General features: G+C 60.2%; 55 protein-coding genes, 1 tRNA gene and 2 pseudogenes (1 of these 58 only partly in view). 36 read left to right on the top strand and 22 right to left on the bottom strand.

Annotated features, from left to right (window positions below; all coding sequences use genetic code 11):
* A protein-coding gene (locus tag BM416_RS18285) for an ATP-binding protein (protein ID WP_092488957.1) crosses the window boundary here: on the bottom strand, positions 1–1168 show its 5' portion. 599 nt of this gene lie to the left of the window's left edge; 1168 of the gene's 1767 nt are visible here — the first part of the coding sequence; the start codon lies at positions 1166–1168; its stop codon lies off the left edge, out of view.
* A gap of 104 nt (positions 1169–1272) precedes the next feature.
* The gene (locus BM416_RS18280) at positions 1273–2796 is read right to left on the bottom strand and encodes a fumarate hydratase (RefSeq protein ID WP_027605509.1); all 1524 of its coding nucleotides are present in this window, start codon (positions 2794–2796) and stop codon (positions 1273–1275) included.
* A gap of 217 nt (positions 2797–3013) precedes the next feature.
* Between BM416_RS18280 and BM416_RS18275 the strand changes: the two genes are divergently transcribed.
* A complete protein-coding gene (locus BM416_RS18275; RefSeq protein ID WP_092488956.1) occupies positions 3014–3946 on the top strand; it encodes an iron-sulfur-binding ferredoxin reductase in 933 nt (310 codons plus the stop codon).
* Positions 3947–3976: 30 nt separating this feature from the next.
* A complete protein-coding gene (locus BM416_RS18270; RefSeq protein ID WP_092488955.1) occupies positions 3977–4726 on the top strand; it encodes an enoyl-CoA hydratase-related protein in 750 nt (249 codons plus the stop codon).
* Positions 4727–4824: 98 nt separating this feature from the next.
* On the opposite strand, the gene pyk is transcribed toward BM416_RS18270, so the two are convergent.
* Entirely contained in the window at positions 4825–6276 is a 1452-nt protein-coding gene (gene pyk, locus BM416_RS18265; protein ID WP_065939184.1) for a pyruvate kinase, read from the bottom strand.
* A gap of 175 nt (positions 6277–6451) precedes the next feature.
* Here pyk and BM416_RS18260 point away from each other — a divergent pair, with 175 nt between their 5' ends.
* A complete protein-coding gene (locus BM416_RS18260; RefSeq protein WP_025854787.1) occupies positions 6452–6826 on the top strand; it encodes a tol-pal system YbgF family protein in 375 nt (124 codons plus the stop codon).
* Positions 6827–7051: 225 nt separating this feature from the next.
* Positions 7052–7411 (top strand): PilZ domain-containing protein, encoded by a 360-nt coding sequence (locus BM416_RS18255; RefSeq protein WP_092488954.1) that lies wholly within the window; start codon positions 7052–7054, stop codon positions 7409–7411.
* 60 nt (positions 7412–7471) lie between these two features.
* Here BM416_RS18255 and BM416_RS18250 read toward each other — a convergent pair whose 3' ends face one another.
* The 6 genes from BM416_RS18250 to BM416_RS18225 are packed head-to-tail and all read right to left on the bottom strand — an operon-like array spanning position 7472 to position 14133.
* On the bottom strand, positions 7472–8803 hold the full coding sequence (locus BM416_RS18250; protein WP_092488953.1) for a DUF58 domain-containing protein: 1332 nt from the start codon (positions 8801–8803) through the stop codon (positions 7472–7474).
* A gap of 7 nt (positions 8804–8810) precedes the next feature.
* Positions 8811–9806, bottom strand: coding sequence for an AAA family ATPase (locus BM416_RS18245; RefSeq protein WP_092488952.1), 996 nt, complete (start codon positions 9804–9806; stop codon positions 8811–8813).
* Positions 9803–10960, bottom strand: a complete 1158-nt coding sequence (locus BM416_RS18240; RefSeq protein ID WP_092488951.1) for a DUF4350 domain-containing protein — start codon at positions 10958–10960, stop codon at positions 9803–9805. The genes BM416_RS18245 and BM416_RS18240 overlap by 4 nt, the downstream gene beginning before the upstream one ends.
* The gene (locus tag BM416_RS18235) at positions 10957–12477 is read right to left on the bottom strand and encodes a DUF4129 domain-containing protein (RefSeq protein ID WP_092488950.1); all 1521 of its coding nucleotides are present in this window, start codon (positions 12475–12477) and stop codon (positions 10957–10959) included. The genes BM416_RS18240 and BM416_RS18235 overlap by 4 nt, the downstream gene beginning before the upstream one ends.
* Positions 12464–13444: a stage II sporulation protein M gene (locus BM416_RS18230; protein WP_092488978.1), complete on the bottom strand. Its 981-nt coding sequence runs from the start codon at positions 13442–13444 to the stop codon at positions 12464–12466. The genes BM416_RS18235 and BM416_RS18230 overlap by 14 nt, the downstream gene beginning before the upstream one ends.
* Positions 13441–14133: an RDD family protein gene (locus BM416_RS18225; RefSeq protein WP_092488949.1), complete on the bottom strand. Its 693-nt coding sequence runs from the start codon at positions 14131–14133 to the stop codon at positions 13441–13443. Before BM416_RS18225 ends, BM416_RS18230 begins: the two co-directional genes overlap by 4 nt.
* A gap of 166 nt (positions 14134–14299) precedes the next feature.
* On the opposite strand from BM416_RS18225, the gene sbcB reads away from it, so the two are divergent.
* Positions 14300–15727, top strand: a complete 1428-nt coding sequence (gene sbcB, locus BM416_RS18220) for an exodeoxyribonuclease I (protein ID WP_092488948.1) — start codon at positions 14300–14302, stop codon at positions 15725–15727.
* 89 nt (positions 15728–15816) lie between these two features.
* Here sbcB and mvaT read toward each other — a convergent pair whose 3' ends face one another.
* Positions 15817–16191, bottom strand: a complete 375-nt coding sequence (gene mvaT, locus BM416_RS18215; RefSeq protein WP_003175830.1) for a histone-like nucleoid-structuring protein MvaT — start codon at positions 16189–16191, stop codon at positions 15817–15819.
* A gap of 348 nt (positions 16192–16539) precedes the next feature.
* Between mvaT and purU the strand changes: the two genes are divergently transcribed.
* Positions 16540–17388 (top strand): formyltetrahydrofolate deformylase, encoded by an 849-nt coding sequence (gene purU, locus BM416_RS18210; RefSeq protein WP_015885632.1) that lies wholly within the window; start codon positions 16540–16542, stop codon positions 17386–17388.
* A gap of 88 nt (positions 17389–17476) precedes the next feature.
* Entirely contained in the window at positions 17477–17662 is a 186-nt protein-coding gene (locus BM416_RS30875) for a hypothetical protein (RefSeq protein WP_083236364.1), read from the top strand.
* 8 nt (positions 17663–17670) lie between these two features.
* Here the strand turns inward: BM416_RS30875 and BM416_RS18200 are convergent.
* The 4 genes and pseudogenes from BM416_RS18200 to BM416_RS31215 all read right to left on the bottom strand — a co-directional run.
* A pseudogene (locus BM416_RS18200) lies at positions 17671–18408 on the bottom strand (DUF2334 domain-containing protein); the annotation flags it as partial.
* Complete coding sequence (locus tag BM416_RS18195; RefSeq protein WP_092488947.1) at positions 18401–19522, bottom strand: N-acetylglucosaminyl phosphatidylglycerol synthase; 1122 nt, start codon at positions 19520–19522, stop codon at positions 18401–18403. The gene BM416_RS18195 and the pseudogene BM416_RS18200, both read right to left, overlap by 8 nt.
* Positions 19523–19628: 106 nt before the next feature.
* A complete protein-coding gene (locus BM416_RS31220) occupies positions 19629–20393 on the bottom strand; it encodes a methyl-accepting chemotaxis protein (RefSeq protein ID WP_370671262.1) in 765 nt (254 codons plus the stop codon).
* Positions 20394–20483: 90 nt separating this feature from the next.
* Positions 20484–21518 (bottom strand): annotated as a pseudogene (locus BM416_RS31215) (cache domain-containing protein); the annotation flags it as partial.
* A gap of 190 nt (positions 21519–21708) precedes the next feature.
* On the opposite strand from BM416_RS31215, the gene BM416_RS18185 reads away from it, so the two are divergent.
* Positions 21709–23187: a helicase HerA-like domain-containing protein gene (locus tag BM416_RS18185; RefSeq protein ID WP_092488977.1), complete on the top strand. Its 1479-nt coding sequence runs from the start codon at positions 21709–21711 to the stop codon at positions 23185–23187.
* A gap of 4 nt (positions 23188–23191) precedes the next feature.
* On the opposite strand, the gene BM416_RS18180 is transcribed toward BM416_RS18185, so the two are convergent.
* A complete protein-coding gene (locus tag BM416_RS18180; RefSeq protein ID WP_027605525.1) occupies positions 23192–23647 on the bottom strand; it encodes a DUF721 domain-containing protein in 456 nt (151 codons plus the stop codon).
* A gap of 294 nt (positions 23648–23941) precedes the next feature.
* Between BM416_RS18180 and secA the strand changes: the two genes are divergently transcribed.
* The 3 genes from secA to BM416_RS18165 all read left to right on the top strand — a co-directional run bounded on the left by secA (position 23942) and on the right by BM416_RS18165 (position 28981).
* Positions 23942–26677, top strand: coding sequence for a preprotein translocase subunit SecA (gene secA / locus BM416_RS18175; RefSeq protein WP_065939173.1), 2736 nt, complete (start codon positions 23942–23944; stop codon positions 26675–26677).
* A 123-nt stretch (positions 26678–26800) separates the two neighbouring features.
* Positions 26801–28018 (top strand): bifunctional glutamate N-acetyltransferase/amino-acid acetyltransferase ArgJ, encoded by a 1218-nt coding sequence (argJ, locus tag BM416_RS18170; protein ID WP_092488945.1) that lies wholly within the window; start codon positions 26801–26803, stop codon positions 28016–28018.
* 18 nt (positions 28019–28036) lie between these two features.
* Entirely contained in the window at positions 28037–28981 is a 945-nt protein-coding gene (locus BM416_RS18165; protein WP_092488944.1) for a Nudix family hydrolase, read from the top strand.
* Positions 28982–29110: 129 nt separating this feature from the next.
* Here BM416_RS18165 and BM416_RS18160 read toward each other — a convergent pair whose 3' ends face one another.
* Genes BM416_RS18160 through BM416_RS18150 form a run of 3 tightly spaced genes read right to left on the bottom strand, consistent with a single transcriptional unit; the run spans position 29111 to position 32689 of the window.
* Positions 29111–29689, bottom strand: a complete 579-nt coding sequence (locus tag BM416_RS18160; RefSeq protein ID WP_092488943.1) for a cob(I)yrinic acid a,c-diamide adenosyltransferase — start codon at positions 29687–29689, stop codon at positions 29111–29113.
* Positions 29690–29691: 2 nt separating this feature from the next.
* Positions 29692–31725 (bottom strand): sensor histidine kinase, encoded by a 2034-nt coding sequence (locus BM416_RS18155; protein WP_065925888.1) that lies wholly within the window; start codon positions 31723–31725, stop codon positions 29692–29694.
* 46 nt (positions 31726–31771) lie between these two features.
* A complete protein-coding gene (locus tag BM416_RS18150; RefSeq protein ID WP_092488942.1) occupies positions 31772–32689 on the bottom strand; it encodes a putative 2-dehydropantoate 2-reductase in 918 nt (305 codons plus the stop codon).
* 123 nt (positions 32690–32812) lie between these two features.
* Between BM416_RS18150 and BM416_RS18145 the strand changes: the two genes are divergently transcribed.
* A complete protein-coding gene (locus tag BM416_RS18145; RefSeq protein WP_053135814.1) occupies positions 32813–33298 on the top strand; it encodes a YajQ family cyclic di-GMP-binding protein in 486 nt (161 codons plus the stop codon).
* Between the two features lie 135 nt (positions 33299–33433).
* Positions 33434–34276: a mechanosensitive ion channel family protein gene (locus BM416_RS18140; RefSeq protein WP_027605532.1), complete on the top strand. Its 843-nt coding sequence runs from the start codon at positions 33434–33436 to the stop codon at positions 34274–34276.
* A 189-nt stretch (positions 34277–34465) separates the two neighbouring features.
* On the opposite strand, the gene BM416_RS18135 is transcribed toward BM416_RS18140, so the two are convergent.
* A complete protein-coding gene (locus BM416_RS18135; protein ID WP_092488941.1) occupies positions 34466–35764 on the bottom strand; it encodes an OprD family porin in 1299 nt (432 codons plus the stop codon).
* Between the two features lie 745 nt (positions 35765–36509).
* On the opposite strand from BM416_RS18135, the gene BM416_RS18130 reads away from it, so the two are divergent.
* Positions 36510–36935 carry an HIT domain-containing protein gene (locus tag BM416_RS18130; protein WP_092488976.1) on the top strand — a complete coding sequence of 142 codons (426 nt, stop codon included), beginning with the start codon at positions 36510–36512 and terminating at the stop codon, positions 36933–36935.
* A gap of 3 nt (positions 36936–36938) precedes the next feature.
* On the top strand, positions 36939–37145 hold the full coding sequence (locus BM416_RS18125; RefSeq protein WP_027605535.1) for a SlyX family protein: 207 nt from the start codon (positions 36939–36941) through the stop codon (positions 37143–37145).
* A gap of 69 nt (positions 37146–37214) precedes the next feature.
* Here the strand turns inward: BM416_RS18125 and BM416_RS30995 are convergent, their stop codons facing one another.
* Entirely contained in the window at positions 37215–37817 is a 603-nt protein-coding gene (locus tag BM416_RS30995) for a cold-shock protein (RefSeq protein WP_092488940.1), read from the bottom strand.
* A 428-nt stretch (positions 37818–38245) separates the two neighbouring features.
* Between BM416_RS30995 and BM416_RS18115 the strand changes: the two genes are divergently transcribed.
* The 21 genes from BM416_RS18115 to nadA all read left to right on the top strand — a co-directional run bounded on the left by BM416_RS18115 (position 38246) and on the right by nadA (position 54648).
* Positions 38246–38719: a Dps family protein gene (locus tag BM416_RS18115; RefSeq protein WP_027605536.1), complete on the top strand. Its 474-nt coding sequence runs from the start codon at positions 38246–38248 to the stop codon at positions 38717–38719.
* 179 nt (positions 38720–38898) lie between these two features.
* Positions 38899–39240, top strand: a complete 342-nt coding sequence (locus BM416_RS18110; RefSeq protein ID WP_092488939.1) for a ribbon-helix-helix domain-containing protein — start codon at positions 38899–38901, stop codon at positions 39238–39240.
* Between the two features lie 178 nt (positions 39241–39418).
* Complete coding sequence (locus BM416_RS18105; protein ID WP_010208103.1) at positions 39419–39640, top strand: FmdB family zinc ribbon protein; 222 nt, start codon at positions 39419–39421, stop codon at positions 39638–39640.
* 107 nt (positions 39641–39747) lie between these two features.
* Positions 39748–41523 carry an aspartate--tRNA ligase gene (gene aspS / locus BM416_RS18100; protein WP_027605538.1) on the top strand — a complete coding sequence of 592 codons (1776 nt, stop codon included), beginning with the start codon at positions 39748–39750 and terminating at the stop codon, positions 41521–41523.
* Positions 41524–41658: 135 nt separating this feature from the next.
* Positions 41659–42405, top strand: coding sequence for a YebC/PmpR family DNA-binding transcriptional regulator (locus tag BM416_RS18095; RefSeq protein ID WP_027605539.1), 747 nt, complete (start codon positions 41659–41661; stop codon positions 42403–42405).
* A 157-nt stretch (positions 42406–42562) separates the two neighbouring features.
* Complete coding sequence (gene ruvC, locus BM416_RS18090; RefSeq protein WP_024077147.1) at positions 42563–43087, top strand: crossover junction endodeoxyribonuclease RuvC; 525 nt, start codon at positions 42563–42565, stop codon at positions 43085–43087.
* A 67-nt stretch (positions 43088–43154) separates the two neighbouring features.
* Complete coding sequence (gene ruvA / locus BM416_RS18085) at positions 43155–43766, top strand: Holliday junction branch migration protein RuvA (protein WP_003175802.1); 612 nt, start codon at positions 43155–43157, stop codon at positions 43764–43766.
* Complete coding sequence (gene ruvB / locus BM416_RS18080; RefSeq protein WP_003175801.1) at positions 43767–44825, top strand: Holliday junction branch migration DNA helicase RuvB; 1059 nt, start codon at positions 43767–43769, stop codon at positions 44823–44825.
* Between the two features lie 140 nt (positions 44826–44965).
* On the top strand, positions 44966–45421 hold the full coding sequence (gene ybgC / locus BM416_RS18075) for a tol-pal system-associated acyl-CoA thioesterase (RefSeq protein ID WP_032890914.1): 456 nt from the start codon (positions 44966–44968) through the stop codon (positions 45419–45421).
* A 1-nt stretch (position 45422) separates the two neighbouring features.
* Positions 45423–46118 carry a protein TolQ gene (gene tolQ / locus BM416_RS18070; protein WP_015885609.1) on the top strand — a complete coding sequence of 232 codons (696 nt, stop codon included), beginning with the start codon at positions 45423–45425 and terminating at the stop codon, positions 46116–46118.
* A 23-nt stretch (positions 46119–46141) separates the two neighbouring features.
* Positions 46142–46594 carry a protein TolR gene (gene tolR / locus BM416_RS18065; RefSeq protein WP_161793227.1) on the top strand — a complete coding sequence of 151 codons (453 nt, stop codon included), beginning with the start codon at positions 46142–46144 and terminating at the stop codon, positions 46592–46594.
* The gene (gene tolA / locus BM416_RS18060; protein ID WP_053135848.1) at positions 46594–47667 is read left to right on the top strand and encodes a cell envelope integrity protein TolA; all 1074 of its coding nucleotides are present in this window, start codon (positions 46594–46596) and stop codon (positions 47665–47667) included. The genes tolR and tolA overlap by 1 nt, the downstream gene beginning before the upstream one ends.
* 17 nt (positions 47668–47684) lie before the next feature.
* A complete protein-coding gene (tolB, locus tag BM416_RS18055) occupies positions 47685–48965 on the top strand; it encodes a Tol-Pal system beta propeller repeat protein TolB (RefSeq protein WP_043293513.1) in 1281 nt (426 codons plus the stop codon).
* Positions 48966–49020: 55 nt separating this feature from the next.
* Positions 49021–49521, top strand: a complete 501-nt coding sequence (gene pal / locus BM416_RS18050; protein ID WP_003209827.1) for a peptidoglycan-associated lipoprotein Pal — start codon at positions 49021–49023, stop codon at positions 49519–49521.
* Between the two features lie 6 nt (positions 49522–49527).
* The gene (gene ybgF, locus BM416_RS18045) at positions 49528–50364 is read left to right on the top strand and encodes a tol-pal system protein YbgF (RefSeq protein ID WP_027605544.1); all 837 of its coding nucleotides are present in this window, start codon (positions 49528–49530) and stop codon (positions 50362–50364) included.
* A gap of 163 nt (positions 50365–50527) precedes the next feature.
* Entirely contained in the window at positions 50528–51175 is a 648-nt protein-coding gene (gene queE / locus BM416_RS18040; protein WP_027605545.1) for a 7-carboxy-7-deazaguanine synthase QueE, read from the top strand.
* A 1-nt stretch (position 51176) separates the two neighbouring features.
* A complete protein-coding gene (gene queC, locus BM416_RS18035) occupies positions 51177–51854 on the top strand; it encodes a 7-cyano-7-deazaguanine synthase QueC (RefSeq protein WP_092488938.1) in 678 nt (225 codons plus the stop codon).
* A 63-nt stretch (positions 51855–51917) separates the two neighbouring features.
* Positions 51918–51993, top strand: a tRNA-Lys gene (locus BM416_RS18030).
* 193 nt (positions 51994–52186) lie between these two features.
* A complete protein-coding gene (locus BM416_RS18025; protein ID WP_092488937.1) occupies positions 52187–52765 on the top strand; it encodes an NAD(P)H-dependent oxidoreductase in 579 nt (192 codons plus the stop codon).
* 160 nt (positions 52766–52925) lie between these two features.
* Entirely contained in the window at positions 52926–53309 is a 384-nt protein-coding gene (locus BM416_RS18020) for a MerR family transcriptional regulator (RefSeq protein WP_092488936.1), read from the top strand.
* A 280-nt stretch (positions 53310–53589) separates the two neighbouring features.
* Positions 53590–54648: a quinolinate synthase NadA gene (nadA, locus tag BM416_RS18015; protein WP_027605549.1), complete on the top strand. Its 1059-nt coding sequence runs from the start codon at positions 53590–53592 to the stop codon at positions 54646–54648.
* Between the two features lie 75 nt (positions 54649–54723).
* On the opposite strand, the gene BM416_RS18010 is transcribed toward nadA, so the two are convergent.
* Positions 54724–55212 (bottom strand): RDD family protein, encoded by a 489-nt coding sequence (locus BM416_RS18010; RefSeq protein WP_065925902.1) that lies wholly within the window; start codon positions 55210–55212, stop codon positions 54724–54726.
* 94 nt (positions 55213–55306) lie between these two features.
* The gene (locus BM416_RS18005) at positions 55307–55519 is read right to left on the bottom strand and encodes a cold-shock protein (RefSeq protein ID WP_014339904.1); all 213 of its coding nucleotides are present in this window, start codon (positions 55517–55519) and stop codon (positions 55307–55309) included.
* Positions 55520–55521 lie beyond the last annotated feature (2 nt).

Here is a 55521-nt window from a genome sequence, read left to right as displayed (position 1 = left end):
GCAGGGTCGCCAACTGCATGCGCTGGGCGGTCAGGGGCTGGTTGATCTCATGGGCGAGGGCGGCGGACATCTGCCCCAGCGCCGCTAATTTCGCCGATTGCACCAGGCCATCCTGGGCCGTGCGCAGGGCCTGGGTGCGCTCTTCCACAAGCTGTTCGAGTTCTTCGCGGCTGCGCTGGCGCAAACGGGCCAGGCGCCAGCGTTGGCTGAGGAACAGCACCAGGAACACCAGCGCCAGCCAGGAGCCGGCGGCGGCAAGGCCAGCGTTGCGCTGGTCTTCAAAGGCGAACTGGGGTTTGCGCAACAGGTGCAGGGTCCAGCCCTCGGCTTTCAGCGGCAGTGACTCCCAGATGTAATTGGCGTTGCCTTCGGGGCCGTTGACGCGCATCAGGTGGCTGTTTTCGTCGAAGCGTTGCAACGTCTGGGTGTCCAGCGGCTGCAGTTGTTTCTTGTCGTATTGGCGGGTGGCCTTGAGTTCGACCAGATCGCTGGCCGATAACGGGTGCAGGTTGCGATAACGCCAGCCCGGTTGGTTGGCGATAAACACGATGCCGCGTGCGTCGCTGACCAGCAACAGGTCATCGCCTTGGGCCCATTCGCGCTCCAGTTCAGGGAATTCCAGTTTCACCACCATGGCGCCAAGGAACTGCTCGTGTTCATCCAGCACGGCGCTGGAGAGGAAATACCCCGGGATCCCGGTGGTTACGCCGACCGCGTAAAAGCGCCCGGTGCCCTGGCTCTTGGTCTGGCTGAAATACGGCCGAAACGCGTAGTTGTGCCCGACGTAACTGCTCGGCAAGTTCCAGTTGCTGGCGGCCACGGCCAGGCCGGTGCGGTCCATCAACTCCAGGGTGGAGGACTGCGCCGCTCCATTGATGCGTTCGAGCTTGCGGTTGAGCAGGTCCTGGGTGCCGGCGTCCAACGGGCCTTTGAGCGCGTTGATCATCTCCGAGTCCAGCGCCAGTACGGCGGGCAGGGCGCGGTAGCGTTCGATCAGGGTGTGCAGGGAATTGGCGTACAGCGCCAGCTGCTGGTTGGCGCGGGCCGCATCGTCCACCAACGCCTGGCGTTCGGCATGGCGCGTGGCCAAGGCCGCGGCCAGCAGCGCACCGGCGATGATCAGCAGGGAGTAGAAGGTCAGGCGCAGCGGGCGAGGGATCACGATCATACGGTGATGGGCAGGCACGGTAAGGGGAGTGCACCATAGCATGAGCCATAAAAAAGGCGACTGGGCCATGGGCCGCAGTCGCCTTTATCCTTGCGGGAAAGTGCTTACTGCACTTCTACCGCCAGGCTTTCACTGATCTTTTTCTGCCAGATGGCAGGACCGGTGATGTGGACGGATTCGCCCTTGCTGTCCACCGCAACGGTGACCGGCATGTCTTTCACGTCGAACTCGTAGATCGCTTCCATGCCCAGTTCGGCGAAGGCCACCACACGCGACTTCTTGATGGCTTGGGCCACCAGGTAAGCGGCGCCGCCCACGGCCATCAGGTACACGGCCTTGTGGTCCTTGATCGCTTCGATCGCGGTAGGGCCGCGCTCGGATTTGCCGATCATGCCCAGCAGGCCGGTTTGCTCGAGGATCTGACGGGTAAACTTATCCATCCGCGTCGCCGTGGTCGGACCGGCAGGGCCAACCACTTCTTCGCGCACCGGATCAACCGGGCCGACGTAGTAGATAAAGCGACCCTTGAGGTCCACCGGCAGGCTTTCGCCCTTGTTCAGCATCTCGACCATGCGCTTGTGCGCGGCGTCGCGACCGGTGAGCATCTTGCCGTTGAGCAGCACGGTTTCGCCCGGCTTCCAGCTCTGTACTTCTTCCGGGGTCAGGGTGTCGAGGTTGACACGGCGGGCCGATGGGCCGGCTTCCCAGACGATTTCCGGGTAGGCGTCCAGCGGTGGCGCTTCCAGCGACGCCGGGCCCGAACCGTCGAGCACGAAGTGCGCGTGACGGGTGGCGGCGCAGTTGGGGATCATGCACACCGGCAGCGAAGCGGCGTGGGTCGGGTAGTCCATGATCTTTACGTCGAGCACGGTGGTCAGGCCACCCAGGCCCTGGGCGCCGATGCCCAGTTGGTTGACCTTCTCGAACAACTCCAGGCGCATCTCTTCGATACGGTTCTGCGGGCCGCGCTTTTTCAGCTCGTGGATGTCGATGGATTCCATCAACACTTCCTTGGCCATCACCGCGGCTTTCTCAGCGGTGCCGCCGATGCCGATGCCGAGCATGCCCGGTGGGCACCAGCCGGCGCCCATGGTCGGAACGGTCTTGAGCACCCAGTCGACGATCGAGTCGGACGGGTTGAGCATGGCCATCTTCGACTTGTTCTCGGAACCGCCGCCCTTGGCCGCCACATCCACTTCCACGGTGTTACCCGGGACGATGGAGTAGTGGATCACGGCAGGGGTATTGTCCTTGGTGTTTTTACGCGCACCGGCCGGGTCGGCCAGGATGGAGGCGCGCAGGACGTTTTCCGGCAGGTTGTAGGCGCGACGCACGCCTTCGTTGATCATGTCGTCCAGGCCCATGGTGGCGCCATCCCAACGTACGTCCATGCCCACGCGCACGAACACGGTGACGATACCGGTGTCCTGGCAGATCGGGCGATGGCCGGTGGCGCACATGCGCGAGTTGATCAGGATCTGCGCGATGGAGTCACGGGCTGCCGGCGATTCTTCGCGCAGGTAGGCCTCGTGCATCGCCTGGATGAAATCAACGGGGTGGTAGTAGGAAATGAATTGCAGGGCGTCGGCAACGCTCTGAATCAGGTCGTCTTGCTTGATCACGGTCATGAGTCGCGCTCCTCTATAAGGGAACATTCAATAAAGGTGGGCCCAGTGGGGTGCATCGGTCGGCTGAGTCCACCTTTCCAAGGCACGCCAAGTGGTGCAGGCGCGACGCTAAAAAGGCGCGGCAGTATAACCCGGCACGGTGGCCGATACACCCGACTATGGTCAAACTGTCGCAGGCATGATTCCCTGTGCGCGCCCCTTGTGATCGAGTCCTGCTATGCCTGAACTGTACGTCGGCGAACGCCATTGGTCGGTAGCCACCGGCAGCAACCTGCTGGATGCCTTGAACCAGGCGGGTGTGTCCGTGCCTTACAGTTGCCGTGCCGGCAGCTGCCATGCGTGCCTGGTGCGGTGCCAGGGCGAGGTCGAGGACCGGCAGCCCGCTGCTTTGAGCCCGGCACAACGCCAGGAGGGCTGGCGCCTGGCGTGCCAGTGCCAGGTGATCGGCGATCTGCAGGTCGAGGCATTCGACCCGCTGCGGGACGGCCTGCCGGCCCTGGTGGTGGGGGCCGATTGGTTGAATGCCTCGGTGCTGCGCCTGCGGCTGCAAGCGGAGCGTGGACTGCGGTATCGCGCCGGGCAGCACCTGGTGTTGTGGGCCGGGCAGGTGGCACGGCCTTATTCCCTGGCCAGCCTGCCTCAGGAGGATGCCTTCCTGGAGTTTCATATCGATTGCCGCCAGCCCGGCGCATTCAGCGATGCCGCGCGCGCGTTGTCGGTGGGTGATCGCCTGCGCCTGGGAGAACTGCGTGGCGGCGCGCTGCAATACGATCCCGACTGGCAATCCCGGCCGCTGTGGCTGCTGGCTTCCGGTACCGGCCTGGGGCCACTGTGGGGTGTGCTGCGCGAGGCGTTGCGCCAGGATCACCAGGGCGCCATCCGTATGATTCACCTGGCCCATGATGCCGACGGTCATTACCTGGCCGAGCCCCTGGCCGAACTGGCTGCGCGTCATCCGAACCTGACGGTGGAGCTGTGGACTGCGGCGCAGTTGGCCCAGGCATTGGCGCAACTGCGGCTTGTTTCCCGGCAAACCCTGGCCTTACTCTGCGGGCATCCTGTCAGCGTCGAGGCCTTCTCCAAGCGCCTGTTCCTGGCGGGGCTGCCGCGCAATCAACTGCTGGCCGATGTGTTCCTGCCCCGTGGTTGAGTGCTGAATTCCACTGCCGTGAGATTCGCCATGACCGACGCCATCCTGCAGCAACGCGAGCGCGGGCTGCTGACCCTGCAGCTCAATCGCCCGGACAAGAAAAACGCCCTGACCCGAGCCATGTACAGCCAATTGGCCGAGGCGTTGGAGCAGGCCGATGCGGACCCGCAGATCAATGCCGTGCTGATCCAGGGCAGCAGTGAGTGTTTTACTGCCGGCAACGACATCGGCGATTTTCTTGAACAGCCGCCCGGCGACCTCGACAGCCCGCCGTTTCACTTTATGAAAAGCCTGCTCAACTGCCGCAAGCCGGTGATCGCAGCTGTAGCGGGTGCGGCGGTGGGTATCGGCACGACCCTGCTGCTGCATTGCGACTTGGTGTACATCAGCCGCGATGCACGGTTGCGCATGCCGTTCGTCAATTTGGGGCTGTGTCCGGAGTTTGGGTCGAGCCTGATCCTCCCGCGTTTACTGGGACACGCGAAGGCGGCTGAACTGCTGTTGCTGGGTGAGGGCTTCAGCGGCGAACAAGCGGCCGCGTGGGGGATTGCGACCGAAGCGTTGGGCAGTGGCGAGGCGGCGTTGGCCAAGGCACGGGAGATGGCCGAGCGCTTTGAAACCCTGGCGCCGGGAGCGGTGCAGGTCTGCAAGCAGTTGATGAAGAGCGTGGACCGTGAGCAGTTGCGGCAAGTGATCGAGGAAGAGGGGGCGTTGTTTGTGCAGCGTTTGAAGTCGCCGGAAGCGATTGCGGCGCTGTCGGGGTTTATGGACAAGCGTTAACCCCATGTGGGTGCGACGATTCGACATGCTCCCTGCCACACGGAAAGCAAAAAGCCCCGCCATTCACATGGCAGGGCTTTTGTTTTTCAGCCTGTCACTCAGACCATTGGGTCGCCAACGTGCAGGATCTTCATGCCGTTGGTGCCGCCGATGGTGTGGTAGCTGTCGCCTTTGGTCAGGATAACCCAGTCGCCTTTCTCCACTACGCCGCGCTTGATCAGCTCGTCGATGGCCGCCTGGCTGACTTCATGGGGCGGCAACGACGCCGGGTCGAATGGCACGGTGTACACGCCACGGAACAGGGCCGCACGGGCCTGGGTTTCGCGGTGCGGGGAGAACGCGTAGATCGGCACCGAAGAACGGATACGCGACATGATCAACGGCGTATAGCCACTTTCGGTCAGGGCAATGATCGCTTTCACGCCCGGGAAGTGGTTGGCGGTGTACATGGCGGCCAGGGCAATGCTCTGGTCGCAGCTTTCGAACACTTTGCCGATGCGGTGGCTGGAGGTCTTGCTGGTCGGGTGCTTTTCGGCACCGACGCAGATACGCGCCATGGCCTGCACGGCTTCCAGTGGGTACGGGCCGGCGGCACTTTCAGCCGAGAGCATCACGGCGTCGGTGTAGTCGAGCACGGCGTTGGCCACGTCGGACACTTCGGCGCGGGTCGGCATCGGGTTCTGGATCATCGACTCCATCATCTGGGTCGCGACGATCACCGCTTTGTTGTGGCGGCGCGCGTGCAGGATGATCTTTTTCTGGATGCCGATCAGCTCGGCGTCACCGATTTCCACACCCAGGTCGCCACGGGCAACCATCACCGCGTCGGACGCCTTGATCAGGCCGTCGAGGGTTTCGTCATCGGCCACGGCTTCGGCGCGTTCGATCTTCGCCACCAGCCAGGCGGTACCGCCGGCTTCGTCGCGCAGTTTACGGGCGTATTCCATGTCGGCAGCATCGCGTGGGAAGGACACGGCGAGGTAGTCCACTTCCATTTCAGCGGCGAGCTTGATGTCGGCCTTGTCTTTTTCAGTCAGGGCTGGGGCAGTCAAGCCACCGCCACGACGGTTGATGCCTTTGTGATCGGACAGCGGGCCGCCGATGATCACAGTGCAATTCAATTCAGTCGGGGTCGCGGTGTCGACGCGCATCACCACGCGACCGTCGTCCAGCAGCAGCTCGTCACCGACGCCGCAATCCTTGACCAGGTCCGGGTAGTCGATACCCACGACGTCCTGGGTGCCTTCGGTCAGCGGGTGGCTGGTGGAGAAGGTGAACTTGTCACCGATCTTCAGCTCGATACGCTTGTTGGCGAATTTGGCGATACGGATTTTCGGGCCTTGAAGGTCACCCAGCAGTGCGACGAAGCGGCCATGCTTGGCGGCCAGGTCACGCACCAGCTTGGCGCGAGCCTTGTGCTCGTCCGGGGTGCCGTGGGAGAAGTTCAGACGGGCAACGTCCAAACCAGCCAGAATCAGCTGTTCGAGGACTTCCGGCGAGTTGCTGGCCGGGCCAAGGGTGGCGACGATTTTGGTACGACGGACGGACATGCACAGACTCCTGAGTTCAAGCGCTGAGGAAGGCTACTATGCTCTTTGGTTGTAGTCATTGTTCGTTTGCACTACTTATCGACGATTCGCTTGTTTTCGCGCCGGTTGAATAGATGAACATCCTTGAAGATTTTTGACGAGGGGTCGATACACTGCACAAGACAGGAGAACCTTCATGCGAATTTTGCTCATTGCTGCCCTGGCCGTCAGTGTTGTCGGCTGCACCCGTTGGTCGATGGACCACCATTTGAACAATGCCTACCGTGCATACAAGGTCGGTGATTGCGAGCGCGTCACCTTGGAACTATCCCAGGTCGACCGCGAGAGCCGTACACGGCGTTATGTACAGCCGGAAGTTTCGATGTTGCGCGGGCAATGCCTGGAACGCCAGAAACTGTTCGTCGACGCCGTGCAAACCTATCAATTCATCATTAACCAGTACCCGTCGAGCGAGTACGCCTACCGTGCCCGTGCGAGGCTGGACACTTTGCAACAACTGGGTCATTACCCCGGTGCGAGCGTGGCACAGCCGCGTCCCGCTTCTTTGTAATGGCGTTTGCCATTTAATAACTGGCCCGTTGCCAGTCTTGGGCTATTCTTTCAATGTTCGTTTGTACAAGTTTCTAGTCGAACGGATGCAGGGCCCGGATTCGGCAGCTGTCGAGTGACAAAATGTTGTGCGTTGTCACACCGAGATCCAGGGAGAGCGAGCAATTGCGCTCGTTCCGAATCACTGGCACGGCCAGAGTCATGGCCACTGGATGGCGATCTCACCATGTTTACCGACCGACGGATCGAGCGGCATCAACTACCGTATTTCCTGCAAGTGTTTAACCGTGTCACCGACAAACCCATAGGTTTTCTGGGTAACGTCTCTGAAGACGGGCTGATGTTGATCAGCCAGTTACCCATGATGGTCGATGTGGACTTCGAGTTGCGCTTGAAGATACCCGGGGCTGACGACACGTTCCATGCCATTGACATCACGGCGACCTGCCTGTGGAGCCATGAAGATATCAACCCGCAGCACTATGATTCCGGGTTCAGCGTGCTTGAGGCTCCCGAGGAATATGGGCAACTGATCAACGTGCTGTTGCAGTACTTCAGTTTTGATCCCTTGCAGGCTTCGGCCTAGAAGCAGCGCGTTGTCGACGCGGCCGGGGTGCTGCCATCCCTGCCGCAGTCGTGCGCTTTTTTAGAATACTCCGGCTTTCTTCCAACCCAGGTAGCGTGTCACCAGGGCCGCGCCCATTTCTGATGGCAACGTATCCAACGCCGACAGGCCGTGGGCGTTCATGCGGTCATGCAATTCATCCCGAGTATTGAGGTAGTCGACAGTGCCGCTGTAGGCCAGGGCTTCGGGCAAGGTTTGTACGGGGGATTGGCGCAGTCGATCGAGTACTTCCTCACGCATGCTCGCCACCAGTACCCGATGTTGACGACTGATGCGCTTGACGGCGGAGAGTAGGGCTTCGTCGTCCTCATCCCGCAGATTGCTGACAATAATGACCAATGCCCGCCGTTTTTGCCGGGCCAGCAGTTGGCTGGCCGCTGCCTGGTAGTCGGCGGTTCGGCGGCTGGTGTCCAGGTCATAGACCGTATTGAGCAACAGGTTCAATTGGCTGCTGCCCTTGACCGGTGCCAGGTAGCGTGGCTGGTCAGTGGCAAAGGTGCACAACCCCACCGCATCGCCCTGGCGCAGGGCCACATAACTGAGCAGCAGGCAGGCATTGAGGGCGTGGTCGAAATGGGACAGCTCGTCATCCTGGCTGCGCATACGTCGGCCGCAATCGAGCATGAACACGATCTGCTGGTCGCGCTCGTCCTGATACTCGCGGGCGATGGGGGTACGTTGCCGCGCGGTCGCTTTCCAATCGATTTGCCGCAGGCTGTCGCCCTCACGAAACTCGCGCAGCTGATGAAACTCCAGTCCCAATCCTCGTCGTTGCCGTTGACGGACCCCCAGTTGGCTCAACCAGTTATCCACACCTTGCAGTTGTGCCCCGTACAGGCGGGCGAAGTCCGGATAGACGCGGGTGGCGTCTTCGGTTTCGATAAAGCGCCGTGCAGACCAGAGCCCCAAGGGACTGGGCAGGTGGATTTCGCAGCGACTGAACGCGAAATGCCCACGCCGCAAGGGGCGCAGGCGATAACCCAGCTCACTGCGTTTACCTGGGCGCAATTCGATGGACTGGGGCAGGTTTTCCACGCTCAGCCCATCGGGAACGTGATCGAACACCTGCACCGTCAGCGCCTGTGGGTAGTCATGTTCCAGGGACAGGCGGACTTCGCCCCAGCGCCCCAGCGCCAGGCTGCCGGGCATCTGCCGTTGCACGCGTGGTGAGGGTCGGCGGCGCAGTCGCAGTGCGTCGAGCATGGCCAGCAGCAACAGCGCCAGGAGCAAACCCCACGTTATTGAGTGCAAGGTCTCGGGTACCTTGAACTGCAAGGCGGCCGCAGCGCCCAGCAGAATGCTCAAGCCCAGCAGTACGCTGAGCCAGGCTAATAACAGACGGGTCGGTTTCATGGACGGGTCATTGCCGGGGGGCCGGAATCTGGTCCAGCAGCTGCTTGAGCACCTGGTCGACCTCCAGCCCGTCTATATCCAGTTCTGGCGCAAGGCGTACCCGATGACGCAGTACCGCCAGGGCACAGCCCTTGATGTCATCCGGTGTGACGAACTCGCCTGCACGTAACAAGGCCCGTGCGCGGGCGCCGCGTACCAGAGCGATGGAGGCTCGCGGGCCGGCGCCTATGGCCAGTCCCGGCCAGCTGCGGGTTGCTCGCGCCAGGCGCACGGCATAGTCGAGTACGTGTTCATCCAGGGGTAGTTCACTGGCGACCAGCTGCAGTTGCAGCACGTCCTCGGCCTTCAGCACGGTGCGCAACGGTTGCACGTCCAGCATGTCGGCCCGTGATGAGCGTGTCACTTCGCGCACCATATCCAGTTCCTGCTGCGCATCGGGGTAGTCCATGCGTACCTTGAGCATGAAACGGTCCAGTTCGGCTTCCGGCAGGGGGTAGGTGCCTTCCTGTTCGATGGGGTTTTGCGTGGCAAGTACCATGAATGGCTGACCGATGGGCAGCGCCTCCCCTTCGAGGGTGACTTGCCGTTCCTGCATGGCTTCGAGCAGGGCTGCCTGGGTCTTGGCCGGAGCGCGGTTGATTTCGTCGGCCAGCAACAAGTGGGTGAATACGGGCCCCTTGCGCAGCTTGAACTGTTCGGTGTGCAGGTCGTACACCGCGTGGCCGGTGACATCGCTGGGCATCAGGTCCGGGGTGAACTGTATCCGCGCGAATTCGCCGTCAAAGCAACGGGCCAGGGCCCGCACCAGCAAGGTCTTGCCCAGCCCGGGGACACCCTCGAGCAATACGTGGCCGCCGGCGATCAGCGCGGTGAGTACATCATCGATTACCTGATCCTGCCCGATCACCGCCTTGCGCAGTTCAATGCGCAGGGCCTGGGCCTGCTGGCTGGCGCGTTGCAGAGAGTCGCCGGGCAGGGCGTTAGCGCTGGGAAATTCGCTCATAGGGCATTCCTGAGGGTTTGCAGGCACGCCACCTGCCGGCTGAAATCGGCACTGGAAAGCCGTTTCGTCGGGAGTGGGCCGAGGGCCTGGCTGATGACGTGAGAGGGTTGGCGCGTCAGGTGGGCAAGTACTCGCCCCTGTTCCGTGTTGTCGAGATGTTCAAAGCCGGGATGACGCCGCCGTGCGGCGCGCAGGATGTCACGCTGCAACGCCTGCAACAGTGTGCCTTGGCCGCTGCGACGCAGCAGGAAGTCGGCGCTGGCTTTCAGGTGTTCCTGCAATTGCCGGCGTGCCTTGGGGGCGGGCGCCTGGATTGGGCCCTGGCGCATACCTGCCTGCCAGAGTGCCAGGGCAATCAGGGCAATAAGCGCCACCAACGCCTGGGGGAAATAACGCAGCAGCAGGGTGAGCAGGTCATCTACGTTGCCGTTGAACAACAAGGTTACGGCAGTGCCCTGGGTCAGATGCCACAGCAGCCAGGCATTGTCGTGTTTGCCAATGTCCGGCGTTTTCCACAGCTCGCTGTCGGTGATCACCGTTACGCGGCCTTGCCCGAGGTCGAGTTGCATCAAGTGGCTCGACCGCGCGCTATTGGCTGAAAATTGTGCCAGGTGCTTGGGGTCGATAAGGTTGAAGTCAGTGTCGAAACTGAAATAGACCGGGGCTGTGTCGTTGTCGACATACAGTTTGGTCAGGTCCGGTGCTTTATTTTTGCGGGCCGGGGCGGGGGCATCGGGTTCATCGCTGAGGACTTGGTGGATAGGCAGGCGATCAAGCAGCAGGTCGCCGCTCTTGCCGGTTTCTTCGTCCCACAGGGCCTCGGCGACTACCAGTAGATGGCCGCCGGACCTGGCCCAGTCCAGGAGTTGCCGTGCCTGGCGTGGTGACATGTTGCCGCGTTCGCCCAGCAACAGCAGGCTGTTGCCCTTGGCGGGCAGGCTTACCAGGCGTTCCAGGCCATTGGCGTGCTCCACGGTCAGGCCTTGCAGGCGCAGAAAGTGTTCGGCTGCCAGGTAAGGATTGGCCAGGGCTTCCGGGGAGGGGCCGCGGTCCACCACTTCTTCATAGGGGATCGCTTTGCTCCATGCGTAAAAACCGCCCGCTCCAAGCAGGCACGCCAACAGCAGCCCCACCCACAGTAATGGCCGGTTCATCGGGCGCCTCCCGCACTGAACAGGGCACGCCAATCGTTGCACAATGTCTGCTGGACTGAGACCGGGGGCAGGTGATGGCCATAGGCGAGGTTTTGCCAGTGCCGCGTCAATTCATCACTGAAGGCCAGCAACTGCGGTTGCTGCAATTGGTGAACCCGTTGCAGGACCTGACCTTCGGTGTCAGCGCTTTTAAGGGGCAGGTTGAAGTCATGCAGCAACCTGCTCAGCAGGCCACGATACAAAAGGCCGAGGGCCTCCCGTGGCTGGGTAGACCAGAGTTGCTCGGCGGCGCTGGCGATATCCTCGGGCAGGGTCTCGGCGCCCAGTTCCAGGCCGAACAATTGCGCGGGTGGTGGTTTCGCTGCTTTGGGTGTACGTGCCCCGCGCAGGCTGACAAAGGTGCGCAACCAGTCCCGATAACGCCAGGCCATCAGGGCCACGCCACCGATCAGCAGGCTCCATAACAGCACTTCCAGGCCTTGGGCGACAGGCTTGAACGTGTTGCTGTTGAGGTTGTCCAGCAGCGCCTGCAGCCACGCCGGAAGTTTGCCGTCACTGTGTGCCTTGTTTTTAACGACGGGCTTTTCTTCGCCAAAGCGATAGCGGGTGACGGTTTCCGGATTTTTGAAGGGCGGCTTGTCCAGCAGCGACTTGATGGACTGGCTTGCGCTTTGGGGAGGCAGTGGCTTGGCGTCATCCGCCATGGCGGGCAGGTTGAATGGCAGCAAGGTCAGCCCGATCACCAGCACTAACAGTGGCGCCACACTGCTCAGACGCTGGCGCAGGCGGCGAAATACCAACTCCAGGTCCCACGCCTCCAGCAGGGTGCGGCGATTGAGATAAAGGCTGAAACCACAGGCGACATAGATGGGCTCCCAAAACACCAGGATCAAGGCGTAGAAGGCGTTGCTCAAGTGTTCCAGCCAGACCCCCTCGGAGCCCGTCGCCAGCGCCAGCCGTTGCCAATCCCAATCCAGTTCAAGTTGTTGCGGAATGAATAGATAGAACAGCGCCATGCAGCCGAACCACAGGCCGATTTCCAGGTGCACCCCAACGGTGGTCAACCAGCGCGCGGCTCCTGCATTGCGCTGCTGCAGCACGCCCAGGCGTTTCTGGCGCGCCTGGCCGTCCAGGCCTTCGAGCTGGCTGACCGGCATTACAAAACTGCGGCTGAGGCTAAGTCGGCGCCAGGTCAGGCTGGCCAGCAGTTGGTGGTTAAGCAGTCTTGGCCATTGGCGCACGGCCTGCTTAAGGCTGGGTGTTTCGCCGAACAGGGCTTTGGAGAGGATATATAAAGGCAAGCGGTCGAACGCCGGTTTGAGCCACCAGAACAGGAACATGGCTGTGGACGGGTATTTCCATAGCAACGCGGTAAGCAGGGCAAAAACCGGCAGTGTCACCAGCGCCCAACTGCTCATCAATAGCAGGCGATGTTCCCGGGCCATTAATACCCCAAGGTCCATGGCCTCCCATGCGGTACGCGGGCGAATAGCCACACTGGCATTACTCAGGCGCATGGCGAGTCCGTCCGGCAATGGTCAGGTAGGCCGACACCAGCAGCCAAAGTGCAGTGCCCACCAGGTATTTGATCCAAGGGGCGATCTGGGTGGTGGAAGACCAGTAGGCCTCGATAAATGCTGCGATCAGCAGGAACACCATGACACCGCACAGCAGTTGCACACTCTTGCGAGCGGCGAGCCGCAGGGATTCGCCACGGGTCAGTTGCCCCGGGGCGATCAACGCCCAGCCCAGTTGCAGGCCCGCGGCACCGGCGAGTGCTATGGCCGTCAACTCAAAGGCCCCATGGCCGATGACAAATGACCAGAAGGTCTGCCCATAGCCGATTTCGGTCAGATGCCCGGAAACCGCGCCGATGATCAGCCCGTTGAATATCAGGAAAAACACACTGCCCAGGCCGAACAGCAGGCCGGCGGCAAATGTCTGAAAGGCGATACCGATGTTGTGCATGACGTAGTAGCCAAACATCATCCAGTCTTCGCTCGATGCACGTTCGGCAGCGCGCCCCAGCCGGCTGGCCTCGGGGTCATACATGCCCTGCATCTCGGCCACCTGCTGGGGGCTGACAATGCTGTAGATCAGGTCGGGAAACAGGTAGACCAGCAGGGCAATGCCCAGCAGGCTGCCAAAGAACAGCAGGCTGGCAATCAACACGAAACGCCACTGTTCTCGCACCAGGCGCGGAAAGTCGGCCAGGACGAAACTCAGCACATTCGCCGCCAATTGGCTGCGGTGGCGATACAGTTGTTGATGGCCGCGCAATGCCAGTTGTTGCAGGGGGTCCACCAGGTAACTGCTGTAGCCGCGCTCCTGGGCGAGGGCCAGGTGCTGGCATAGACGCCGGTATTGATGAGGGAAATCGGCCACGTCACTGGCCTTGGCCTTGCCGTGTTCCAACTGCTTCAGTTGTTCGGCAAAAGATTGCCATTGGTGTTGGTGACGGCTTTCGAAAAGACTCTGCTTCATGTTGGCCCCAGCAGGCCGCGGGCCACGCCGTTGAGTTGCTCCACGGCACGCGCCGGAGACACTTGCAGCGGTGTTGCAAGGATCGAGGCGAGCTCGTGTACCCGTTCGGCGGACAGTTCACCCTGGCGTTCCGCGAAGCCAAGAATCGCTCGCTGCTCACTCAGGTCCAGGGCAAACGGTAAGCGCAGGGCCGCGGCTTGAGGTACCTGGGGACGTGCCAGAGGCTGTTCGCGGTAAACCACCAAGGTGCCAGCGGCCAGGTCGCCAAGGCGTTTGAAGTGAGGATGTTGCAGGCAACTGATGGCGCCGAGAAAGTAGCCGAAAGGCAGCATGTCGACAAACCGCAGGAGGTTGCGGATCAGCGACGCCGACCAGCCTATGGGGGTGCCGTCGTCCTGCACGACCCGTAAGCCCATGACCTGTTTGCCCGGTGAGCAGCCCTGGTTGAGCACCTCGAACAGCACCATGTACCACCAACTGACCAGGAACAGCAGAAGCGACCCCAGGCCAACACCTATATTGCCGAGCAACGCCAATGGCACCAGCAGCACGCCCATGATCACGGCACGCGCGCCGAGGTCGAAGGCAAATGCCAGCGCCCGTGGCACCAGGCCGGCTGGGCGCAGCGGCAGGTCGATGCCCTCCGGGGTCTCGATCTGGTAGAGGGTGTCCAATGGGGCTGATGGCATCGCGATCCTTGGCAGTGCAGAGCGGCTGGAGACACGGATGCTAACAGCGTCGGTGATGGAAGCAACTACTCAAGGTTTTGCTGGATGTTTGTACAGTGGAATTGGGGCTGGCCCCGAACACGGCTGAACGCCTAGACTTTGTCGATCTTCAGCACAGGAATAGCCCGTGACCTCCATTTTCTGGTACGACTATGAAACCACCGGCATCAACCCGCGCAGCGATCGCCCACTCCAGGTTGCCGGCATTCGTACGGACCTCGATCTCAACGAGGTCGGCCCGCCGGTCAATCTTTACTGCCAGCCCAGCGACGACATCCTGCCCCATCCCGCCGCCTGTGCCATTACCGGCATCACCCCTGTAACACTGGCGGAAAAAGGCCTGGCCGAGGCCGACTTCATGACCCGTGTACATGCCGAACTGGCGGCCCCGGGGACGTGCGGCGCAGGCTACAACACCTTGCGGTTTGACGACGAAATGACGCGCTACAGCCTGTATCGCAATTTTTTCGACCCCTACGCGCGGGAGTGGCAGGGCGGTAACAGCCGCTGGGACCTGATCGACGTGGTTCGCACTGCCTACGCCCTGCGCCCGGAAGGCATCGAGTGGCCGCAGCAGGACGGGCGCGTGACCCTCAAGCTCGAGCGCCTGACTGCCGCCAACGGCATTGACCACGGCCAGGCCCACGATGCGTTATCCGACGTGCGTGCCACCATTGCCCTGGCGCGCCTGGTGCGCGAGAAGCAGCCCAAGCTTTACGACTGGCTGTTTCAATTGCGCAGCAAGCAACGGGTGATGGACCAGGTGCGCCTGCTGCAACCCATGGTGCATATCTCCGGACGTTTTTCCGCCGAGCGTCATTACCTGGGTGTCGTGCTGCCCCTGGCCTGGCACCCGCGCAACCGTAATGCGCTGATTGTCTGCGACCTGGGGCTCGACCCCCAAGGGCTGCTGGACATGGATGCCGCGACCTTGCGCCAACGCCTGTACACCCGTCGTGAGGACCTTGGCGAAGGCGAGCTGCCGGTGCCGCTCAAGTTGGTGCATATCAACCGTTGCCCCGTGGTCGCGCCGTTGAACGTACTGCGGGCCGAGGACCGTGGGCGCCTGCAACTGGATATGGATATTTGCCAGGCCCGAGCCCTGCGGCTAACTGACGCACAGGAACTTTGGCGCGATAAGTTGGCGGTTATTTACGCCGAGGAAGATTTTGCCCCGAGCGCAGACCCGGAACAGCAGCTTTACGAGGGTTTTATCGGGGATCGTGATCGACGGTTATGTGAGCAAGTCCGGGCGGCGGAACCTGCGCAGTTAGCCAGCCAGCAGTGGCCTTTTGATGATCACCGTTTGCCTGAATTATTGTTTCGCTACAGGGCGCGTAACTTCCCCGATACGCTGAACGGCGAGGAGCTACAACGCTGGAAACTTTTCTGTCAGCAACGTTTGGAAAATCCTGAATTCGGTGCGCCGAATACCTTGGAGGCATTTAATCAAGCCCGGCAGGAGTTGACCGTTAGTGCGACGCCGTTTCAGCAGCAGGTGCTGGAGCAATGGCAGAGATATGCTGACTCTTTAGCCGCTCGTGTGAATCGGTAATAGCGGTTTGTAGAAAAGACGGTCAATAAAAAACGCCAGCAAGCTGGCGTTTTTAATGGGTCGCGTATCAAGCGCAGACCGGGTGAGGCTTAGCCCAGCAGGGTAGCCCAGCCTTCAACCACGTCACCGCCCCACTTGGCTTTCCACTCTTTCAGGGTCTTGTGGTTGCCGCCTTTGGTTTCAATCACTTCACCGTTGTGCGGGTTCTTGTATTGCTTGACCTTGCGAGCACGCTTGGTACCGGTAGTTTTCACGGCGCCACGGGGTGCTTTAACTTTCGACTCTGGATCCAGCAGCGCGATGATGTCACGCAGGGATTTGGAGTATTCACCCATGAGGGTGCGCAGTTTGCCTTCGAATTCCAGCTCGGTTTTCAGTTTGTCATCTTGGGACAGGTTCTTCAAACGAGCTTGCAGCTCTTTGATAGCTTCTTCGGTGGCACGGTATTCGTTGATCAGAGACATGTGGACTACCTTATGTAGAACGCTGATTGACAGGGATAGTGGCCCAATAATAGTCAGGCGGTTTCCCCAAGTAAACATTTAAGCGCGTATTCAGGTGAATTACTTTGAATGTTTGTGAAGGCGCTATGCAATCGAGTTAATTAGTAGGGGCTACCCCGAAAATAATCTCCTTGAAATTCGCATAATTGCTGCAGCGTGCGCTGTTCATTCATATAGCAATGGTAAAACCATGCGCTATTAAGGGATGTGGCCAGGGCAACGGATCAGAATAAGGCTCATCGAATACTGCAGTTTTTCTGCACAATCGCTAGAATGGCGGCCTTTGCGAAGTTCTGGAGTTCCCCCCTAATGCGCACTTTTCGGCTGGTGATTGCTTGCCCGGACCGGGTCGGCATCGTTGCCAAAGTCAGTAACTTTCTGGCCTCCCACAACGGCTGGATCACCGAGGCGAGCCATCACTCGGACAACCTCAGCGGTTGGTTCTTCATGCGTCACGAAATCCGTGCCGACACGCTGCCCTTTGGCCTTGAAGCGTTCCGCGAGGCATTTGCGCCCATCGCGGAAGAGTTTTCGATGACCTGGCACATCACCGACACCGAGCAGAAAAAGCGCGTGGTGTTGATGGCCAGCCGCGAATCCCACTGCCTCGCCGACTTGCTGCACCGCTGGCACAGCGACGAGCTGGACTGCGAGATCGCGTGCGTGATCTCCAACCATGATGACCTGCGCAGCATGGTCGAGTGGCATGGCATCCCCTACTACCACGTGCCGGTCAACCCGCAGGACAAGGAGCCGGCGTTCGCCGAGGTCTCTCGTCTGGTCAAGCAGCATGAAGCCGACGTGGTCGTGCTGGCGCGCTACATGCAAATCCTGCCGCCGGAGCTGTGCCGCGAATACGCAGGCAAGGTGATCAACATTCACCACAGCTTCCTGCCGTCGTTCGTGGGGGCCAAGCCTTACCACCAGGCTTCCCTGCGTGGCGTGAAGTTGATTGGCGCAACCTGCCATTACGTCACCGAAGAGCTGGATGCCGGGCCGATCATCGAGCAGGACGTGGTGCGTGTCAGCCACAGTGACAGCATTGAGGACATGGTGCGGTTTGGCCGTGATGTCGAGAAGATGGTGCTGGCCCGTGGCCTGCGCTATCACCTGGAAGACCGCGTGCTGGTGCACGGCAACAAGACGGTCGTATTCTGATTCAAGCGTCTTGGTTGAACAAAGAAGGGCCTGGGCGTTAAATCGCTGCAGGCCCTTTTTCATTCCCCGCACTTTTCAGGACCAGGCCATGACCGACCCACTTGATAAAGCCACGTCCAAGGCGCCTGCTACGTTGGGTGAGGGCTGCCTGAGTCGTTACGACCCGGATGCGCTGGAGCCGGAAGACGGTACGGACTTTCCGGGAGCCGCCGAGCTGTGGGAGCAATTGCAGGAGGCCGATGAATTGCCCGGATCCCCTGGCCGAGGTGCTTGAGCGACCACCTGTTCAGCCAGCCAGGCAGCCTTGGTCAGCGGTGCTCGCCCTGCGTCGAGTAGGCGTTGTACGGTTTCAAGCCAATAGCGGCGAGAGAATGCGTGGCGCATGTCCACCGGGTGCACGCCCAGGCGAATCACCGGGGCGGCGTGCCAGCGCTGTTCGCGACGATCGCTGATGACTCTGGACACCCCTCGGCGCCATGCACTGCGCGCACTCCAGGTCAGGCCCGGGGCGTCGATCGGCGTGAAATCGGGCAGTCGATACAGATGCTGCGGGCTGCTGGTGTAGCTCAGCGGTAGTTGGCGCAGGGCCTCGCGAGTGCCCTGGCTCATTAACCAGGCGGGTGCGACGAAGCCGTGCAATGGCCAGTCATTACGCCGGAATATTTCAATGCCATCCTGAAGACGATCAAGAGCCTGGGCTTGAGACAGTTGATAGAACTCAGCCTCATGGGTGTAGAGGCGGCGCATGAACCAGTCTTTGGGTGTGCGCGGTGCCGGTTGGTCATCGCAATGGTAGTAACCGTGCAAGGCAAGTTCATCGCCCTTGGTCACGCGGCGATCCAGCAGGCGTTGAAAATCGCCGTGGGCAGTCAAGGCGTCGCGATGATGGAAGTCCGGCACCACCAACCATGTGATTGGCACGGTGCCCAGGGCATCGACGGCTTCGACAAAGGGCCGATAATCGGCCCAGTTGTGCGGCGCCACATCGTGCAGCACCAGTAATACCGAGCGCTCATGCATGGGAAGGCATCGGCTTGTGACTGCCCAGTACCGCGTGGTAGTGGCCGAGCAGGCTGTCGACCACCGTATACCAGGCATAATGTTGTTCTACATGACGCCGAGCCTGCGCGCCCAGGCGCCTGCTGCCGAGGTTGAACAGCTCGCGCACCGTATCGGCCATCGCCTTTGGATTGTTTGGCGCGCACAGCAGGCCGCAGCGTTCGTCGACTATCTCGGTGAACGCGCCAGCCGCCACCGCGATTACCGGTATGCCGCAAGCCATGGCTTCGAGGATGACCAGGCCAAAGGTTTCCTGGTCGCCGCCATGCAGCAAGGCATCGGCACTGGCCATCAGCCGGGCGACATGCTGTGCCGGGCGAAACCCCTCGATGACGGTGACATTGGCCGGCACGCTGGTCGGCATGCCGGAGCCCACCAGCACCAAGTGATAGCCGTTCCCCAGGCGTTTCATGCAGCGAAGCAGGATCGGCAGGTTTTTTTCCTTGGAGCCGCGCCCGGCAAAGATCAGCAGGCGGGTGTCTGCGCCGATCCCCAGCTCGGCGCGCAGGCCTGGGTCGCGGGCGTCAGGGGTAAAGGTTTGCAGGTCGACGCCCAGTGGTTGGACGAACACATTCTTCACGCCGAGCCCCATGAGCTTGTCGGCCATTACCTGGCTGGGCGCCAGTACCCGGTCGAAACTTCCATAGAGTTTGCTGACATAGGCTTCAACGTTCGGGGCAAACCAAGACCCCATGCGGTTGCTCACCAGTAACGGTAAGTCGGAGTGGTAAAAGCCGATCACCGGCACATCCAGCTGGCGCCGGGCATCCAGCGCGGCCCAGGCGGTGAGATAGGGATCACCTACCTCGATCAGATCGGGCTGTAAATCGTGCAGGACATTTCGCCAGGGGGAGAGGCGAAGGGGGAAGCGGTAGCCTTTGCCGAAGGGCAGCGCGGGAGCCGGTACCTTGAAGATGCCATCCTGATTGCTCCATTGCGCGCCGGGAATCAGCAGGCTATGGCGAATGCCGGGCTTGAGCCTCAGACGTCGGTGCTTGGCGTCCAGGTAAGTGCGTACGCCGCCGCTTGTCGGGGCGTAGAACATGGTTATGTCAGCGATATGCACGATGAACATCCCTCCGATCCATTGCTCTCCTAACGTGGACCTGAGCTAAGGATAGATGTTCGGTTGGCGTTCATCGTGAAAACAGTGCAGGAGCCTGACCGGCTCCTGCGGTAGTTCAGATCCGGAAGCTGCCCACCAGCTGTTTCAACCGTGCCGCCTGCTGTTCCAGGTCGGCGCAGGCGCGCAGCGTCGATTGCAGGTTTTCCACGCCTTCCTGATTGAGGGTGTTGATCTCGGTGATGTCCATGTTGATCGACTCCACGACCGAGGTCTGCTCTTCGGTCGCGGTGGCCACCGACTGGTTCATGCCGTCGATCTCGCCAATGCGCTGGGTCACGCTGTTCAAGCGTTCGCCGGCCAGGTTGGCGATTTCCACGCTGTCATGACTGTGGCGCTGGCTGTCGCTCATGGTGCTGACCGAGTCACGGGCACCGATTTGCAGTTCCTCGATCATCTTTTGTACCTGCTGTGCCGACTCCTGGGTGCGATGGGCCAGGTTGCGCACTTCATCGGCGACCACCGCAAACCCGCGCCCGGCTTCCCCGGCGCGTGCGGCTTCGATGGCGGCATTCAGTGCCAGCAGGTTGGTTTGCTGGGAAATACTGGTGATTACCTCAAGAATCTGGCCGATATTCACCGTCTTGCTGTTAAGTGCTTCGATATTGCTGCTTGAGGCACTGATCATTGCAGACAGCTGAGTCATCGCCTTGATATTGCGTTCGACCACCTGTTGACCGTCTTCGGCCAATTGCCGTGCATCACTGGCCTGGTTGGAGGCTTGGGCGGCGTTACGTGCGATTTCCTGTGCGGCGGCGCCCAGTTCGTTGATCGCGGCAGCAACGCTGTTGGTGCGGTTGGCCTGTTCGTCGGAGTTGACCATCGACGAGTTGGACGCACTGACAACCCGCAGTGCGACTTCATTCACCTGTTGGGTGGCTGAGGACACTTCGCGGATCGATGCATGAATTCGCTCTACGAAGCTGTTAAACGCGTTACCCAGGGTGCCGAACTCATCGTGATTCTGGATGGCCAGGCGGCGAGTCAGGTCACCTTCGCCGTCGGCGATGTCCTGCATCGCGCGAGTCATCACATGCAGCGGCTGCAGCAGCACGCGTATCAGCATGCCGAGCAGGGCTATGATGATCACCACGGCAATCACGGTGGCGATTACGGCGGAGGTGCGGAATTTGCTGAGCATTGCGTAGGCTTCGTCCTTGTCCACCGATACCCCGAGGTACCAGTTCACCGAGGGCAGCCCCTTAATCCGTGTGAAAGTAACGATGTTGTCCTTGCCGTTGGCTTCGACTTCGCTGAAGTCGCCGCTGATGGTGGGCGTGTGCTTTGGGTAGACATCGGAGAGGGACTTCATCACCAGGCTTTTGTCCGGGTGTACCAGCACCTTGCCGTCGGCACTGACCAGGAACGCATAGCCCATGCCACCGAAGTTCAGTGCACCGATGTTGTCCACCAGGGTCTGCAGGCTCAGGTCGCCGCCGACCACACCGATGCTCTGGCTGCCCTTGGCACTGGGGGTGGCGATGGAGATGATCAATTGCCCGGTGGCTGCGTCGATGTAGGGCTCGGTCAGGGTCGAACCGTTGCTGCTCTGGGCGCCTTTGTACCAGGGGCGAACGCGTGGATCGAAGCCGTCCGGCATCTTGGTGTCGGGACGGATGGTGAAGGCGCCCTGACTGTCACCCACGTAGGTGGCCATGAACGATGACGTCAGGGTTTTCTGCTCCAGCAGGCTGGCAACCGCAGCGGGTTCAGGGTTGATGGCGATGTTCTGTGCGGCGTTTTCCACCAGTGCGATACGTCCGGTCAGCCAGGTCTGGATACTGCTGGCGGTGACGTCGCCCATCTCGTGCAGGTAGCTATTGAGGTCGTCGCGTATCGCATTGCGTTGCAGGTAGTCGTTGTAGAGGGTGAACAGTGCGAAGGCCGCGATGACGATAAGGGAGGCTGCAAGCAGGATTTTATGGCTGAAACGCAGATTTTTATTCATAGCTTGAAGGGTCCGCTAAGGTCTTAATATCCGAGGCGCGTCCTTGTGGAACACGCGGGAGGGTAGCGTCAAAAAAGGTTGATATTTCCGTTGGTCCCTGTAGGAACTATCTGAGCGTTTTTTAGACTTTGTAGGTCTCACATCTGTCTTATCGACCTGGCGACATTAAAGATTAACCATGGGTGACGAAATGCCTGACTCCACGCAACTCCTTATCGGTGCCGGTCTTGACGGCCAGCCCATTGCCCAGGCCATGCGCCTGGCCAACCGTCACGGTTTGATCGCCGGCGCCACGGGCACAGGCAAGACGGTCACGTTGCAACGTCTGGCCGAAGCATTCAGTGATGCGGGCGTCGCGGTATTTGCCGCGGATATCAAAGGTGACCTCTGTGGCCTGGGTGCCGCCGCCAACCCCCAGGGCAAAGTCGCAGAGCGCATCGCCGGCATGCCGTTCCTTAATTACACGGCCAAGGCGTATCCGGTCACGCTGTGGGACATCCACGGGCAGTCCGGTCATCCATTGCGCACCACCATCAGCGAAATGGGGCCGTTGTTGCTCGGCAGTTTGCTGGAGCTCACGGACAGCCAGCAGTCGGCCCTTTATGCGGCGTTCAAGGTGGCAGACCGCGAAGGCCTGTTGCTGCTGGACCTCAAGGACCTCAAGGCACTGCTCAACCACCTGCGTTATCACCCGGAGTTGCTTGGCGAGGATGCGGCGCTGATGACTACCGGCTCCAGCCAGGCGTTGTTGCGGCGTCTGGCAGTATTGGAGCAGCAGGGCGCCGAGGCGTTGTTTGGCGAGCCGGCCCTGCAGCTTGAAGACATCTTGCAGCCCACCCGCGAAGGACGCGGGCGTATCCATCTGCTGGACGCCAGCCGCCTGGTGCATGAAGCCCCGAAAGTGTACGCGACCTTCCTGTTGTGGCTGTTGGCGGAATTGTTCGAGCAACTGCCAGAGCGCGGCGATGCCGACAAACCGTTGCTGGCGCTGTTTTTCGACGAGGCGCATTTGTTGTTTGCCGACACGCCCAAGGCTTTGCAGGAGCGGTTGGAGCAAGTGGTGCGGCTGATCCGTTCCAAAGGGGTGGGGGTGTATTTCGTCACCCAATCGCCGGGCGACCTGCCGGATTCCGTGCTGGCGCAACTGGGTTTGCGCATCCAGCATGGCCTGCGGGCGTTCACCACGAAAGAACAGAAATCCTTGCGGGCGGTAGCTGACGGGTTCCGGCCGAACCCGGCGTTTGATGCGTTATCGGTGTTGACCGAGTTGGGCACGGGTGAGGCATTGGTGGGCACCTTGCAGGAAAAAGGTACGCCGGAAGTCGTCCAACGCGTACTGGTCGCGCCGCCGCAATCGCGAATCGGGCCGCTCAGCGTCGCTGAACGCGCCGCGTTGGTGGCCAGTTCGCCCTTGCAGGGGCGCTATGACAAGCCGATTGATCGCGAGTCGGCCTATGAAGTATTGATGGCGCGCAAGGCGCTTGGACCGACCGAAGAGGCCGGGCAGGCCGACGAGGAGCCCAGCTTTACTGATAAGGCCGGGGCGTTTCTGGGAACCACCGCAGGCAAGGCGTTGAAATCCGCGATGCAGCAGGCCGCCAATCAGATGGGGCGCCAACTGGTGCGTGGTTTGCTGGGGTCTTTGCTGGGAGGCAGTAAGCGCAAGTAGCGGTTCAGGGCTTGGGCTTGCCATGGGCGGCCAGCCGCTCAAGCGCCGCGCGCAGGCCTGGATCGCTGATCCCGTCGGCCGTGGCCTGAATCGTCTCGGCCGCCGTCTCCGACAAGTCCATCGTGTGGCCCGCCGCGCCTTGCTGCACGGTCGGCGGCTGCACCTTGAACTGGATGCGCGTCAAGCTGGCGAACTCATCGAATGCCATCAATTGACGCTGCAGGCGTTTTTGCTGATAGCGCAGGCGGGTCGCCCAGTGGCCATCTGTGACAATCAGCAGCAGGTTGCCTTCACGCCAGGACGCCACGTGGCAATGCTCACGGGCGGCCGGTTGAAGTTGGCTTTCGAGCAGGCGTTGCAAATGGCCCAAGCGTTGCGCATGGCCAAAGATGGCTTTCAACGGCTTGGCTTCGCGAAGCAACACGCTGGGCGCGCGGGCTGTAAGAGGGCGAAATGCCATGATCGGACACCTTAAGTAACAGAGCGGCCATCTTAGCAGAAAGCGTCTACGCGGCCCCGGGCAATGCATTGCCGGGGCTTTATCCACAAAATCAATGAGCTCCACGGGTTGAAGTTCGCGCAAAAGCCCTTATTTTAAACAAGCCCTCTCACAGCCCCTTGCCCGCCTCGGGGAACAACGCCACTTTCCTCACCCACGATTCCGGGTAGAATGCGCGTTCGCATGCGGCCGTGAGGGCTGCTCGGGCCACTCACGGTGCGCCCTCCATCCCTATGTGTGGAAGAACCTGCCGATATGTTTGCGCCTTTGTTAAAGAAACTTTTTGGAAGCAAGAATGAGCGCGAAGTCAAACGCATGCTCAAGACGGTGCAGCTGGTCAATGCCTTCGAAGAGCAGATGGTTGCCCTTTCGGACGAGCAATTGCGCGCCAAGACCGAAGAGTTCAAGGCCCGCATAGCCAAAGGTGAAACCCTCGACAAGCTGCTTCCCGAAGCCTTTGCGGTTGCCCGTGAAGCCGGTAAGCGTGTCATGGGCATGCGCCACTTCGACGTCCAGTTGATCGGCGGCATGACCTTGCATGAAGGCATGATTGCCGAAATGCGTACCGGTGAAGGCAAGACCCTGGTAGCAACCCTGGGTGTTTACCTCAACGCACTGTCCGGCAAGGGCGTGCACGTTGTGACGGTGAACGACTACCTGGCTCGCCGGGACGCCAACTGGATGCGCCCGCTGTATGAATTCCTCGGCCTGACCGTCGGCGTGGTAACGCCGTTCCAGCCGCCGGAAGAGAAGCGCGCCGCCTACGCCGCCGACATCACCTACGGTACCAACAACGAATTCGGTTTCGACTACCTGCGCGACAACATGGCGTTCAGCATGGAAGAAAAATTCCAGCGCGAACTCAATTTTGCCGTGATCGACGAAGTCGACTCCATCCTCATCGACGAAGCCCGTACCCCGCTGATCATCTCCGGCCAGGCCGAAGACAGCTCGCGCCTGTACACCGAGATCAACAAGTTGATCCCGCGCCTCGAGCAGCACATCGAGGAAGTGGAAGGCGTGGTGACCAAAGAAGGTCACTTCACCATCGACGAGAAGACCCGCCAGGTCGAACTCAACGAAGCCGGTCACCAGTTCGTCGAAGACATGCTCACCCAGATCGGCCTGCTGGCCGAAGGCGAGAGCCTGTACTCGGCCCACAACCTGGGCCTGCTGACCCACGTGTATGCCGGCCTGCGTGCCCACAAGCTGTTCCATCGCAATGTCGAATACATCGTGCAGGATGGCCAGGTCGTACTGGTCGACGAACACACCGGGCGTACCATGCCGGGCCGTCGTCTGTCCGAAGGCCTGCACCAGGCCATCGAAGCCAAGGAAATGCTCAACATCCAGGCCGAAAGCCAGACGTTGGCGTCCACCACCTTCCAGAACTACTTCCGTCTGTACAACAAGCTGTCCGGCATGACCGGTACCGCCGACACCGAAGCGTTCGAATTCCACCAGATCTACGGCCTGTCGGTGGTGGTCATCCCGCCGAACAAGCCGCTGGCCCGTAAAGACTTCAACGACCTGGTGTTCCTGACCGCCGAAGAGAAATACGCGGCGATCATCAACGACATCAAGGACGGCATGGCCCAGGGTCGTCCGATCCTGGTAGGTACCGCCACCATCGAGACTTCCGAGCACGTGTCCAACCTGCTCAACAAGGAAGGCATCGAGCACAAGGTCCTCAACGCCAAGTTCCACGAAAAAGAAGCCGAGATCATCGCCCAGGCCGGTCGCCCAGGCGCGCTGACCATCGCCACCAACATGGCCGGTCGTGGTACCGACATCCTGCTGGGCGGCAACTGGGAAGTGGAAGTGGCTTCGCTGGACGATCCGACCCCTGAGCAGATCGCCCAGATCAAGGCAGACTGGCAGAAACGCCACCAGGCCGTGCTGGAATCCGGTGGCTTGCAGGTGATCGCATCCGAGCGCCACGAATCCCGTCGTATCGACAACCAGCTGCGTGGTCGTGCCGGCCGCCAGGGTGACGCCGGTTCCAGCCGTTTCTACCTGTCCCTGGAAGACAGCCTGATGCGTATCTTCGCCTCGGATCGGGTGAAGAACTTCATGAAGGCCCTGGGCATGCAGTCCGGTGAAGCGATCGAGCACCGCATGGTGACCAATGCCATCGAGAAGGCCCAGCGCAAGGTAGAAGGCCGTAACTTCGACATTCGTAAGCAACTGCTCGAGTTCGATGACGTCAACAACGAACAGCGTAAAGTGATCTATCACATGCGTAACACGTTGCTGGCCGCCGACAACATTGGCGAAACCATCGCTGATTTCCGTCAGGACGTGCTCAACGCCACCGTCAGCGCACATATCCCGCCACAATCGCTGCCTGAGCAGTGGGATGTCGCCGGCCTGGAAGCGGCGTTGAAGAGCGACTTCGGGGTCGACTTGCCGGTCCAGCAATGGCTCGACGAAGACGACCACCTGTACGAAGAAACCCTGCGCGAGAAGCTCATGACCGAGCTGCTGGCCGCGTACAACGAGAAAGAAGAGCAGGCGAGCGCCGAAGCTCTGCGCACCTTCGAGAAGCAAATCGTACTACGCGTGCTGGACGACCTGTGGAAAGACCACCTGTCGACCATGGACCACCTGCGTCACGGCATCCACCTGCGCGGTTACGCCCAGAAGAACCCGAAGCAGGAGTACAAGCGCGAGTCGTTCACGCTGTTCTCCGAGTTGCTGGATTCGATCAAGCGCGATTCGATTCGCGTGCTGTCCCACGTTCAGGTGCGTCGCGAAGACCCGATCGAGGAAGAAGCGCGCCTGCGCCAGGAGGCCGAGGCACTGGCTGCGCGCATGCAGTTCCAGCACGACGAGGCACCGGGTCTGGAAGCGCCTGAAGTATTGGGTGAAGAGGTCGATGTAGTCCTGGCCCAGACCCCGGTTCGCAACGAGCAGAAGCTGGGCCGCAACGAACTGTGCTGGTGCGGTTCGGGCAAGAAGTACAAACACTGCCACGGCGAAATCAACTAAGATTTTTGCCTGACGCTGCTACACCCCGCGCCGCGACCGGCCCCTGCCGTCGCGGCGTTTTGCCATTAATTTCACCGTCGATCACGACGGCACAGACATCACCTATTTTTAAGGAGCGCATTCATGGCTGTTGGTCTTGGTCCTTTGCCCACATTGCACCCGGTTGCCGGTTTTGAGCTCGGTATAGCTTCGGCCGGCATCAAGCGTCCAGGGCGCAAGGATGTGGTGGTGATGCGCTGTGCCGAAGGCTCGACCGTTGCGGGCGTGTTCACCCTCAACGCCTTCTGCGCCGCGCCGGTGATCCTGGCCAAGCAGCGTGTTGCCGGCTCGATTCGTTACCTGCTGACCAACACCGGCAATGCCAACGCCGGTACCGGTGAGCCTGGGCTGGTCGCCGCCGCACGTACCTGCGCCAAGCTGGCCCAACTGGCCGGCGTGGACGCCAGCCAAGTGCTGCCATACTCCACCGGCGTCATCGGTGAGCCGCTGCCGGTCGAAAAAATCGAAGGCGCCCTGCAAGCCGCGCTGGACGACCTGTCCGTGGATAACTGGGCGGCAGCCGCCACCGGCATCATGACCACCGACACCCTGCCAAAAGGCGCGAGCCGCCAGTTCGTGCACGACGGTGTGACGGTTACCGTGACTGGCATCAGCAAGGGCGCGGGCATGATTCGCCCGAACATGGCCACCATGCTTGGCTATATCGCCACCGACGCCAAGGTTTCCCGCGATGTGCTGCACAGCCTGATCCTGGACGGCGCCAACAAGTCGTTCAACCGCATCACCATTGATGGCGATACGTCCACCAATGACTGCTGCATGCTGATCGCCACCGGCCAGGCCAACCTGCCGGAAATCACCGAGGCCAGCGGCCCGCTGTTCGCGGCGCTGAAGCAGGCGGTGTTCGAGGTGTGCATGGAAGTGGCCCAGGCCATCGTGCGTGACGGTGAAGGCGCGACCAAGTTCGTGACCGTTGAAGTCAACGGCGGCGGCAACCACCAGGAATGCCTGGATGTCGGCTACACCGTGGCCCACTCGCCGCTGATCAAGACCGCGCTGTTCGCCTCCGACCCGAACTGGGGCCGTATTCTGGCTGCCGTCGGCCGTGCCGGCGTGCCGGACCTGGACGTGAGCAAGATCGACGTGTTCCTTGGCGACGTATGCATCGCCAGCCGTGGCGCCCGTGCCGAGACCTACACCGAAGCCCAGGGTTCGGCGGTGATGCAGCAGGAAGAAATCACCATCCGCATCGAACTCGGTCGCGGTGAGTGCAGCGAAACCATCTGGACCACCGACCTGTCCCACGAGTACGTGAAGATCAATGCGGAATACCGCACCTGATAGAAGAGGATAAGCGCGGTGAAACGAGTGCATGTAGCAGCAGCGGTGATCCGCGGTGTCGACGGCAGGATCCTGCTGGCGCGCCGTGCCGATACCCAGCATCAGGGCGGCCTGTGGGAGTTTCCCGGTGGCAAGGTGGAGGCCGATGAGTCGGTCGCCACGGCCCTGTCCCGTGAGTTGCAGGAAGAACTGGGTATCCAGGTCTCCACGGCGCGACCGCTGATCAAGGTGCAACATGACTACCCGGACAAGCAGGTGTTGCTGGATGTCTGGGAAGTCTCGGCTTTTACCGGCGAGCCCCACGGTGCCGAGGGACAACCGCTGGAATGGGTGGCCCCGCGCGATCTGCCCAACTATGAGTTCCCGGCGGCCAATGCGCCGATCGTGGCGGCTGCGCGCTTGCCGGCCGACTACCTGATCACGCCGGGCGAGCTGGAAACGCCCACGCTCTTGCGCGGGATCCAGAAGGCTATCGCCGGTGGCATCAAGCTGATCCAGCTGCGGGCGCCCAACGGTTACGACCCCAAATACCGCGACCTCGCGGTAGATGCGGTGGGCCTGTGCGCCGGGAAGGCGCAGTTGATGCTCAAGGGTCCGTTTGAATGGCTCGGGGACTTCCCGGCGGCCGGCTGGCATATGACTTCGGCCCAACTGCGCAAATATGCGAGCAAGGGCCGGCCGTTGCCGAAGGACCGCTGGTTGGCGGCGTCATGCCATAACGCGGAAGAACTGGCGTTGGCGGAGTTGATGGACGTGGATTTTGTCACGCTGTCGCCGGTGCAGCCGACCCAGACCCATCCCGATGCGCAGCCGTTGGGCTGGGAGCAGGCGGCAGAGTTGATCCGTCGGTTCAGCAAGCCGGTGTTTCTGTTGGGTGGGGTAGGGCCTGCTGAGCGGGAACAGGCTTGGGAAGCCGGCGCTCAAGGTGTCGCAGGGATTCGGGCGTTCTGGCCTGAGGCTTGATGGTGCCCTGAAGGGCCCTATCGGGAGCAAGCCCCCTCCCACATTCGACCGGGTTCCAACTTTGGAATGTGATCAAAGTGTGGGAGGGGGCTTGCCCCCGATGAGGCCCTATCAGTCACCGAATCATCATCAGTGTGGCTTCGCCGCCGCCTGCCACAACACTTCTGCCACCCCCTGGCGCCTGGCGATCACCCTTGCCGCCACAAACAGCAAATCCGACAGCCGATTAATATACGCCAGCCCCACCCCTTCCAACGGCTCGACAGCATTCAAATGCTGACAGCGCCGCTCGGCACTGCGCGCCAGGCTGCGGCACACATGGGCCTGGGCAATCAGCGCTGAACCACCGGGCAAAATGAAATTCTCCAGGGGCCCTAGCTCTTCGTTCCAGCGATCGATCGCCGCTTCCAGCCGATCCACTTCCGCCGCGTTCAATGCCTTGTACTCCGGCATTGCCAACTCCCCACCCAGATCGAACAGTCGATGCTGGCAAGGCGTAAGCACCTCGATCACGTCCTGTAAGCCTGGATACTGCCCGCCGAGGGCTTCGAGATACGCCAGCAGTAACCCCAACTGGCTATTGAGCGTATCGACCTCGCCGATGGCTTCTACCCGGGGATGGTCCTTGGGTACGCGGCGGCCGTCACCGAGGCCGGTTTCGCCTTTATCGCCGGTGCGGGTGTAAATCTTCGACAGGCGAAAGCCCATGGTCAGTGCTCCAGTTGGGTGAGTTCGTAAGGTGGCAGTTGGCCCGCCAGGGGCAGGCGCAAGGTGAAGCAGGTGCCTTGGCCGAGGGTGGAATGCACCTCCATCTGGCCCTTGTGGTTGTTGGTGATGATGAAGTACGACACCGACAGCCCAAGCCCGGTGCCCTGGCCGATTTCCTTGGTGGTAAAGAACGGCTCGAAGGTGCGTTTGCGCACGTTTTCGCTCATGCCAATGCCATTGTCTTCCACCTGGATTTCCGCCCACGGCGGGTTAAGGCGCGTGCGCAGGATGATGCGCCCCGGTTCGCTGTCGTCTTCGCGCAGGTGAATGGCCTGGGCGGCGTTTTTCAGCAGGTTGAGCAGCACCTGTTCCAGTTCGTTGGCCGTGCCGGGCACGGGGCCCAGTTGCGGGTCGAACTGACGGATGATTGCCTGGCCCTTGAAGTCGAAGCCAATGGCCAGGTCAAAGTCGTTACCGGCGATTTCTACCGCCTGGTCGATCAGCGCTGGCAAGTCGCAAGGCGCCATCTGCCGGTTGCTGCGGCGGCTGAAGCTGAGCATGTGGGTGACGATTTTCGCCGCCCGTGCCCCCGCCTGCTGGATACCGTCGAGCAGTTGCGGCACTTCGCGGCTTTGCAGGTAACGGTTGACGGTGTCCAGCTCAACGCCCACCTGTTCGGCGTGTTCCAGGTTCTTGGGCAAGTCGGGGGACAGGCGCCGGCGAATGTTCTGCACGTTATGCAGGATTGCCCCCAACGGGTTGTTGATCTCGTGGGCCATGCCGGCGGCAAGTCCGCCGACGGAAAGCATTTTTTCCGACTGCACCATCATCTCTTCCAGTGACAGGCGCTGGGTGATGTCGTCGATACGGATCACCACGCCGCGCCCGGCACCGCCCATCAGCGGGTAGAAGGTCAGGGCGTAATGCTTGGGTTCGTCGTCCTTGATCCAGGTGACGCGCTCGATGCGTTCCACCGTGTGTTGCTCCACTGTGGCCTTGATCTGCGGCAGGTACGGCTTGAGCGGCTGGAAGGCGAGGTAGATCGGTTGATTCAGCGCTTCATCCAGGCGCGTGCCGGACAGGGCCGTGGCCTCCTGATTCCATTGGGTGACGTAGAGCTGTTCGTCCAGGGCGATCAGTGCCGAAGGCATCGAGTCGATGATGCTGTTCAGGTAGTTCTGGAAACCGGTGAGCTTTTTCTCGATCTTGCTGCGCACCTGGACTTCCAGCTCCAGCTTGCGGTTGGTGTGGCGTGTCTCTTCGGCCAGGCCTTGTGCCTGGTCGTAGGCCGCCTGGGAGTCATCCCGCGCGCGCTTGAGCTGCTGCTCCCGGGCTTCGATGCGCGACAGCATGGTGTTGAAGGCTTCGGCCAGGCTGCCGATTTCATCGCGGTTGCCCCGGCCGGCACGCAGGGCGTAGTTCTCTTCGCGGGTCACCTGGCGTGACAGCTCTTCGAGTTCATGGATCGGCCGAGTGATCAGGCGTTTGATCTGCCGGGCGATGATCAACCACAGCAGCACACTGAAAATCAGGATGCCCAGGCTCGCCGTCAATGTGCCGGTATAGAAGGCCACCGGCAGCTCACTGCTGGCCACCAGCAGCAGGTGGCCGGACGGTTGGCCGGGACGGGGCAGGGTGATGACCTGGTTACTGCGAAATTCGGTCACTCGCCAGGCTTCGATATGCCGGTAGTTGTCCGGCAGGTGCAGGCGATCGCCGTGTTGCATCTGCGCCAGGCGATTGCCTTCGCCGTCGTACAGGGCGGCGGCGCGCAGGGGCGAATAGCTGGTCAGTTCATTGAGCAGCGCATCGGCCTTGGCCGGGGATTCAAGGGCTTCGGCGGCGAGAGCCGGGTTGGATACCAGCCGGCCGATGGCCTGCAAGGCCTGGGGGGCCATGCTTTCCTGGGAGATCCAGTAGGCGGCGCTGATAAAGGTCAGGTTGGCCACCAGCAGGACGGTGGTCAGCAGCACCAGCAGGGCGGCCAGCAGTTTCTGCCCGACCGGTAGGTTTTCTAGACGCTGGCGCAGCGGCATCAGGGTTTTCCCAGGTGATAGACAGGCGGGCAGGGTAGCGCGTGCCTCAGTCGCGGGGCAATCCGCGTGCAAGTAACTGCTCGACCAGGCGCACTTGCAGTTGTTGCACATGGGGCAGGCTCAATTGGTGACGGGCGGCCGCCTGGCAAGCATAGCCCAACAAGTAGCTGATTTCGGTGCGGCGGGCGTTGGCCACGTCCTGGTACATGGAGGAATAGTTGGCGGCCGTGGCCTGGATGACCCGTTCCACTTCCTGGTGCAGATCCCGCGCGGCGGCGGGTTGGCCGCAGCATTCCAGCAGTTCGCCAAGCTCGGCACACAGGGTCGCGACTTCACATTGATGGTTCTGCAGTTCGCCGTTGCGGCACTGGTAAAGCACCGTCAGCGGGTTGATCGCGCAATTGAGCGCCAGTTTGCGCCATAGGCGCGTCAGGATGTCGGTACTCCATTCGTGGGGGATGCCCGCAGCGTGCAAGTCATCCAGCCACAGCGGCGGAATAGGGTGGCTCGCGTCCCCCAGCCAGGTGTAGCCATGGCCGGCGAACACCACGCGCCAGTCACCGTCGCGAAACGCGCCTTCGGTGCTGGAGGCAAAAATGCAGCGCGCCTGGGGCAGTTGCGCGGCCACCGCGTCTTGGCTGCCGAGGCCGTTCTGCAGCAGGATCAGCTCGGCGTCCGATGCCAGGCGGTGTTGCAGCTGTGCGACAGCGCCCTGGGCGTCGTAGGCCTTGCACGCTACCAGCAGGCGATGAATCGGCTCGGGGCTGTCGGGCGTTTCAGCGAACACCGGGTAGGTATGGGCGACGCCGTGTTCCACGAGGGTCAAGCCGGGTGAAGCCCGGTAGCTGGCCAGGCGCCTGGCATCGCGCAGGATCAACCTGACGGGCAAGCCGGCACGAGCCAGGCGGGTGGCCCACAGTGTGCCCAGGCTGCCCGCGCCGAGAATATGCCAGGTGGTCGACATCAGTTTTTGCTCCGTAGGGTCGCTCACAGTGAACGGGACGAAAGAACCGCTATAATGCCCCGGCATTTTAGCTCGGGCGCGCTCCATCTCTACTGAACCCGCCCCTTATATTGGAGAAATCACATGCCTTCGTTCGACGTGGTATCTGAACTGGACAAACACGAAGTCACCAACGCCGTCGAGAACGCCGTCAAGGAGCTGGACCGCCGCTATGACTTGAAAGGCAAGGGCAGCTTCGAATTCAAGGAAAAGGAACTGACCGTCAACCTGACCGCTGAAGCCGATTTCCAGCTGGAAGCGATGATCGAGATCCTCAAGCTGTCGCTGGTCAAGCGCAAGATCGACGCACAGTGCCTTGAAATCAAGGACGCCTACGCCTCCGGCAAGCTGATGAAGCAGGAAGCCGTACTCAAGGAAGGCATCGACAAGGAGCTGGCGAAGAAGATCGTCGCCCATATCAAGGATGCCAAGCTGAAAGTCCAGGCTGCCATCCAGGGTGAGCAGGTTCGCGTCACCGGCAAGAAGCGTGATGACCTGCAGGACGCCATTGCGGCCCTGCGCGCCAAGACCTTCGACATGCCGCTGCAGTTCAATAACTTCCGCGACTGATGGCACATTGGGGAACCTGCGGGCGTTTTCGACGTCCCACGCCCCAGAGCCAGCGCCTGCTCTTGAGCCCTACGGGGCTCATTTGCGTTTTCAGGCAGTCAATAAGCCGCACATCCGCCATACAGGAGAAGCTACATGGATTTAAACGCTGAAATGGATCATTTGATCAAGACCTCGCAGTCATGGATCCCGATGATCATGGAATACGGCAGCCGAGTGTTGCTGGCGGTGATCACCCTGGCCATTGGCTGGTGGCTGATCAACGTATTGACCCACCGCGTGGGCCGCCTGCTGGCCATGCGTAACGCGGACCTGGCGCTGCAGCACTTCATCACCAGCCTGGCGAACATTGCGCTGAAAGTCATGCTGATTGTCAGCGTGGCCTCGATGATCGGCGTGGCGACCACGTCGTTCGTCGCCGCCATCGGTGCCGCTACCTTGGCCATCGGCCTGGCGTTGCAAGGCAGCCTGGCCAACTTTGCCGGTGGCGTGCTGATCCTGTTGTTCCGCCCGTTCCGCATTGGTGACTGGATCGAGGCCCAGGGCACCTCCGGGACCGTCGACAGTATCCAGATCTTCCACACCGTGCTGCGTACCGGCGACAACAAGACTGTCATCGTACCCAACGGCATCCTGTCCAACGGCATCATCACCAACACCAACCGTCAGCCGACCCGCAAGGTGGTGTTTGACGTGGGTGTGGACTACGAGGCGGATCTGCAAAAGGCCCGTGAAGTACTGCTGGACCTGGCAAAAGATCCGCGCGTATTGACGGATCCTGCTGCGGTGGCCGTGGTGTCGACCTTGGGCGATAGCTCGATCACGGTTTCCCTGCGCTGCTGGACCAATACCCCGGATTATTGGGATGTAGTGTTCATGTTGAATGAACTGGCGCGTGATCGTTTAAAGGCAGCGGGGATTGATATTCCATTTCCGCAGCGCGTTATTCGAGTGATGCAGGAAGCAGCTCCGAAGTAAGTGAAAGAAGCGCGTTTAACTTGGCCGAAAGGTCAGGTTAAACGTGTCACCTGAATCTCATTAGTTAGCTTGCTAGTTATTATTTGTCGAAAGAAAACTGCAATGAAAAAGCCGCTCCCTTGTAAACAGGGGAGCGGCTTTTTTGTTTAAGGCCGGGGCCTTAAGTCATCGTTGTAATTGAACCGGCAATTACAAGATGTTCAGCGGGTAGTTTGCGATCAGACGCAGTTCGTCGATCGAAGGCGAACCGTAGTACACGCCATCGCCGGAGCGATAGGTCGCTTGACGCAGACGCAGGCTCAGGTTTTTGGCTGGACCGCTCTGAATCACGTACTTGGCTTCGATATCGCGTTCCCACTCTTTACCATTGTTAGTGGTGCCGGTGTCGGCGCCGCTACCGGTTATGTAACGAGTCATGAAGCTCAAACCAGGAACGCCAAAGGTTGCCATGTTGATGTCGTAACGTGCCTGGTAGGACTTCTCGCCTTCGGCGTTGAAGTCGGAACGGGCAACGGAGTTGGCCAGGAAGACCGTGCCGCCGCCGTCTACGCCGTAGCCGTAGTCGCCGTCGCCGGTAACCTTCTGGGCTGCCAGGGTGAACGTGTGAGCGCCGATGGTGTAGGCGCCCTGCAAGCTGAACGCGCGGTTGTCGAGCTTGGTCGTGCCATCTTTTTCGGCACGCTGCAGGCCGGCACCGTCGCTCTTGGTGTCGTAGATGTTGAAGTCCAGAGCGAAGGACTGGTCATCGCTGAGCGCGTGGGTCCAGTTCACGTTGCTGTAGTACTTGCGGAAGTAGTCTTCGGTTTTAGCGTAGTACAGGCTGCCGGTGAGCTCTGGAGTGAACGAGTATACACCGCCGACAAAGTCGGTCTTGGTCAGGCCCAGGCTGTCATGAAACGTCTGGTTCTGCGCAACACTGGAAGTGAAGTGGCCGCCTTCCAGTTTCAGGCCCTTGATCTCGTTGCTGGTGATCGAGATACCTTGTGGCAGTTCCGGCAGCAGACGGCTGTCGTCGGAAGCGAACACAGGGGCTGTGGTGTATTGGTCACCGACTTTCAGCACGGTGTTGGAGAAGCGGAACTTGATGGCGCCGCCGCCTTTGGAGTAGTCATCTTGCGAACGACCGTCGGAACCGGTGGGGAACAGTCCGGTGCCCGCGCGACCCTTGCCACTGTCGAGCTTGACGCCCAGCAGGCCGATTGCATCGAAACCGACGCCGATAGTGCCTTGGGTGAAGCCCGATTCGAACAGTGCATTGAAGCCCAAGCCCGTTTCTTCAGCACGGCTTTTGCGCTTGCCGTTGACCGTGGCGTAGCCGCCCGCTGGTTCATTACGGAAATCGCGGCTGAAGTACAGCGCGCGAGTATTGATGCTGAACGTACTGTCTTCAACAAAGCCCTTGGAATCGTCCTGGGCGGACGCCATTGCGAACTGCGAGGTGCCTGCTGAAACAGCCAGGGCGATCATGCTCCACTTCATCACGCGCATCGTGATTTGCTCCTTTGGTTTTAGGAAGAGTACTGCCGTCCCACCTGTATTTTTATCTGGGCGGCTCTTTCTTTTTTGTGTCGGCGCAAAGTTATATCACGCAGACTCTATTGACGATACTTACCCATCTTTCCTTTCAGCTTCTTTACGAGGCTGTCGTAAATTGCTAGTTCCATGTCGCAAATTCACAGTCCGAATGTAACGGGACTGACAACTTCAATGCTGTTTTCAAACGTCTTTCAGCGTTTGTCGTCTTCCTTGGTATGCATTGAAACGCCACTGTTTTTTATCGCGAAACACTCACTTCCCTGCAGGTGCCGTTGTCGACGATAGGGGGGTGAATGCAACAAGCGCGCCCAAACCGGTAACTGAATGTCATTTTTTCGTGAAAAACGTTACGACGGGGTAAAAACCGCATAAGCACGGGCTTTTTACGCCGTTTGGTTTGGGCTTGACGCCCGTGTGTTACCGCTGTTGGGGGGTGCAAAAAAACGTTGCCCGAGGAAAACGTTACCGGTCCACCCCCATGGGTGGGTAGTTGGCGGATCTCTTTGAGGCACAAGTGGGTCATTTTGGTGCATCCCGGTGAGGCCCGAGTTAGCGTAGCTCAATTATTCGCCTGCATCGAAAGGGTGCGGTTTTTTTCTCCGGATGCGCCGGGGCTCTCCCGCATTCGCCGTGAAGCCGCCTGCATTCAAAGGTATGCTGGGCGCCAGAACTTGACCTGCCAAACGGAGTGCCCGTGGTGTTCGCCTTAGACCAACGCCTGCAACAAGACACACTGGTGATCGGGGACTTCCCGTTGTGCCGCCTGCTGCTGTCCAATGACTCGAATTACCCCTGGTTCATCCTGGTGCCACGCATCAACGGTATCAGCGAAGTGTTTCAGCTGGATGTCGCAGATCAACGGATCCTCTGGAAGGAAACTACGTTGCTGGCGCAGTTACTCAACGAAGGCCTGGGCGCCGACAAGATGAATATCGGTGCGCTGGGCAATGTCGTCAGCCAATTGCACGTGCATGTGATCGTACGCAAGCGTGATGACGCCGCGTGGCCTGCGCCGGTTTGGGGCAAGCATCCGGCCCAGCCGTACACTGAAGAACAAGTGGCGGCCATTCGTGTGCGCCTGCACGCGTTGCTGCCTGCCGACTTTATCTTTACCCAGGGTTGAACCATGGACTTGCAAGACCGCGTTACCGATCTGGAAAGCCGCCTGGCCTTTCAGGACGACACCATCGAGACCCTCAATGACATCCTGGTCGCCCAGCAGCGTGCGGTTGAACGCCTGCAGCTGCAGATGACCGCGCTGCTCAAGCGTCAGGAAGAAATGGGCGGCCAGTTCGAGACGTCCGAAGAAGAGGCGCCGCCACCGCACTATTAATCCGAGTGCAATAAAAAACCGCGACCCAGCCAGGCTGGATCGCGGTTTTTTTTGCTGCGACGGCTGGAATCAGCGACGCGGCAGGGCAGCGATCACGTCTTCGGCTTGCAGGCCTTTGTCGCGATTCATCACGGAGAACTCCACGCGCTGGCCTTCCACCAGGACGCGATGGCCTTCGCCACGGATAGCCCGGAAGTGGACGAAGATGTCGTCGCCCGAATCGCGGGAAATAAAGCCGAAGCCTTTGGAGGTGTTGAACCACTTGACGGTACCGGTATCCCGATTGGTCATGTCGTAGTTTTGCGACGCGGCCGCCGGGGACGAACGGTAGAAGCTGATGGCCAGGTGAAGAATGATGGCGACCACAGCAATCACCAGGCTGAGCAGGATGGCCGGATGGCCGCCCACTTCAGGCATAGGTGCCAGGAGGGTGAGGGTTTGTACGACAACGGTCAGTACCAGCAGCGCGCTGACCAGGTTTTGCAGTTGATGACGTGTGCCTTTGTTCCAGTAAGGGATTACGGGAGCGAGCGTCAGGTTAAGAAGGCCGAACAAGGCCAGGTACAGAGCGTCGTGTTGTTGCAGGTAGGGCAGGCTTTCAGGTTGCAGGCTCGGGATAAAGGACAGCAGCAACGCTGCAACGCCCGTTAGCAGGTGGACGATTTTCAACATTTTGATTAACTCACGTTAAGACGGATCACAAGGAAGAGCTGACTGGCACGGTTCGCTTCTGAACAATGGGAGGCGTTGGGCACGTGCGCGGGTATCAGCCTATGCCGCTTGCCGTGGAAATTAACGACGGCGACACGCTGCCTATTTAACAGCAAAGGCCGTGCCTACTCAAATCGAGCATTTTCCGCGGTTGAAAGGGGCGTGGCATTTCTGCGTGAAACGCTTGTCCTAGACATGTGCAGGTGTTTCTGGCGGCCTTAAAGGAAATTTCCGACGTGCCCAAAGGCTTGTACTGCACGGGCTGACAGGTCGTGCAGGGGCGATTTGCCGCATGTCGCCCGAGGGTGTCGGGCTGCGTCTCTGCGCCGCTCTTGCTAGAGTGGTCGTGCACCTGATCAATGAATGCTTGTCAATTGAAGGGGATAAACATGGCAATCGATATCGGTATCAGTGAAGAAGATCGTAAATCCATCGTCGATGGGCTTTCACGGCTGCTTTCCGATACCTATGTACTGTACCTGAAGACCCACAACTTCCATTGGAACGTCACGGGCCCCATGTTCCGTACGCTGCACCTGATGTTCGAAGAGCAGTACAACGAACTGGCGCTGGCGGTGGACGCCATAGCCGAGCGTATCCGTGCCCTGGGTTTCCCGGCACCGGGCGCCTATTCGATCTACGCCCGTCTTTCCTCCATCAAGGAAGAAGAGGGCGTTCCCAGCGCAGAAGAGATGATCAAGCAACTGGTGGCGGGCCAGGAGGCGGTCACGCGTACCGCACGCGGTATTTTCCCGTTGCTCGACAAGGTCAGCGATGAGCCGACCGCGGACCTGCTGACCCAGCGCATGCAGGTTCACGAGAAAACCGCGTGGATGCTGCGCTCCCTGCTCGAAAACCAGTAAACGTCACCCACAGTGGCGCCGTTGTGGCGCCACTTGCTTGTTTCCACGCATTTCCTGGCGTTGTCCTACGCCTATCAACGCCCCGTCTTCTGGCTGCCTGCTTCGTCCTGCTGTCTTATAGGGCCACTGTCCAATGGGAGAACCCATGGGCTGTTGTTTGGCAATGGAGTGTCAGGTGTATGTCACGTGGAGTGGATGTGGGAGTGATGGAAACCGGTGGTTTCCACAAGATAAACGTCGACCCCTTCGCCAAGGGGTTCGATATGGGGCTGGCCAAGCCATTGTCCCGGTCGGTAAGGCTCAATGGGTTTTCCACTTGTCTTCGGCTTGAGCAGATCTATTGGAATATCCTCACGGAAATAGCCAGGATCAATGCCTGCTCTGTCAGCGCATTGCTGTCCTATGTCGATCGGGAAGTGCACCTCCGGTATGGAGGAGTGAAGAACTTCAGTGGGTTGGTCAGGGTGGTGTGTGTGGTTCATCTGTTAAAGGGCCGTGCTGCCTCGCCAAGTCCTGAGTAATCGGCAGGCCTCGGGGCTGGTCCACTGTCGAGGTGGGCCTGCCCCGGGCAGAAAGCCGGCTGCGCTGCCTTGATTTACCAGATATAATCCCGCGCTTTGCTGCTGCCGGGGCTTTCTCCCTCTGCTCTTTATCAGGAGCGGGCGCGGCACAGTAACGATCGACCGCCGAGACATCGCCATGCCCATGTACGACTATCAATGTGCTTCCTGTGGACATCAGTTGGAAGCCATCCAGAAGATCAGCGCAGCGCCGCTGGTCGATTGCCCGGCCTGCCAGGCACCCGAGCTCAAGAAGATGTTGTCCATGCCGGGCTTCCGCCTGAGCGGCAGCGGCTGGTACGAGACCGATTTCAAGACCGGTTCGAAGAAGAACCTGGCGGGCGGCGACAAAGCAGACTGAGTTGAACTCCATGCGCAGGCTCCTGCATTATCCGTCCCCTGCTTTAATGTACGGTGACGAGGCAGGCCTCCACCGAATTTCGAATTACGAGAAGTGAAACCACTACCATGATGCGCAGCCACTATTGCGGCCAACTGAACGAGACCCTGGATGGTCAGGAAATCACCCTTTGCGGATGGGTTCACCGTCGCCGCGACCACGGCGGGGTGATCTTCCTCGATATCCGTGATCGTGATGGCCTGGCCCAGGTGGTATTCGATCCGGACCGCGCCGAGAGCTTCGCCGCCGCTGACCGTGTGCGCAGCGAGTATGTCGTGAAGATCACCGGCAAGGTTCGCCTGCGTCCTGCCGGTGCCGTGAACGCGAACATGGCGTCCGGTGCGATCGAAGTGCTGGGCTACGAGCTGGAAGTACTCAACGAATCGGAAACCCCGCCGTTCCCGCTGAACGAATACTCCGACGTCGGCGAAGAAACCCGCCTGCGCTACCGTTTCCTGGACCTGCGTCGTCCGGAAATGGCCGAGAAGCTGCGCCTGCGTTCGCGCATGACCACCAGCATCCGCCGCTTCCTCGACGAGAACGGCTTCCTTGACGTCGAAACGCCTATCCTGACCCGGGCCACCCCGGAAGGCGCGCGGGACTACCTGGTGCCTAGCCGTACCCACGCCGGCAGTTTCTTCGCCTTGCCGCAATCGCCGCAGCTGTTCAAGCAGCTGCTGATGGTGGCCGGTTTCGACCGTTACTACCAGATCGCCAAGTGCTTCCGCGACGAAGACCTGCGCGCCGACCGCCAGCCGGAATTCACCCAGATCGACATCGAGACCAGCTTCCTCGATGAAAAAGAGATCATGGGCATTACCGAGCAGATGATCCGCAACCTGTTCAAGGAAGTGCTGGACCTGGAGTTCGGCGAATTCCCGCACATGACCTTCGAAGAGGCCATGCGCCGCTACGGTTCGGACAAGCCAGACCTGCGTAACCCGCTGGAACTGGTGGACGTGGCCGACCAGCTCACCGAAGTTGATTTCAAGGTGTTCAGCGGCCCGGCCAACGACCCGAAATGCCGCATCGCCGCCCTGCGCGTGCCTGGCGGCGCGAGCATGCCGCGCAAGCAGATCGACGACTACACCAAGTTCGTCGGCATCTACGGGGCCAAGGGCCTGGCGTACATCAAGGTCAACGAGCGCGCCAAGGGTGTTGAAGGCCTGCAGTCGCCAATCGTGAAGAACATCCCGGAAGCCAACCTCAATGTGATCCTGGATCGCGTGGGCGCGGTCGACGGCGACATCGTGTTCTTCGGCGCCGACAAAGCCAAGATCGTCAGCGAAGCCCTGGGCGCGCTGCGGATCAAGCTGGGCCACGACCTGGACCTGCTGACCTGCAAGTGGGCACCGATGTGGGTCGTCGACTTCCCGATGTTCGAAGAGAACGACGACGGCAGCTTCAGCGCCTTGCACCACCCGTTCACCGCGCCGAAGTGCTCGCCCGAAGAGCTGGAAGCCAACCCGGCAGGCGCGCTGTCCCGCGCGTATGACATGGTGTTGAACGGTACTGAGCTGGGTGGCGGTTCGATCCGTATCCACCGCAAAGAGATGCAACAAGCGGTCTTCCGCCTGCTGGGCATCAACGAAGCGGAACAGGAAGAGAAGTTCGGCTTCCTGCTCGACGCCCTGAAATACGGCGCGCCGCCCCACGGTGGCCTGGCTTTCGGCCTCGACCGCCTGGTGATGCTGATGACCGGTGCCCAGTCGATCCGTGAAGTGATCGCCTTCCCGAAAACCCAGAGTGCTGCGGACGTCATGACCCAGGCTCCGGGTGTGGTGGATGCCAAGGCATTGCGCGAGCTGCATATCCGCCTGCGCGAGACGCCGAAGGCTGAGTAAGGCTGCTGCGTGAAAGCGCACTGAGGTTTACGCAGTCTAAAAAGGCGCATCTTCGGATGCGCCTTTGCGTTACAAGGGGTGTATCCCACCCGGGGTGGGGTTGATAAGGTTTCTAGAGAATTTCGGAGTTGTGTTATGGCTGGCCATTCCAAGTGGGCGAACATCAAGCACCGCAAAGAGCGTCAGGATGCCAAGAAAGGCAAGATTTTTACCAAGTGGATCCGTGAGCTGACAGTCGCTGCCCGCCAGGGCGGTGGTGATCCGGGCTCCAACCCGCGTCTGCGCCTGGCGCTGGACAAGGCCCTCGGTGCGAACATGAGTCGCGACATTATCGACCGTGCCGTGGCCCGTGGGGCCGGCGCTGCCGACACCGACGACATGGTCGAGTTGACCTACGAAGGCTACGGCCCGGGTGGCGTGGCGGTGATGGTCGAATGCATGACCGATAACCGCAACCGTACTGCCGCCGCCGTGCGTCATGCGTTCAGCAAGTGTGGCGGCAACCTGGGGACAGACGGTTCGGTGGCCTACCTGTTCGAACGCAAGGGGCAGATCTCCTTCGCGCCGGGTGTGGATGAAGATGCACTGATGGAAGCGGCGATGGAGGCGGATGCCGACGACGTGGTGACCAATGAAGATGGCTCCATCGACGTGTTTACCTCGTTCGCCGGCTTCTACGCCGTGCGTAACGCCCTGGAAGCGGCCGGTTTCAAAGGCTCCGACGCCGAGATCGTGATGCTGCCGACCACCAGTGCCGAGTTGGACCTGGACGGTGCGCAGAAAGTGCTGAAGATGCTCGATATGCTCGAAGACCTGGATGATGTACAAAACGTGTATTCCAACGCCGACATCCCGGAATCCGTGGCCGAACAGCTAGGCTGAAGAATGACGTAGATCCAAATGTGGGAGGGGGCTTGCTCCCGATGGCGGTGTATCAGTCAGCCTATGTCTAACTGGACGATCGCCATCGGGAGCAAGCCCCCTCCCACATTAGAACTACGGTGTATCAAAAAATGTGTTTATCCGACCTGCAGGCGTTATGACTTTAATCCTAGGTATCGACCCCGGTTCGCGCATCACCGGCTTTGGTGTGGTGCAACACACCCCGCGCGGCTGCGTCTACGTCGCTTCGGGCTGTATCCGTACCGGCGCAGGCGAGTTGGCTGAGCGCCTGCAGATCGTCTATCGCGGCGTGCGTGAAGTGATCCAGACCTACGGACCGGTGACCATGGGCATCGAAAAGGTGTTCATGGCAAAAAACGCAGATTCGGCGTTGAAGCTCGGCCAGGCCCGTGGCGCCGCCATCGTCGCCGGCGCCGAGGAGGGCATGGAGATCGCCGAGTACACCGCGACCCAGGTCAAACAGGCCGTGGTCGGCACCGGCGCGGCCAATAAAGAGCAGGTGCAGATGATGGTCATGCACATGCTCAAGCTCACCTCAAAGCCGCAGATCGATGCCTCCGACGCCCTGGCTATTGCCATCTGCCATGCGCACACTCGTTCCAGCCTGCTGCCTCACGGCTTGGGCACGGCACGCAGTCGTGGCGGGCGCCTGCGTCTCTGATAGCATCAGCGCAATCGTTATTTCCGGTCAGGCCTCGCTCTGACCCCAAGCTTTAAGGATCTGAACCGTGATTGGACGCTTGCGCGGCACCCTGGCTGAGAAACAGCCGCCGCACCTGATTCTGGATGTAAACGGGCTGGGGTATGAGCTGGAAGTGCCCATGACCACCCTGTATCGCCTGCCGTCGGTCGGTGAACCCATAACGCTGCATACCCATCTGGTGGTGCGCGAAGATGCGCAACTACTCTATGGTTTCATTGGCAAGCGTGACCGCGACTTCTTCCGCGAGTTGATTCGCCTCAATGGCGTGGGGCCTAAATTGGCCCTGGCGTTGATGTCGAGCCTGGAAGTGGATGAGCTGGTACGTGCCGTGTCGGCCCAGGACACCTCGGCGCTGACCAAGGTGCCGGGCGTGGGCAAGAAAACCGCCGAGCGCCTGCTGGTAGAACTCAAGGACCGCTTCAAGGCCTGGGAGGTGGTGCCGAGCATGTTCGCTCTGGTGCCGAACCAGCCGGATATGCCGGCGGGCCAGGTCGCGAGTGCTGAAAGCGACGCCGTCAGTGCGCTGATCTCCCTGGGCTACAAACCCCAGGAGGCCAGCAAGGCCGTCTCGGCCATCAAGGACAAGAACCTGAGCAGCGAAGACATGATCCGCCGAGCCCTGAAGGGAATGATTTAAGTGATTGAAGCTGATCGTCTGATCGCGGCCACCGGGCCTCGTGACCGTGAAGAAGTCCAGGACCGCGCCATCCGCCCCCTGAGCCTTGCCGACTACATCGGCCAGCCCACCGTGCGCGAGCAGATGGAGTTGTTTATCCAGGCCGCGCGCGGGCGCAGTGAGTCCTTGGACCATACCTTGATCTTCGGACCGCCGGGGCTGGGTAAAACCACCCTGGCCAACATCATTGCCCAGGAAATGGGCGTGTCGATCAAGTCCACCTCCGGCCCGGTGCTGGAGCGGCCAGGTGATTTGGCTGCCTTGCTCACCAATCTTGAGCCCCACGATGTGCTGTTTATCGACGAAATCCACCGGCTCTCGCCAATCGTCGAGGAAGTCCTGTACCCGGCGATGGAAGATTTCCAGCTCGACATCATGATCGGCGAAGGTCCGGCGGCCCGCTCGATCAAGCTCGACCTGCCACCGTTCACGCTGGTGGGCGCGACTACGCGGGCGGGCATGTTGACCAACCCGCTGCGAGACCGTTTCGGCATTGTTCAACGTCTTGAGTTCTACAGTACCGCCGATCTGGCGACCATCGTCAGCCGTTCGGCCAGTATTCTTGGCTTGCCCCTGGACCCGGAAGGCGCGTTCGAAATTGCCCGTCGGGCCCGGGGCACGCCACGGATTGCCAACCGCCTGTTGCGTCGCGTGCGTGACTTTGCCGAAGTCCGGGCCAAGGGGCACATCACCAAGGCCGTGGCGGACCTGGCCCTGAACCTGCTGGATGTGGACGAGCACGGCTTCGATCATCAGGATCGACGTCTACTCTTGACCATGATCGAGAAGTTCGACGGCGGTCCGGTAGGTGTCGACAGCCTGGCGGCGGCCATCAGTGAAGAGCGCCATACCATCGAGGATGTGCTGGAGCCGTACCTGATCCAGCAGGGCTATATCATGCGCACGCCAAGGGGGCGGGTGGTGACGCGCCATGCCTATCTGCACTTCGGGCTAAACATTCCGTCACGATTGGGTGAGATGCCCGTGGTAGACGAATTCCTTGATGCAGTGGACGATTAAAAGCTTCACGCCAGTCGATTTATTCGATGTTTGTGCTGTCCTAGTGGCTGGCGTCGTCATTCAGTCACTGGATATGTTTTTCGAGAATGAAAAAACAGTTGCCCCAGCGGATTGGCAACCTGAGGAGTAAGCACTAGAGTATGCGCGCGCAAAACGGGGATCAGTCGTTCGCACATCGCTGTCGCGTTTATTACGAGGACACCGATGCCGGCGGCATCGTGTATTACGTCAATTATCTCAAGTTCATGGAGCGGGCTCGTACCGAGCGGCTACGGGAGCTGGGCTTTGCCCAATCCCAGCTGGCAGGGGAGGACCTGTTATTCGTCGTGCATTCCAGCGAGGCGCGCTACCACGCACCGGCGCGACTGGACGACGAGTTGCTGGTCAGCGCTGAAGTAATCGAATTGAACCGTGCCAGCCTGCGTTTCAAGCAGCAGGTCAGGCGGGCAACGGATGCAACGCTGCTCTGTGAGGGGCAGTTCCTGGTGGCGTGTGTGCGCACCAACAGTTTGAAACCTCGGGCCATTCCCGAAACTCTACGTGCGGCCTTTGCCGCCGTGAGCGGCGCGGGTAAACAATCAAAGCAGGAGATTTAGCGTGGAACCTACCGTCGTCGACCATTCCTCCATGTGGAGCCTGGTCAGCAATGCCAGTGTCGTGGTTCAACTGGTGATGCTGACCCTGGTAGCCGCATCGGTTACCTCTTGGGTCATGATTTTTCAGCGCAGCAACCTGCTGCGCGCCGGTCGACGTGCCCTGGAGAGCTTTGAAGAGCGCTTCTGGTCGGGTATCGACCTGTCCAAGCTGTACCGCCAGGCCGGCAGCAACCCGGACCCGGATTCGGGCGTCGAGCAGATCTTCCGCGCCGGCTTCAAGGAGTTCTCGCGCCTGCGCCAACAGCCGGGTGTTGATCCGGAAGCGGTCATGGAAGGCGTGGCCCGTGCCATGCGCGTCGCCATTTCCCGTGAAGAAGAGAAGCTGGAGCAGAGCCTGCCGTTCCTCGCTACCGTCGGTTCCGTCAGCCCGTACATCGGCCTGTTCGGTACCGTGTGGGGGATCATGAACTCGTTCCGCGGCCTGGCCCAGGCCCAGCAAGCGACCCTGGCCACCGTGGCCCCGGGTATTGCCGAAGCCCTGATCGCCACCGCGATCGGCCTGTTCGCCGCTATCCCCGCAGTAATTGCCTACAACCGCTTTGCCGCCACCAGCGAAACGTTGATCGGCCGTTACTACACCTTCGCCGATGAATTCCAGGCGATCCTGCACCGTAAAGTGCACACCAGCGAAGAATAAGCAGGTAATTCCCAATGGCTTTAATCGCTCGAGCTCGCAAAAAGCGCAAGCCGGTCGCCGAGATGAACGTAGTGCCCTACATCGACGTGATGCTGGTGCTGCTGGTGATCTTCATGGTGACCGCGCCGATGCTCAACCAGGGCGTGAAGGTTGATCTGCCCAAGGTTTCCAGTGAAGCCTTGCCGCAGGACAACAACACTCAGGTCCTGACCATTTCGATCAAGGCTGACAAGACCTATTACTGGAACCTTGGCAGCGAAGTCGACACGCAGAAACAGCAGGACAAAGCCTTGACCCTGCCGGCGATGACCGATGCGGTGACCAAGATCATTCGCTCCGGCAACGAAGGCGGCAAGCACACCCAGGTGTTCATCCGCGGCGACAAGTCGGTCGACTACGGTTCCGTCATGGGCGCCATGGGCGGGCTGCAGAAGGCCGGCGTCGGTAACGTTGGCTTGATTACCGAGGCGCCCTGATGCACCAACAGCGAGAGCCGTCCGCCTCGGAAAGCTTCTTCTGGCCTAGCGTCTGGGCAATTGCCCTGCACGTCCTGGTCTTTGGCATGCTGTTCGTCAGCTTTGCCATGACCCCGGACCTGCCGCCAGCCAAGCCGATCGTGCAGGCGACCCTGTATCAGCTGAAATCGAAAAGCCAGGCCACCACCCAGACCAATCAGAAGATTGCGGGTGAGGCCCAGAAGTCGGCTGCGCGCCAGACTGAAGTCGAACAGATGGAACAGAAGAAGGTCGAGCAGGAAGCGGTGAAGGCTGCTGCGGAACAAAAGAAAGAAGAGGCGGCTCAAAAGGCCGAGGAATCGAAAAAGGCTGACGAAGCCAAGAAGGCCGACGAGGCGAAAAAGGCTGATGAAGCCAAGAAAGCCGAGAAAGCTGCCGAAGCTAAAAAAGCTGAAGAGAAACAATTGGCTGATATAGCCAAGAAGAAATCTGAAGAAGAAGCCAAGAAGGCTGCCGAAGAAGAGGCCAAGAAAAAGGCCGCTGAAGACGCCAAGAAGAAAATAGTCGAAGACGCGAAGAAAAAAGCCGCCGAAGACGCCAAGAAAAAAGCTGAAGCAGACGAGGCGAAGAAGAAAATCGCCGACGACGCGAAGAAGAAAGCTGCCGCCGATGCCACCAAGAAAAAGGCCCAGGAAGCAGCGCGTAAATCCGCCGAAGAGAAAAAGGCCCAGGCCTTGGCAGATTTGCTCTCCGACACGCCGCAGCGTCAGCAAGCCTTGGCCGATGAACGTGGCGATGAAGTCGCGGGCAGTTTCGACGACCTGATTCGGGCGCGGGCAGCAGAAGGCTGGACACGTCCACCTTCGGCGCGCAAAGGCATGACAGTAGTGCTGCAGATCGGCATGTTGCCGGACGGTACGGTGACTTCGGTCAGCGTGGCCAAGTCCAGTGGTGACGGTTCGTTCGACAGTTCGGCGGTTGCCGCGGTCAAGAATATTGGCCGGTTGACCGAGATGCAGGGAATGAAACCAAGCGACTTCGCTCCCTATCGTTCATTCAAGATGACATTCACACCTGAGGATCTAGCCTTGTGAGAAACCTTCTTCGAGGAATGCTTGTCGTTATTTGCTGTATGGCAGGGATAGCGGCGGCGGATGAAAAGAACATCCTGGTCACCAGCGGCAGCGATCGGGCCACCCCGATCGCGGTAGTGCCGTTTGGCTGGCAGGGCGGCAGCGTGCTGCCGGACGACATGGCCCAGATCGTCAGCGACGACCTGCGCAATTCCGGTTACTACGCACCGATTCCGAAAGGCAACATGATCAGCCAGCCCACCCAGGCCAGCGAAGTCATCTTCCGTGACTGGAAAGCGGTGGGCGCGCAGTACCTGATGGTCGGCAGCATCACGCCGGCCGGCGGTCGCCTGCAGATCCAGTACACCTTGTTCAACGTGGCCACCGAGCAGCAGGTCCTGACCGGCAGCGTATCGGGTACCGCCGAACAACTGCGCGACATGGCCCACTACATCTCGGACCAGTCGTTTGAAAAGCTCACCGGTATCAAGGGTGCGTTCTCGACGCGTCTGCTTTATGTAACGGCCGAGCGTTTCTCCGTAGACAACACTCGCTACACCCTGCAGCGTTCGGACTACGACGGTGCGCGGGCAGTGACCTTGCTGCAATCCCGTGAGCCAATCCTGTCGCCGCGCTTCGCGCCGGACGGCAAGCGTATTGCCTACGTGTCTTTCGAACAGAAGCGTCCGCGTATCTTCGTCCAGCACATCGATACTGGCCGTCGTGAGCAGATCACCAACTTCGAAGGCCTCAACGGTGCACCGGCCTGGTCGCCGGATGGTTCGCGCCTGGCATTCGTACTGTCCAAGGACGGCAACCCGGACATCTACGTGATGAACATGGCTTCGCGCCAGATCAGCCGCGTGACCAGCGGTCCTGGTATCAACACCGAACCGTTCTGGGGCAAGGATGGTTCGACCATCTACTTCACCTCGGACCGCGGCGGCAAGCCACAGATCTACAAGACGAGCGTTGGCGGCGGGGGTGCGGAACGCGTGACCTTTATAGGTAACTACAACGCCAATCCTAAGCTTTCGGCTGATGAAAAGACGTTGGTGATGATTCACCGTCAGGATGGTTTCACTAATTTCCGGGTTGCGGCCCAGGATTTGCAGCGTGGAACGGTAAAAATCCTCACAGATACCAACCTTGATGAGTCAGCTACTGTTGCGCCCAACGGCACCATGGTAATCTACGCCACCCGCCAGCAGGGCCGGGGAGTCTTGATGCTCGTGTCCATTAATGGACGCGTAAGGCTCCCGCTTCCTACCGCACAAGGCGAAGTCAGAGAACCGTCCTGGTCCCCTTACCTGAACTGACGCGGCGCTACAAAAAGAAGTACTTAACACACTGGGGTTCATTAGGAGTTTCACGATGGAAATGCTGAAGTTTGGTAAGTTTGCTGCTCTGGCTCTGGCTCTGTCCGTAGCCGTTGGTTGCTCGTCTAAAGGCGGCGACAATGCCGGTGAAGGCGCAGCTGTTGATCCAAACGCTGGTTACGGCGCTAACACTGGTGCAGTTGACGGCTCCCTGAGCGAAGAAGCTGCTCTGCGCGCTATCACCACTTTCTACTTCGAATACGACAGTTCGGACCTGAAACCAGAAGCCATGCGCGCTCTGGACGTTCACGCGAAGGACCTGAAAGCTAACGGCGCTCGCGTTGTTCTGGAAGGTAACACTGACGAACGTGGTACTCGTGAGTACAACATGGCACTGGGCGAGCGTCGTGCGAAAGCCGTTCAGCGCTACCTGGTACTGCAAGGTGTTGCTCCAGGCCAACTGGAACTGGTTTCCTACGGTAAAGAGCGTCCAGTTGCTACTGGCCACGACGAGCAGTCCTGGGCTCAAAACCGTCGCGTCGAACTGCGTAAGTAATTCGTCATGCGAACGTGCCGTCGTGCTCTAACTGTATTGGCTCTCAGCCTCGCCCCGCTTGCGGTGTGGGCTGCGGTTCCTGTGGAAGACAGCAACTCTGGCTATAACAATAGCGGGAGCAGCTATCCGCCAGCGGGTTATGGCACGAACGGCGCCTATGCTGGGGGGGCGGCTACGTCCGCTCCCTCGGCACAGGGCGAACTGTTCAACCAGCTGCAACGCATGCAGGATCAATTGGCGCAGCAACAAGGCACCATTGAAGTTCTGCAAAATGAGGTGCGTCAGCTGAAGCAGGAAGGCCTGGAGCGTTACCAGGATCTTGATCGACGTATAGGAGCCGGTGTTACACCTGCCGCTACTCCTGATAATTCTTCTGCCGGTGGCGCGCCCAGCGCGGCTATCGGTGGTGCAGCAGCAGGGGCCGCCGCTGCGAGCCAAGCCCCTGCCGCCAGCAGTGAGCCGGGTGATCCGGCGAAGGAAAAGCTGTATTACGATGCAGCCTTCGACCTGATCAAGGCCAAGGATTTCGATAAGGCCAGCAAAGCCTTTACCGCCTTCCTGGGCCGCTACCCAAACAGCCAGTACGCGGGCAACGCCCAATACTGGTTGGGCGAGGTGAATCTGGCAAAGGGTGATCTGCAGGGGGCGGGCCAGGCATTTGCCAAGGTCAGTCAACTGTACCCCAAGCACGCCAAGGTGCCCGACTCGCTGTATAAACTCGCTGACGTAGAACGCCGCCTGGGTCATACCGACAAGGTCAAAGGCATTCTGCAGCAGGTCGTAGCCCAGTATCCGGGTACCTCCGCTGCACAGTTGGCCCAACGGGATCTGCAACGCTTGTAAGCGATGCAGCCGTTTAGAAGAAACCCGCGCCTGGCGCGGGTTTTTTCGTTAGAATCCACGCCCTTTTATGACACACGCTTCCTGGGGCCTACGCGTTGGCGGGGTTCCTTGAAGTGCCTGACGGAGGCGGACAGCCTGTTTAGCTGTTACGCCCGTGGCGACTATGCAAGACACATTACGCATCACCGAAGTTTTTTACTCGTTACAGGGTGAAACGCGAACCGCTGGCCTGCCCACGGTTTTTGTGCGCCTGACCGGTTGCCCCTTGCGTTGCCAATACTGTGACAGCGCCTACGCCTTCAGTGGCGGCACCGTGCGCACCCTCGAAGACATCCTGGAGCAGGTTGCCGGCTACCGGCCCCGCTACGTCTGTGTAACGGGTGGCGAGCCCCTGGCCCAGCCCAACGCCATCCCCTTGCTCAAACAGCTGTGTGATGCCGGTTACGAGGTCTCCCTGGAAACCAGCGGGGCCCTGGATATTTCCGCTGTAGACCCGCGTGTCAGCCGGGTGGTTGACCTCAAGACGCCGGGCTCCAAGGAAGTGCACCGCAACCGCTACGAGAACATCGAACTGCTGACGCCCAACGATCAGGTCAAGTTCGTGATTTGTTCCCGTGAAGACTACGACTGGGCCAATTCCAAGTTGATCCAGTACGGCCTTGACCGCCGTGCCGGTGAGGTATTGTTCTCTCCCAGCCACCACGACCTGAACGCGCGCGATCTGGCCGACTGGGTGGTTGCCGATAACCTGCCCGTACGCCTGCAATTGCAGCTGCATAAATACCTGTGGAACGACGAACCGGGGCGCTGAGATGACTGATCAAAAGCGCGCGGTCATCCTGCTGTCCGGTGGCCTCGACTCCGCGACGTTAGTGGCCATGGTTCGCGCCGAAGGCTACAGCTGTTACACCATGAGCTTCGACTACGGCCAGCGTCACCGCGCCGAGCTGGAGGCCGCCGTCCGTGTTGCCCAAGACCTGGGCGTGGTCGAACACAAGGTGATTGGCCTGAACCTCGACGGCATGGGGGGCTCGGCCTTGACCGACAGCGCTATCGACGTCCCTGAGGGGCCCACCCAAGGCATCCCGGTCACCTACGTACCGGCACGCAACACCGTGTTCCTGTCCCTGGCCCTGGGCTGGGCGGAGGTTCTGAATGCCCGGGACATCTTCATCGGGGTTAATGCCCTTGATTACAACGGCTACCCGGACTGCCGCCCCGAATACGTCGAGTCGTTCGAGCGTATGGCCAATTTGGCGACAAAAGCCGGGGTAGAAGGGCAGGGTTTCCGGATCCAGGCACCGCTGCAAAACCTGAGCAAGGCCGCTATCGTGAAGGTTGGCGTAGGACTCGGTGTCGATTACTCGCTGACAGTTTCCTGCTATCAGGCAGACGATGACGGCCGTGCCTGTGGGAAATGCGACAGCTGCCGACTGCGTGCAGAGGGCTTCCAAATGGCCGGAATTACGGACCCGACGCGTTATTTCTGATTTATTTCAAATAAGGTGTTGAATAATCCTTAGAAATCAGTATTATACGCGCCACCACACAGCGGGTCGTTAGCTCAGTTGGTAGAGCAGTTGGCTTTTAACCAATTGGTCGTAGGTTCGAATCCCACACGACCCACCATTTTTGGCGGTTTAGAAAATCCGGAAGGCCCACGCAAGTGAGGATTTCCGGGTTTTTTTTTGCCTGCGATTTGGTGCTTACCTGCCGGTGCGCAATGCACCCAAGCTATACCAGCATTTGGCAAACCTCCCTGTTGACTCTCCTGTTACGGGCACACCCTATCCTGCCCGCTCGACTTTTTCAGGATGAAGTGATGATGAGCAAGCGAGTACTGGTGATTCTGGGGCACCCCTCAACCGACAGTTTCTGTGGGGCATTGACCGACACCTATGTGAAGGCGGCCACAGAGGCCGGGCACGATGTGCGTCTGTTACGCCTGGATGCACTGCGGTTTGATCCAGTGCTGCACGATGGCTACAAACAGGTTCAGTTGCTGGAGCCCGATCTGCTCAAGGCCCAGGCCGATATCACGTGGGCTGAGCACCTGGCGTTTGTCTATCCCATCTGGTGGGGCGGAATTCCGGCCCTGATGAAAGGCTTCTTCGATCGGATATTCCTTCCCGGTTTTGCCTTCAAGTACCGCGAAGGCAATGCCTTTCCCGACAAGCTTTTGAAGGGGCGCACGGCTCACCTGCTGGTCACGATGGATACCCCGCCGTGGTACTACAAGTGGGTCTACCGCATGCCGGGCCTGCACCAGGTGCGCAAGACCACCCTGGAGTTCTGCGGCATCAAACCATTGAAGACCCTCACGTTCGGGCCAATCCTCGGTTCCGACGCCTCCCTGCGCGAAGCCTGGCTCAAGCAAGCCCAGGCTATCGCTGGTCGCTGACACCCCGATTGCCCGGCATCGCCTTGCAGCAGGCGATGTCGGCTTCATCCCTGCGATACATTGCCTTTTGACACCTTCGAGTTTCCGACCCCGTAGACATGTGTGAAGATGCGGCGCGCCAAAGTGCTCTCCCCACTCTTGTGCCAAAAAAGGACTTTTCATGTATATCGGCAAAGCCGCTCAGCTATCGGGTACTACCGTCAAGACGATCCGCCACTATGAAGACATTGGCTTGCTGCCGCCGCCCGTGCGCGAAGGTAAGTATCGGGTTTATAACCAGCAATGCGTTGAGCTGTTGACGTTCATCAAGTGTGCTCAGCAGCTGGGTTTCAAGCTTAAGGAAATGCAGGCGATTCTTCAGGACCACCGGGGCCTGGAGCTGCCGTGGGATTTGGCCAACCAGGCCATTGCCGATAAAAAGCTCGAGCTGAAAGCCCAGATCGAAGGGCTGCAAAACATCTACGACGGTCTTGAGCAGTTCGAAAGCAACCTCAAGGACGCCCTGTACCAATGCCAGTTTGAGCCTCTTTCCAAAACGGTCTGAACGAACTTGCTGCATGAACTCTGCCCGCTGACGGCTATGTGCTTGAGGTGATTTCTGAAGGCGGGGGAGACCCAAGGTACCATTGCGGTTTTTAATCGACAGGCGCACGCGTCAAAGCCAGATTAGGCTTTTGAAACCATTGGATATTCTGTAGCCTTGCGCAGCTTCACCTTTACCCGTGCTTGATGAACACAATCACTTCGTCCGGCGGCGCCCGAAGGGCTCCAGAGCCGGTGGTACACTCGACTTTCGCGCTACTGCGCCTGCAGGTCTTGCGAACATGACGCACATTTCCGAACGCCTACTGGTTCAAGCCCACCTCGACGCCAAGCAGCCCAAGGCCCTCAGCGCCGAGGAAGAGGCGAGCCTGCGTGCCGCCATCGCTGCCGAGCTCAAGGCTCAGGACGCGGTGCTGGTTGCCCACTTCTATTGCGATCCGGTGATCCAGGCCCTGGCCGAAGAAACCGGCGGCTGTGTCTCCGACTCCCTGGAAATGGCCCGCTTCGGCGCAGCCCACCCGGCCAAGACCGTACTGGTCGCCGGTGTACGTTTCATGGGCGAGACCGCCAAAATCCTCACCCCCGAAAAACGCATCCTCATGCCGACCCTGGAAGCCACCTGCTCCCTGGACCTGGGGTGTCCGGTGGATGAGTTTTCGGCGTTCTGCGACCAGCATCCCGAGCGCACCGTGGTGGTGTATGCCAACACTTCGGCGGCGGTCAAGGCCCGGGCCGATTGGGTGGTGACCTCCAGCTGCGCGCTGGAAATCGTCGAAAGCCTGATGGACAACGGCGAGACTATCATCTGGGGCCCGGACAAGCACCTGGGTACCTACATCCAGCGCCAGACCGGCGCCGACATGCTGCTGTGGGACGGTGCGTGCATCGTCCACGAGGAGTTCAAGTCCAAGCAGTTGGAAGACATGAAGGCGCTGTACCCGGACGCAGCGATCCTGGTGCACCCTGAATCGCCGACCTCGGTGATCGAACTGGCCGACGCGGTGGGCTCCACCAGCCAGTTGATTGCGGCGGCACAGCGGCTGCCGAACAAGACCTTCATCGTGGCGACCGACCGCGGCATCTTCTACAAGATGCAGCAGCTGTGCCCGGACAAGGTCTTCGTCGAAGCGCCCACGGCCGGTAACGGTGCTGCGTGCCGCAGTTGCGCGCACTGCCCGTGGATGGCGATGAATACGCTGGAGCGCACGCTGCAGTGCCTGCGTGAGGGCAGTAACGAGATCTTCGTCGAGCCGTCGGTGATTCCTCACGCCGTGCGACCGCTCAAGCGCATGCTGGATTTCACCCAGGCTGCGCGCCTGAAGCTGGCGGGTAACGCCTGAATCGAGGCGAGCTCGGTTAAACATGTGGGAGGGGGCAAGCCCCCGCCCACATTTTGATTTCGTTCAGGCAGCGGGTTATTTCTTTTGCTTCGGGATGCGCACCAACTGCGTATCCGAGTAGATGTCATGCCAGCTGCGTTTGTGCTTGTCGAACAACGACCAGACAAACCCCAGCCCCACGCATAACCACGACGCAATCGACACCACAAAGCGCAACAGCGCCTGCCACAGGCTGATCCGCGAGCCGTCGGCGTTTTGCACGCGCACGCCCCAGACCTGCATGCCCAGGGTTTGCCCGGAATGGGTCCAGAACTTGGCAAAGAAACCAAACAGCACAAAGAACAGAATCGTCGACAGCAGCGGGTCACCGTCCAGTGCGCCAGATTCGGTGAGGGTGCGCATCCTGGCTTCGCCCACGAACGCGATCCACACCAGCTTGTAGATAAACGCGGTGACGATCAGCAGCGCGGTGCACAACAGGAAGTCATAGAACATCGCTGCCAGGCGACGGCCCAGGCCAACGGCGGGGAACTCGCCTTGGGGACTCAGCAAGGGTTTGGACATGGCAGGGCTCTCAGAGGAAAAAAATCATTTTACGGAATAGCGCCCATAAAAAAGCCCCTGATGTCATGTCAGGGGCTTTTTGTCGCAGGAAGGATCAGCCTTCTGCTTGTACTTCGTCAGCCTGCATGCCTTTCTGGCCTTGAACTGCAACGAAGGTGACCTTCTGGCCTTCCTTCAGGCTTTTGAAGCCGTTGCCTTGAATAGCGCGGAAATGCACGAACAGATCCGGACCGCTTTCTGGAGTGATAAAACCAAACCCTTTCTCGTCGTTAAACCACTTGACGGTACCGCTCTGACGATCAGCCATTT

The sequence above is a fragment of the Pseudomonas sp. NFACC42-2 genome (assembly GCF_900116055.1).
Lineage (GTDB): Bacteria > Pseudomonadota > Gammaproteobacteria > Pseudomonadales > Pseudomonadaceae > Aquipseudomonas > Aquipseudomonas marginalis.
This window is presented reverse-complemented; position numbering and strand designations above follow the sequence as displayed.

What these genes read in the sequence shown, in the direction of transcription:
- ybgF (WP_027605544.1), top strand. Translation starts at nt 49,528, where the DNA reads ATGCGAACGTGCCGTCGTGCTCTAACTGTATTGGCTCTCAGCCTCGCC.
- argJ (WP_092488945.1), top strand. Translation starts at nt 26,801, where the DNA reads ATGGCTGTTGGTCTTGGTCCTTTGCCCACATTGCACCCGGTTGCCGGT.
- mvaT (WP_003175830.1), bottom strand. Translation starts at nt 16,191, where the DNA reads ATGTCTCTGATCAACGAATACCGTGCCACCGAAGAAGCTATCAAAGAG.
- BM416_RS18275 (WP_092488956.1), top strand. Translation starts at nt 3,014, where the DNA reads ATGCCTGAACTGTACGTCGGCGAACGCCATTGGTCGGTAGCCACCGGC.
- BM416_RS18180 (WP_027605525.1), bottom strand. Translation starts at nt 23,647, where the DNA reads ATGGCATTTCGCCCTCTTACAGCCCGCGCGCCCAGCGTGTTGCTTCGC.
- pal (WP_003209827.1), top strand. Translation starts at nt 49,021, where the DNA reads ATGGAAATGCTGAAGTTTGGTAAGTTTGCTGCTCTGGCTCTGGCTCTG.
- BM416_RS18225 (WP_092488949.1), bottom strand. Translation starts at nt 14,133, where the DNA reads ATGCCATCAGCCCCATTGGACACCCTCTACCAGATCGAGACCCCGGAG.
- BM416_RS18110 (WP_092488939.1), top strand. Translation starts at nt 38,899, where the DNA reads ATGTCACGTGGAGTGGATGTGGGAGTGATGGAAACCGGTGGTTTCCAC.
- BM416_RS18020 (WP_092488936.1), top strand. Translation starts at nt 52,926, where the DNA reads ATGTATATCGGCAAAGCCGCTCAGCTATCGGGTACTACCGTCAAGACG.
- BM416_RS18025 (WP_092488937.1), top strand. Translation starts at nt 52,187, where the DNA reads ATGATGAGCAAGCGAGTACTGGTGATTCTGGGGCACCCCTCAACCGAC.
- tolB (WP_043293513.1), top strand. Translation starts at nt 47,685, where the DNA reads ATGCTTGTCGTTATTTGCTGTATGGCAGGGATAGCGGCGGCGGATGAA.
- BM416_RS18125 (WP_027605535.1), top strand. Translation starts at nt 36,939, where the DNA reads ATGGACTTGCAAGACCGCGTTACCGATCTGGAAAGCCGCCTGGCCTTT.
- BM416_RS18115 (WP_027605536.1), top strand. Translation starts at nt 38,246, where the DNA reads ATGGCAATCGATATCGGTATCAGTGAAGAAGATCGTAAATCCATCGTC.
- BM416_RS18245 (WP_092488952.1), bottom strand. Translation starts at nt 9,806, where the DNA reads ATGAGCGAATTTCCCAGCGCTAACGCCCTGCCCGGCGACTCTCTGCAA.
- tolA (WP_053135848.1), top strand. Translation starts at nt 46,594, where the DNA reads ATGCACCAACAGCGAGAGCCGTCCGCCTCGGAAAGCTTCTTCTGGCCT.
- BM416_RS18240 (WP_092488951.1), bottom strand. Translation starts at nt 10,960, where the DNA reads ATGAACCGGCCATTACTGTGGGTGGGGCTGCTGTTGGCGTGCCTGCTT.
- queE (WP_027605545.1), top strand. Translation starts at nt 50,528, where the DNA reads ATGCAAGACACATTACGCATCACCGAAGTTTTTTACTCGTTACAGGGT.
- ybgC (WP_032890914.1), top strand. Translation starts at nt 44,966, where the DNA reads ATGCGCGCGCAAAACGGGGATCAGTCGTTCGCACATCGCTGTCGCGTT.
- BM416_RS18135 (WP_092488941.1), bottom strand. Translation starts at nt 35,764, where the DNA reads ATGCGCGTGATGAAGTGGAGCATGATCGCCCTGGCTGTTTCAGCAGGC.
- BM416_RS18145 (WP_053135814.1), top strand. Translation starts at nt 32,813, where the DNA reads ATGCCTTCGTTCGACGTGGTATCTGAACTGGACAAACACGAAGTCACC.
- BM416_RS18235 (WP_092488950.1), bottom strand. Translation starts at nt 12,477, where the DNA reads ATGCGCCTGAGTAATGCCAGTGTGGCTATTCGCCCGCGTACCGCATGG.
- ruvC (WP_024077147.1), top strand. Translation starts at nt 42,563, where the DNA reads ATGACTTTAATCCTAGGTATCGACCCCGGTTCGCGCATCACCGGCTTT.
- BM416_RS18105 (WP_010208103.1), top strand. Translation starts at nt 39,419, where the DNA reads ATGCCCATGTACGACTATCAATGTGCTTCCTGTGGACATCAGTTGGAA.
- BM416_RS18005 (WP_014339904.1), bottom strand. Translation starts at nt 55,519, where the DNA reads ATGGCTGATCGTCAGAGCGGTACCGTCAAGTGGTTTAACGACGAGAAA.
- BM416_RS31220 (WP_370671262.1), bottom strand. Translation starts at nt 20,393, where the DNA reads ATGGTCAACTCCGACGAACAGGCCAACCGCACCAACAGCGTTGCTGCC.
- BM416_RS30875 (WP_083236364.1), top strand. Translation starts at nt 17,477, where the DNA reads ATGACCGACCCACTTGATAAAGCCACGTCCAAGGCGCCTGCTACGTTG.
- BM416_RS18185 (WP_092488977.1), top strand. Translation starts at nt 21,709, where the DNA reads ATGCCTGACTCCACGCAACTCCTTATCGGTGCCGGTCTTGACGGCCAG.
- BM416_RS18195 (WP_092488947.1), bottom strand. Translation starts at nt 19,522, where the DNA reads ATGTTCATCGTGCATATCGCTGACATAACCATGTTCTACGCCCCGACA.
- pyk (WP_065939184.1), bottom strand. Translation starts at nt 6,276, where the DNA reads ATGTCCGTCCGTCGTACCAAAATCGTCGCCACCCTTGGCCCGGCCAGC.
- BM416_RS18270 (WP_092488955.1), top strand. Translation starts at nt 3,977, where the DNA reads ATGACCGACGCCATCCTGCAGCAACGCGAGCGCGGGCTGCTGACCCTG.
- BM416_RS18280 (WP_027605509.1), bottom strand. Translation starts at nt 2,796, where the DNA reads ATGACCGTGATCAAGCAAGACGACCTGATTCAGAGCGTTGCCGACGCC.
- BM416_RS18095 (WP_027605539.1), top strand. Translation starts at nt 41,659, where the DNA reads ATGGCTGGCCATTCCAAGTGGGCGAACATCAAGCACCGCAAAGAGCGT.
- nadA (WP_027605549.1), top strand. Translation starts at nt 53,590, where the DNA reads ATGACGCACATTTCCGAACGCCTACTGGTTCAAGCCCACCTCGACGCC.
- secA (WP_065939173.1), top strand. Translation starts at nt 23,942, where the DNA reads ATGTTTGCGCCTTTGTTAAAGAAACTTTTTGGAAGCAAGAATGAGCGC.
- BM416_RS18150 (WP_092488942.1), bottom strand. Translation starts at nt 32,689, where the DNA reads ATGTCGACCACCTGGCATATTCTCGGCGCGGGCAGCCTGGGCACACTG.
- BM416_RS18155 (WP_065925888.1), bottom strand. Translation starts at nt 31,725, where the DNA reads ATGCCGCTGCGCCAGCGTCTAGAAAACCTACCGGTCGGGCAGAAACTG.
- BM416_RS18160 (WP_092488943.1), bottom strand. Translation starts at nt 29,689, where the DNA reads ATGGGCTTTCGCCTGTCGAAGATTTACACCCGCACCGGCGATAAAGGC.
- BM416_RS30995 (WP_092488940.1), bottom strand. Translation starts at nt 37,817, where the DNA reads ATGTTGAAAATCGTCCACCTGCTAACGGGCGTTGCAGCGTTGCTGCTG.
- BM416_RS18250 (WP_092488953.1), bottom strand. Translation starts at nt 8,803, where the DNA reads ATGAAACCGACCCGTCTGTTATTAGCCTGGCTCAGCGTACTGCTGGGC.
- BM416_RS18140 (WP_027605532.1), top strand. Translation starts at nt 33,434, where the DNA reads ATGGATTTAAACGCTGAAATGGATCATTTGATCAAGACCTCGCAGTCA.
- BM416_RS18255 (WP_092488954.1), top strand. Translation starts at nt 7,052, where the DNA reads ATGTTTACCGACCGACGGATCGAGCGGCATCAACTACCGTATTTCCTG.
- queC (WP_092488938.1), top strand. Translation starts at nt 51,177, where the DNA reads ATGACTGATCAAAAGCGCGCGGTCATCCTGCTGTCCGGTGGCCTCGAC.
- BM416_RS18230 (WP_092488978.1), bottom strand. Translation starts at nt 13,444, where the DNA reads ATGAAGCAGAGTCTTTTCGAAAGCCGTCACCAACACCAATGGCAATCT.
- BM416_RS18260 (WP_025854787.1), top strand. Translation starts at nt 6,452, where the DNA reads ATGCGAATTTTGCTCATTGCTGCCCTGGCCGTCAGTGTTGTCGGCTGC.
- aspS (WP_027605538.1), top strand. Translation starts at nt 39,748, where the DNA reads ATGATGCGCAGCCACTATTGCGGCCAACTGAACGAGACCCTGGATGGT.
- BM416_RS18010 (WP_065925902.1), bottom strand. Translation starts at nt 55,212, where the DNA reads ATGTCCAAACCCTTGCTGAGTCCCCAAGGCGAGTTCCCCGCCGTTGGC.
- purU (WP_015885632.1), top strand. Translation starts at nt 16,540, where the DNA reads ATGCGCACTTTTCGGCTGGTGATTGCTTGCCCGGACCGGGTCGGCATC.